The organism is Megasphaera sp. ASD88, from assembly GCF_002287425.1.
Lineage (GTDB): Bacteria > Bacillota > Negativicutes > Veillonellales > Megasphaeraceae > Megasphaera > Megasphaera stantonii.
In genome coordinates this window covers 57,672-115,342 of sequence record NZ_NQXW01000003.1, presented here as the reverse complement: position 1 = coordinate 115,342, position 57,671 = coordinate 57,672, and the positions used below count along the sequence as shown (strand labels likewise).

The following is a 57,671-nucleotide window of genomic DNA, read 5'->3' as shown; positions in this document are numbered from 1 at the left end:
CAGCGCCGGCACGACTCTGGACTGCCGTAAGGGCAGGTTCAGACTGGGCGGGACTGCCGTCGGCAGAGGCGGCCCCGACAGGCAGACAGGACGCGCACAGCAGGCAAAAAACAGCGAGTATAACCTTCTTTTTTCCGTTCATCGTCTTCCTCCTCATGGGGCGTTTGCAAAAAACACCCTTCGACACGACGGTTCAAAGGGTGTTTCACAATTATTTCTGTTCCGGACGGCTGAGCGGGAACAACAATACGTCGCGAATGGACGCGCTGTTGGTAAGGAACATGACCAAGCGGTCGATGCCGATACCCAGGCCGCCTGTCGGCGGCAGGCCGTATTCCAGAGCGCGGCAGTAGTCTTCATCCATCTGATGAGCTTCGTCATCGCCCCGTTCGCGTTCCTTCATCTGTTCGACAAAGCGGTTGCGCTGATCGATAGGATCGTTCAATTCGCCGAAGCCGTTGGCCAGTTCGCGGCCGTAAATAAAGCCTTCGAAGCGATAGGTCAGCAAGGGGTTATCCGGATCCTGCTTGCTCAGCGGCGAAATTTCCAGCGGATGGTTCGTAATGATCGTCGGCTGAATCAGGTTTTCTTCTACGTAATCTTCAAAGCAGCCGTTGATAATCTTGCCGATGCCGTCGTATTCGCCGTATTCGACGTGCAGCTTGTCGGCAATAGCCCGCGCTTCTTCTACAGTCTTGACGTCCGTGAAGTCTTCGCCGGTGTATTTTTTAACGGCTTCGATCATGGTCATTCTGTCCCAGGGCGGCGTCAAGTCGATTTCCTTGTCGATATAGGTAATCTTCATCGTACCGTACAGCTTCATAGCCAGCTGTGATACCATTTCTTCCGTAATCTTGATGACGTCTTCCAAATCGCCGTAAGCCTGGTACAATTCTACCGTCGTAAATTCCGGGTTGTGGCGCGTGTCGATGCCTTCGTTGCGGAAGCAGCGGTTCATTTCATACACCCGTTCCAAACCGCCGACGAGCAGGCGCTTTAAGTGCAGTTCCGGCGCAATGCGCAGGTAAATATCCATATCGAGGGCGTTGTGATGGGTCTTGAAGGGACGGGCAGCCGCGCCGCCAGCAATCGTGTGCAGCATCGGCGTTTCTACTTCCAAAAAGCCCCGTTCGTCCAAATACTGACGAATGCCCTTGATAATCTGGGATCGTTTAATAAACGTGTCTTTTACTTCCGGGTTGACGATCAGGTCCAAATACCGCTGGCGATAGCGCGTTTCCTTATCCGTCAGGCCGTGGAATTTTTCCGGCAGCGGACGGAGAGACTTGGACAACAGCGTCCATTTTTCAACGCGAACCGTCGTTTCGCCCGTATGGGTCGTGAAAACAGCCCCTTCGACGCCGACGATATCGCCGATGTCCAGCAGTTTGAACAAGGTATACGATTCTTCACCCAAAATATCCTTGCGGAAATACAGCTGGATTTCCCCGCTGATATCGCGAAGGACGCAGAATGCCGTTTTGCCGTGACGGCGGATTGCCATGAGGCGGCCGGCAATGCGGACGACCGTTTCGTCTTTTTCCAAGGCTTCCGCCTGGTCCTTCAATTCCTGGGCGTGGTGGTCCCAGTCGAATTTTTGACCGAAGGGATAGACGCCGGCGTCAATAAAGCTCTGCATCTTTTCGCGGCGCACCTTCATTTGGTCGTTTAATTTTTCTTCTTCTATGACAAGATTTTCTTTCTGCATTTCATCGGACATGATAATTCCTCCTATAGGCTTTCTTATTCTGCCGTAAACGGCAAAATCCGGTATTTCAATTCGCCTGCCGGCGCTTTGACCGTGACGACGACGGGGTTCGCTTCGTTGATCGGCTGTCCCAAAATCGCCTTGCCTACGGGAGATTCATTGGAAATTCTATTGTTGAACGGATCGGCTTCCGCCGTGCCGACTACGGTATATTCAAAACGGTCGCCCGTTTCTACGTCTTCCAGAATCACTTTAGAGCCCAGCCGCACCTTCGCGCTGCTGTCGTCAGATTCCTGAATGATTTTTGCCGTACGGATTTTATTTTCCAGTTCGGAAATGCGGCCTTCGACAAAAGCCTGTTCATTTTTAGCGTCGTCATATTCAGAGTTTTCGCTCAAGTCGCCCAAAGCGATCGCTTCCTGAATACGTTTGGAAACTTTAATGCGGCGAACTGATTTCAGCTCGTTTAATTCTTCCTTTAATTGTTCCAGACCTTCTTGCGTAATCAGCGTTTCATTTGTCATACTCGTACTCCTTTTCCCTATGACGGCAAATAGAAATAGTGTCAAGACACCTTGGCACTATTTCCACCTTTCTATTTTACGATAACTTTAATTATATGCGTATCTGTTATGTATGTCAACCAAAAAGCCAGCAGCGCCCTCACCCGGTGCTACTCCATCGCAGCCGCTTCTTCCATCATCCCATGGATGCAGTCCCTGAACGCCTGCGCCGTGTCGGCTCGATTGATGCGTTCGCGCAGGGCCGCCGAGCCGTACATGCCCTTCGTGTACCATGAAGCATGAGCCCGCATTTCCCGCACGCCGATATATTCGCCCTTGTAGGCCAGCAGGGCTTCAAAATGCTCCAGAATTTGCTCATACCGTTCCATCGGCGACGGCGGCGGCAGGATTTCACCCGTATCCATATAGCGGTATATCTGCGGGAAAATCCACGGATTTCCCTGGGCGCCCCGGCCGACCATGATGGCGGCGCAGCCCGTCGCCTCAAACATGTGTACCGCCGACGGGCCGTCTACGATGTCGCCGTTGCCGATGACCGGGATAGAGACGGCTTCTACGACCTGCCGTATCTTGTCCAAATCGGCGCGGCCGCTGTAAAACTGCTCCCGCGTCCGGCCGTGGACGGTAATAGCCGCCGCGCCGGCAGCTTCCGCCCGCTTGGCTAATTCGACGGCTGTAAAGGAATCGTCATCCCATCCGGTACGCATTTTTACGGTGACGGGAATTGACACGGCCTTTACGACGGCGGCGATGACCTGCTCCGCCTTGGGCAAATCCTTCATCAGGGCAGAGCCTTCGCCGTTTTTGACGATTTTTTTTACGGGACAACCCATATTGATATCGACAATATCCGCGCCGGCTTGTTCAACGGCTACCGCCGCCTGGGCCATGACAATGGGATCGGCTCCGAATATCTGCATCGACAGGGGATGCTCTCGTTCGTCGATATACAGCAGTTCTTCTGTATGCTTGTTTTTATAGCGTATCCCCTGAGAGCTGACCATTTCCGTGCAGACCAAAGCCGCGCCATAGCGGCGGGCAATGACGCGGTACGGCAAATCGCATACGCCGGCCATAGGCGCCAGGATGACCGGCCGTTCGAGCCGGACCGGGCCGATGGCAAAGGGCTTAGCAATTTCGTTCATAAATAATTCTCAGTCCTTCCAACGTCAGCATCGGTTCTACGACGTCGATGGCCTTCGTTTCCGGCGCAAGGACGACGGCAAAGCCGCCTGTCGCGACGACCTTGGCGTTGCCGCCCAATTCCCTGCGCATGTGATTGACAATGCCTTCGATCTGGCCGATGTAGCCGTAGTACACGCCGGCCTGCATGCTTTCCACCGTATTGCGGCAAATGACTTTTTCCGTCCGGCGGATTTCAATACGCGGCAGCTTGGCCGTGCGCTGCACCAGGGCGTCCGTCGAAATACCGATGCCCGGGCAGATAGAGCCGCCGAGGTAGTTGCCCTTCTTATCGACGGCGCAGAAGGTCGTAGCCGTACCGAAGTCGATGATGATGACCGGGCCGCCGTATTTCGCGTAAGCCGCCACGGCATTGACGATGCGGTCGGCGCCTACCTCGCGGGGATTGTCGTATTTAATATCCATGCCCGTCTTCACGCCCGGCCCGATGATGAGCGGCACCAAGCCGAAGTAGCGCTGGCACATGCGTTCCAGCGTCGGCATCACCGGCGGCACGACAGACGAAATGATGATCGAATCGATATCTTCCGAATTCACGTCGTTCAAGTAAAAGAGGTCGCGAATCAGCACGCCGTATTCGTCCGTCGTGCGCAGCTTGTTCGTCGAAATGCGCCAATGGTCCAGCAGTTCCTTTCCCTTGAATACACCGAGAACAATATTTGTATTTCCTACATCAATGACTAATAACATACGCTGTACTCTCCCTGCCCTAAATGAAATAATATACGGTTACTATAATAACAAAGTTTTTCTTCCTTGGATAGGTCTTGCCGTCTATTTTCCCGAAGAAAAAGCGGCATGGCGCAGCCCGTTCTGTACTGCGTATGCCGCTCTATCCTATTCGATTGCCGCCGTCCGGTCAGACGGGGCGAACCCGCACGTCGCCGGCCAGCACCCGCTCCATGCCATTTGCCGTCTCGACCATCAGGTTGCCGTTTTCGTCCAGCGTCACGGCCTTTCCCGTAAACGACCGGTCCGATGCCGAGACTTCTACATCCCGTCCCAGCATGCAGGACAATACCTTCCATTCTTCCAAAATCGGTGCGAAGCCCTGCTCGCCCGCCACGTCGTAGTATCGTTCCAATTCACGCAGCACGTCCTGCAGCAATTCCACCCGCTGTACGGGCACGTTTTCTATGGCAAAGCTCGTCACGGTCTTTTTCAGCTCCCGCGGCAGCGCTTTTTTGCCGAGGGCCGTGTTAATGCCGATGCCCATGACGACGTAGTTGATCTTTTCTACGGACGCGTTCAGCTCCGTCAAAATCCCGACCAGCTTCTTGTCGCCGACCAGGATATCGTTGGGCCACTTGATGCCGCAGTGGATGAGGCCGGCCCGGCGCAGCACCTTGGTCAGGGCCACGGCAGCGACCAGCGTCAGCTTAGAAACTTCCATAGGCGGAAAGGTAGGCCGCAAAATAAGGGAAAACCAAATCCCCTGGGCAAAGGGTGAAATGAAAGAACGATCGAGCCGTCCTCTCCCGCCGGTCTGCTCTTCGGCGACGACGATCGTCCCTTCGTCGGCCCCTTGGTCGGCCAGGCGTTTGGCCACCGTATTCGTCGAGTCCACCTTTTCAAAATACACGATCTTTTTCCCAAACAGGCCGGTCTTCAGCCCGTTGGCAATCTGCTCCGGCCGCAGCAGCTCCGGCGCTTCTTTCAAACAATAGCCTTTTTTCGTATACGATTCAATGACGTATCCCCGCTGTTTCAAGACGCGGATATGTTTCCAAACGGCTGTACGGGAAATCCCAAATAATTCGGAAATTTTTTGTCCGGATACGAAAGTCCCCTGATTCTCCATCAAATAATCCAGGATATCCTGTCTCATGCTTTTTCACTCCTAATACTAACGATACGATGCCGCCATAGATATAGCTGACATACCTATATCTTTGGGCATACAGAAATTGTAGCATAAAAGAAATCCCTGTCAATATCAAGAAAAAGTAATATAAATCATTACATATTTTATGTATCTGCCAGAAACTGTCTCCGTCACATAAAAAAGCTGCGACAGTGCCGCAGCTTTTTCATTTAGTTTTTGTCTTCTGATACGGTATTGCCCCACGGGCTGACTTCTACATGAGGCTTCTGCCCTTCCGCCGGTTCGGCGCCTTCGGCGCTTTCGCCGTCGCCTTCCGGCTTAGGCGCTTCCAGCGAACCATATTTAATCAGATTTTCTACCTGTTCGTGATTAATCGTTTCGATTTCCAGCAGCGCTTCTGCCATGCTGTGAAGAGCCTTGATGTTTTCCTTCAGCATGCGCAGTACGTCCGCATAGGCTTCGGTAACGATATCGTGCATTTCCTTGTCGATCAGTTCGGCTACGCCTTCGCCGTAATTGCGGTCGTGGCCCAGGCTCTTGCCCAGGAACACCTGGTCCTGCTGTTCGCCGAAGACCATCGGCCCCAGCTTGGAGCTCATGCCCAGGCGGGTAATCATCTGGCGGACGATGCGGGTAACGCTCTGCAAGTCGCCCGACGCGCCGCTGCTGATTTCGTTGAAGACGATTTCTTCGGCAGCCCGGCCGCCCAAGGCGACGCGGATCTGCGCCAGATAATACGATTTCGTCTCATAGGATCGTTCTTCATTCGGCAGCATCATCGTATAGCCGCCGGCGCGGCCGCGGGGAATAATCGTAACCTTATGGACCGGGTCGGAATTGGGCTGCAGCAAGTAGGCGATCAGGGCGTGGCCCGATTCGTGAACGGCCGTCAGGCGCTTTTCCTTGTCGCTGATGACATGGCTGCGCCGTTCCGGGCCGAAGCATACCTTTTCGCTGGCTTCTTCCAGTTCGGCCATGTTGATGACTTTTTTATCGGCACGAGCCGCCAACAAAGCCGCTTCGTTCAGCAGGTTGCCTAAATCGGCGCCAGTAAAGCCCGGCGTCTTCTTAGCGATAATATCCAAATCGACATCCTTGCCGAGAGGCTTGCCCTTGGCATGCACTTCCAGGATAGCCCTGCGGCCCCGCAGGTCCGGACGGTCGACGGTAATCTGCCGGTCAAAACGGCCGGGGCGCAGCAGCGCCGGGTCAAGGATGTCGGGACGGTTCGTCGCGGCGATCGTAATGATGCCCTCGTTGGCGCCGAAGCCGTCCATTTCTACAAGCAGCTGGTTCAGCGTCTGTTCGCGTTCATCGTGACCGCCGCCGAGACCTGCGCCGCGCTGGCGGCCTACGGCGTCGATTTCGTCGATGAAGACGATGCACGGCGCGTTTTTCTTAGCCTGGGAGAAAAGATCGCGCACGCGGGACGCGCCGACACCGACGAACATTTCTACGAAGTCAGAGCCGCTGATGCTGAAAAAGGGAACGCCCGCTTCACCGGCAACGGCCCGGGCCAGCAGGGTTTTCCCCGTGCCCGGAGGCCCGAAGAGCAGCACGCCCTTGGGAATCTTGGCTCCGATGTTGTTGTACTTGCCGGGATTGCGGAGAAATTCGACGATTTCCGCCAATTCTTCTTTCGCTTCGTCTTCACCGGCAACGTCTTTAAAGGATACTTTAATTTTTCCTTCACCGTGCATCTTCGCATGGCTCTTGCCGAAGTTCATCACCCGGCCGCCGCCGCCCTGGGTCTGCTGCATGATGAAAAACCACACGCCGATGAGAATCAAAATCGGCAGGATAGAGCTCAGCAGGCTCATCCACCACGAAGGCTGTTCAGGCGGCTTGGCGATGACGTTGACCTCCGCGTCGCGCAGGGCCGGCATCATAGCCGCGTCCGTCGGGGCGTACGATGTAAAAGACGTGCCGTCCTTCAGCTGACCGACGATGGCGTGGTCGTCCGTAATCTGGACTGCGTCTACCTTTTTCTGCTGAACCTGATTCATGAAATTCGTATAGGAAATTTCCGATTTATCAGCTTTATTTGTCGTAAACGCATCGATGATAGAAACGGCAACGATGATAATCAGTAAGTATAAACTTACATTACGCACAAATTTGCTCAAGATACTACTCCTTTCAAAGTAATCTATCATTAAGTAATGTCATGCAACCAATACAATATCTATATTACCATACTTCGGACAATGCAACAACAGCTTTTCCTGCAAAACAAGACGGTAATAGTATATGTTTATTTCGTATATATTTCTTCCTTCAATATGCCGATATAGGGCAGATTCCGATAGGAGCTGTCATAATCCAGGCCGTAGCCGACGACGAAGGCGTCGGGAATTTCAAAGCCGTTGTAGTCGACGTGGATATCGACCTTCCGGCGCGACGGCTTGCTCAGCAAGGTAGCCAGCTTAACCGAATTGGCTCCGCGGTCTTTCAAATAGGGCACGAGATAGCTCAGCGTAATGCCCGTATCGATGATATCCTCAACGATGAGAATATCCTTTCCGGCGACATCGTTGTCCATGTCCTTGCGAATCGTAACCGCGCCGGACGACGTGGCCGACGAGCCGTAGCTGGAGCAGCTCATGAAATCAAATTTTACGGGAACCTGAATCTGGCGGGCCAAATCCGTATAGAACACGACGGCGCCTTTCAAAATGCCGCACAGCAAGATCGTCTTGCCGGCGTAATCGGCTGTTATCTGCGCGCCTAGTTCCCGCACTCGCTTCTGTATTTGTTCTTCTGTAAATAATATTTCTTTTACGTCTTGATGCATATCGTATATCCTCCCCCGGAATGACAAAGTATATATAACGACGCAGGCTTCCCTGCGATGCTTTCTTTTTCATGATTTCGTTCTGCGCCGGCCCTTTATGCCCTGCGACACTACGACGCACAAATCGGATTTCGTCGTATAGGCCGTGACGCGGCCCGTCTGGAACTGCTTGCCCGCGCCCTTGCAGGCCAGCTCCCGTATCGTTTCTACGTAATGAAAGGGTATATCCCGCTCCGTCCCCGTCGCGTTCCGGCACAGCAGACGCACGAGGCGGCGCTGCAGCGCCGCGGGCTGGCTGAGAAACCATTTCTTTTCTACGCCGGCTCCGCCTGGGCACGGCCTGACGTGAGCCTCGTACAGACGGCTCGCCCACTGAGCCATGCAGTCGTCTTCGGCCTGGGCAATCTGGGCCAGCCGGTTTAAATCGCCGACGACGGACGGATTGTACTGCCGCAACGCCGGCAGCAGCTCCAGGCGGATGCGGTTGCGCGTAAACTGGACGGAGTCGTTCGTTTCATCGTGACGGGGCGTCAGATTCCGCTCTTTGACATAGGCGTCGATCTCTCCGCGCGTTATGCCCAGGAGCGGGCGGACGACGTCGCCGGCTTGCGGCCGCATCGCGCCCAATCCGGCCAGTCCGCTGCCGCGCAGCAAGTGCAGCAGCACCGTTTCCGCCTGATCGTCCTGATGATGGGCTACGGCAATCGCCGCGGCTCCCAGACGGTCCTTTTCTTCGCGAAGCAGGCGGTACCGCTCTCTCCTGCCGACAGCTTCCAGCGACGCGCGTTCCTGCGCCGCCAGCGCCGGCACGTCTGTCCGGCGGCAGATAAAGGGACAGGCCCGCTTCTCCGCTTCCTGCCGTACAAACGGGACCTCCTCGTCGGCGGCCTCCCGAATGCCGTGATGGACGTAGCATACGGCGAGGCGCAAATCATAGGCCGGCCGCAGCCTGGCTAATATATCCAGCAATGCCAGCGAGTCGGGCCCGCCGGAACAGGCGATCAGAATCGTCTCTCCCGGCTGAAACAGCGAATGCTGCCGGCAGTATGCTTCTACAGTTTCAACGACGTTCATAGGCCGCTCCCGCCGCCTCCGCGCCAAGCGGCATCGTGGAAGGAATGGCGGAAAAAGACGCCTTCCATCAAATCGCTTTCGCTGATGCGAATGCTGTCAAAGCCGTATCGCCGCAAAAAGGAGCGGGCGACAGCCAGCCCGGCGACGATGATGTCGCTGCGCTTCGGCTGCAGCCCCGCCACATGGCGTCGGCCTTCGGGGCCCATACGCCGCAATCTGTCCAGGTGATAGGACAGGCGGTCCAGCGGCACGACGCAGCCTTCGATGCGGGACGGATCGTACTCCGTCATTTCCAGCTCCATCGCCGCCAGCGTCGTCAGCGTCCCGCCTACGCCGATGAGGGACGCCGATGGTTCTATGGGCGCAGGCAGCCATTGCCGGCTGCAATAGGCTTCTAACTCGGCCAATTCCCCTTCTTCCATCTGAGCTTTTTTCGTCAGGCGCACGGCGCCCAAGGGATAGCTATGGGACCAGGCGACGACGCCGTCCCGGCCGACGGCCACTTCGCTGCTGCCGCCGCCGATATCCAGGACGACGGCCTCCTTGCCGGCTTCAACGCCGGCTGCCGCCCCGCAGAAGCTGAGAGCCGCTTCCTCCAGGCCGGAAATGCAGCGGCAGTGCCAGCCAAAACGGGCCCGTATTTCCGCCAAAAAGGCTTGGCCGTCTGCGGCTTCGCGCACTGCGCTGGTCGCGACGGCACAGACGGGAACGGATCCTAACCGGGCCTGCCATCGGGCCATGGCCGCAAGGGAGGCCTCAATCCCTTCCGGCGATAAATGCCTTGTCTCTTCTATCTGATAGCCGAGGCGCGTCGTTTCCAATTCTTTCGCCGAAAACTTCCAGCGATCATCTTCCCAGCGCCCCGTCATCAGGCGCAGGGAATTGGAGCCGATATCGACAACGGCAAATTCCTTATCCTTCATCTGTCATGTACCTCGTTCTAAACTCGGACAGCCTTTTCCAGTCGGTAAAACAAAAAGAGCATTCCAAGACAGGAATACTCTTTATTCGTCCTTATGATTACCGATATACGAAATCAATCGGCACGGCGAGCGCCGCGGCCGCCGCGTTTTGATTCGGTATTGCGTTTCAAATCCATCTGGCGTTCGTCACTTTCCTTCAGGAATTTACTAAGCCGGTCCTCGAAAGACAACGATGTAGAAGAGCGGCGATTCGAGTCAAAATTGTTGTGCTGGCGGAATTCATGTCTTGGACGGAACTCTTTCTTTTCCGGAGCCGGCTGGGTCTGTTTAATAGACAGGCCGATTTTTCCCTTATCGTCGACAGACAAAACTTTGACGTTTACTTTGTCCTGAACTTTCAAGAAATCGTGCACATCTTTTACATACTCATTAGCAACTTCAGAAATGTGGACCAAGCCCACCTTCTTGTCAGGAAGCTCTACAAAAGCGCCAAATTTTGTAATCCCTGTCACGGTGCCTTCCAATACACTGCCTACTTCGATTGTCATGTTACCTTATATTCCTCCTTGTATGCTTCAGCTTTGCTGATAACACGTATAACGCTATTATACTCATAAACGGCAAAAAATTCAATCGCAAAATAATGTAAATTCCCAAGGCAAAGCGCGTCGTCAGCGCCTGTAGGGGATTTCTCCCGGCTCGGCCAGTCCGAACTGTTCCCGCGCCTGTTTTTCCACGGCGTCAGGGGACAGCAGCTGTTCTTTTCTGTCCTTCAGCCGCTGGTTTTCTTCCGTCAAGGCCTGCTCCTGCTGCAGCGTCCGCTCCATATCCTCATGAATCTGCCACATCTGATACATGCGCAGGCACAGGAAGACCCCGCCGACCAGCAGTATGAGAAGGACGATGCCCTTGTACAGCGTCATCCCCTTCTTTTTTTTCGTACGCCGCCGGCGCACCGTCCTGGTACGTCGGAGCCGTCCATCCCGTTTTTCCGTCATGATTCCGCTCCTTTAACGTAAGCGCTGCAATGCGCATGCTATAAGTATACCTTCATTTTCACGTAAGATAAAGTTTTTTCTCGATTTAATACGGCCCACTTTCGCAAATGCCGCTGATATTATATAATAGAACGTAAACTATGAAGAAACAGAGGTCTTTGCTCATGAGATATGCACCGATTACTCCTGAAATTTTAAAAAAACTGGAAGCTGTCGCCGGCCCTAAAAACGTCGTGACAGATCCGGATAAAATGCAGCCCTATTCCCACGACGAAGTGACCGACCCGGCGTACCACCACATGCCCGAAGCCGTCGTCTTTGCCGAAACGGCCGAGCAGGTCGCCGCCGTCGTCCAGCTGGCCAACGCCTATCATTTTCCCGTCGTGCCCCGCGGGCCGGCACAGGCCTGGCCTGCGGCGCCGTGCCCATTTACGGTGGCGTCGTCCTGTCCCTGGAAAAGATGAACCGCATTCTGGAAATTAACGAAGACGCCTTATATGCCGTCGTAGAGCCGGGCGTCCGCACGTCGGACCTGCAGGACGCAGCCGAAGCCAAGGGTCTGTTCTACGCCGGCGACCCCTGCAGCGGCGACTCCTGCTTTATCGGCGGCAATATCGCCACCAACGCCGGAGGCAACCGGGCCGTCAAATACGGTACGACGCGCCATCAGGTATACGACGTGGAAATCGTCAATCCGACGGGCCGCATCGTCCAGCTCGGCGCACGCCTGCAGAAGCAATCGACAGGCTACTGCCTCGAGCAGCTGGTCATTGGCTCGGAAGGCACGCTGGGCATCATCACCAAGGCGACAGTCAAGCTCCTGCCGAAGCCAAAATACGCCCTCGATCTGCTGGCTGTTTTCGATTCGCCGGAACAAGCCATCGGCACCGTCGGAGCCATTTTAAAGCAAGGCATCGTCCCGACCTGCGTCGAATACATGGACAATATTACGATCCGATCGGTAGAAAAATATCTCCATGAAAAGCTGCAGGGCAGTGATTCGGGAAATTACCTCATCGTCGAAGTCGAAGGCATCAATGACGACGACCTGGACGACAAGGCCGTCGCCTTAGACGAGCTCTGCACGCAGCACGGCGCGTCGTCGGTCCTCGTCGCCGACCACAATAAAATCTGGCAGGCCCGCAAGGCCTTTGCCGAGGCAGTCCGCGCCGAAAGTCTCATCGTCAGCAAAGAAGACGTCGTCGTCCCCGTCGACCAGGAACCGCTCCTGCTGGCGGAAATTCTCCGCCTGGCCGGCAAATACGGCCTGATCACCCGCATTGCCAGCCACGCCGGCGACGGCAACATCCATCTCAACATCTTAAAGCCCGACGATACGCCCTACGAAGACTGGGCCCGCCGGGTCGAACAAAACCAGCAGGAGCTGTACGCCTTCATCTACGCCCACGGCGGCCGCTTATCGGGCGAGCACGGCATCGGCTTTAAGCGCAAGCACTTGATGGAAGAATTTACCAATCCCGACGAGCTGGCCATGATGAAAGCCATCAAAAAGGCCCTGGACCCCAACAATATCCTCAATCCGGGCAAAATATTCGACATGGAATAGGCCTGTCCCAGCCCGGCCGGCTGCGGCGGCTCTTGCCAAGGATAGCCATTCTGTGTATAATGATTCATGTAGTCATATATCTTCAGGGCAGGGTGAAATTCCCGATCGGCGGTATAGTCCGCGAACGCTACGGCGTAGGAGCCATGTGCTCGTGATTTGGTGCGATTCCAAAACCGACAGTATAGTCTGGATGGAAGAAGATACGATGGAGCTGCCGCCGCGCAGCTTGTGTTGTGTTGACCAAAAAGCCCTGACGCTGCTGGACAGACCGTCAGGGCTTTATCATATTCAGGAGGTTTTATTGTGGCAAAGGAAAACAGAAAATTCAATACCGTAGAAGAAGCAATCGAAGAATTGCAAGCCGGGCACATCATCATCGTCACCGACGACCCGGATAGAGAAAATGAAGGCGACTTTATCTGCGCCGCCCAGTACTGCACGACAGAAAACATGAACTTTATGGCAACGCACGGCAAGGGCCTCATCTGCATGCCCATGAGCATCGAATACGCCCGCAAGCTCGGTTTGCCGCCGATGGTAAGCGACAATACGGACAATCACGAAACGGCCTTCACCGTCTCCATCGACCATGTCGATACGACGACGGGCATTTCCGCCGTAGAACGGGCTCTGACGGCCCGCAAATGCACGGAAGAAACGGCCCGTCCCGAAGACTTCCGCCGTCCCGGCCATAACTTCCCCTTAATCGCCAAGCGCGGCGGAGTCCTGGCCCGCAACGGCCATACGGAAGCGACGGTCGACCTCATGCGCCTCGCCGGCCTGAAGCAAGTCGGCCTGTGCTGCGAAATCATGGCCGACGACGGCACGATGATGCAGACGCCGCAGCTGTGGGAATTGGCCGACAAGTACAATTTAAAATTCATCACTATTCACGACCTGCAGAACTACTGCCGCCGTCACGACAAGCACGTCGTCCGCGAAGCCGTCGCTAAGATGCCGACGAAATTCGGCGAATTCAAAATTTACGGCTACGTCAACGACCTGACGGGCGAACACCACGTCGCCCTCGTCAAAGGCGACATCGGCGACGGTAAAAACCTGCTCTGCCGCGTCCACTCCGAATGCCTGACCGGCGACGTATTCGGCTCGTGCCGCTGCGACTGCGGCGAACAGCTGGCCGCTGCCATGACCCAGATCAACGCCGAAGGCCGGGGCATTCTCCTCTACATGCGCCAGGAAGGCCGGGGCATCGGCCTCATCAACAAGCTGAAGGCCTACGTCCTTCAGGAACAGGGCTATGACACCGTAGAAGCCAATGAAAAGCTGGGCTTTGCGCCAGACCTGCGCGAATATTGGATCGGCGCTCAGATTCTGCAGGATTTGGGAGCCAAAGAACTGCGCCTGCTGACGAACAACCCGGAAAAAATCTACGGCCTTGAAGGCTTCGGCGTAGAAATCGTAGAACGCGTGCCGATTGAAATGAAACCCCAGGAATTCGACGAATTCTATTTGGAAACGAAAAAGCATAAGATGGGACATATTCTTCCCCACCTGCGCTGATACAGCGTAATTATCTAAGAAAAAGAGCAGCATGCAGATTCTGAATAACCATTAGAAGTCTGCTGCTGCTCTTTTTGGCTTATACCTGCGGTTCTTTCAAAATAAACTTATCTTTGTAATAGTCAATCAGCCCATCTTTTTTCATCCGGCTCAGCTCTGCCGACATGGCGCTCCGGTCGACAGAGAGAAAATCGGCCAGCTGCTGTCGGTTAAAGGGCAGTGTAAACGACGAAGATTCCTGCCGCAGCGCTTCTTCCGACAAATAGAACATGAGCTTCTGCCGCGTCGACCGTTGTGACATATACCGTATTTTCTGCGTAAGCTGCATATTGCGCCGTGCCATGATAGCCAGAAGATTCAAAGCCACACGTTCCTGCGCTTTCGTTAAGACCTGGCCGGCATGAATAATGCTGTTTACGTTGATGAACATAACTTCCGTATCGTCTAAGGCGGCAACATCTACTGTCGACTTTACATCAGGAAGACACGCAAAGGCTTCGCCAAATAAACTGCCGGGGCGAACTTGGGACAAGATGTTGCGGTTGCCCCAGTAATCTTCCTGCAGGATGTGCACCGTGCCGGATAAGACAATGCCGATTTGCTCAATTGTATCTCCTGCATAGAAAATAAAATTCCCTTTTTTGTATTTCTTTTTATATATGTCCATCGCATCCAGTAGTTTGCCAATATCTTCTGTCCCGATGTGAGCAAACAACTCAGAATGTTGAATGACTGGTAAAAAATATTGCAATTTCATTCACCTCGTTGCAAAAACAACAGATTTTTCCTGCCCTGTATAGTATACTTTCACCATAAGGCAGCACACTACATGCCCATGCTATTTACGTATATAAAACCACTGGAGGAATACATTATGATTAGAAGAATTATTCAAATTGATGAAGAAAAATGCAATGGCTGCGGTGCCTGCGCAGCAGCCTGCCACGAAGGGGCCATCGCCATGGTAGACGGAAAAGCCCGCCTCATGCGCGACGATTACTGTGACGGACTAGGCGACTGCCTGCCCCACTGCCCGACGAACGCCATTACCTTTGTAGAGCGCGAAGCCGCTCCCTATGACGAAGCCGCCGTAAAGGCTAATATGAAAGCCAATGGTCTGAAACATACTGGCGGATGTCCCGGCAGCCAGTCCCGCGTACTTTCTCACGGCTGCCCCGGACAGGCAGCCATGTCTCTTCAGACGGCTGCAGCCGAACTTCCCAACACGCCGGCAGTCGCACAATCGCAGCTGCGCCAATGGCCCGTACAAATCAAACTCGTGCCGGTCAAAGCAGACTATTTCGACGGAGCCCATCTGCTCATCGCAGCGGACTGCACAGCCTATGCCTACGCTCGGTTCCATGAAGATTTCATTCGCAATAAAATTACGATTGTCGGCTGCCCTAAGCTGGACAGCATTGACTATTCCGAAAAATTGACTGAAATCATCAAACAAAATGATATCAAAGATGTCACCATTGTCCGCATGGAGGTTCCTTGCTGCGGCGGCTTGGAAATGGCTGCAAAAAAAGCACTCCAGCAAAGCGGAAAATTTATTCCCTGGCAGGTAAAGACCATTACGATCGACGGCCATATCAAGGAAGATTAATGTCCTGACCTAAAACGATTCCCCATTTTTCATATTGTAAAAAAAGAAGCTTACCTTTCATAGGATAAGCTTCTTTTTTATGGAGAGAAACTTCGTACCGGAGAGAAACTTCGTACCGCCTTATACGTTCCATTCTTCTTTCAGCGTAGATAAGCACATGAAAGTCTGAGACGACGAAACCGTCGGGATTTCATTCAACTCTTCCATAAGGAATTTTTCTAAATCGTCAGGAGTTTTTACCAATACTTTCAAGAGGTAATCAAAGGCCCCCACTACGTGATGGCACTCCAAGACCTGAGGGAACTGAACGACCTTTTCCCGGAATTCTTCGACGTCGCCGGACCGTTCCATATTAACCATAATAAAAGCCGTGACGTTGTATCCCGTCTTACGGCGGCTGATTTTTGCGCCATATCCTTCAATGATACCGGCGTGTTCCATTTTTCTGATTCGTTCTGCTACAGCCGGTATGGACAAACCGACAACTTTGCTGATTTCCGTAGCAGAAGCTTTTCCGTTTCGCTTCAAAATTGTCAAAATTTTGTCATCAATGTGATCCATATGTCGTTACCATCCTCTACAAATATTTATAGTTATATTATCTTACATTTTGAAGAAAAAGTAAATATTATTCAAGAAAATACTTCCGTTCCGCTTAAAATTTTACATGTAGGGGATAGTTATTCAGCTATACGAAAGTCGGCGTTCATGTCGGAAAAACGGCTGCGGAACCCGTCGGTCATGTAAATCGTTCCATCGTTTCCCGTAATTTCGCATTCTACGCCGTCCATGCCGTCGATAAAGGCCAGTCCCTTCTGCGGGCCTAACACAAAGACGACCGTCGTCAAGATATCGCTGAGCATTCCCGCATGCTCTACGTCTCCGTCGATGACGATAGAGTCGCTCATGACGCCCGAATCGGCGGGATATCCCGTGACGGGATCAAAAATATGGTGATACCGCTTTCCATCCTGAATGAAGTACCGTTCGTAATCGCCAGACGTCGACAAGGCCTGGTTTTCTATGCTTACGATGCCTAGGTATTCACCATCTTTATCCGAACGAGGGTGCTTCATGCCGATGTTCCAGGCTTTGCCCTTGCTCGTCTTGCCGACGGCGTACATAGAGCTGGCGCCCATATTGATCAGTCCGCTTTCAATATGATGGGCTTCGTAAATCTTGCGGACCTCATCGACAGCATAGCCCTTGGCGACGCCGCCCAGGTCGATGGACATACCAGCCTTGGCCAGCATGACGCTGTGGTCTTCCGGACGAAGGAGGATATCCTTATAGTTGACGCGCTGCATCGCTTCGGCCAGCTCTCCCGCTTCCGGAACGTGCTGATGTTCCGTCCCGATCTGCCAGAGATTGGTAATAATGCCGACGGTAATATCCCACTCGCCGCTGCTCCGTTCTGAAAAGCCTTTGGCAAAGGAAATCATCTCGTATACCGCCGGGTCTACCTGCACGTAATGGGAGCCGGCAGCAGCGTTGATCTTGCTCACGTCGCTGTCGGGATTTTGCGAGCTCGCCAGGGCGTCCAGCCGCGCGATGCGGGCAAAGCTTTCATCTACGGCTTCCTGTGCTTCTTTCCCAGTCGCCCGCAGAGAAACGGTCGTATCCATGGCGATACCGCTCCTATCATAAGAAGACTCCGGATGCAGAGAGCATCCGGAGCAACTCATCACGACCAGGAAAGCGGCGGTAAGAATATATCTTGCCCTGCGTTTCCAGTTCATCATATTAACCTATCTTTTCTTCTGCTTTTACGTCAGCCAGCAAGGAAGCAATCGCCTTCGTCGGGCATTTTGCTACGCACGTAGCTTCTTCGCAGTTATGGCAGATTTCCGGATTGACGACAGCCAAATGGTCGACAACCTTAACGCCGCCTTCATGAGCGCAGTTCTTCACGCACAGACCGCAGCCGATACAAGCAGCCGAGCAGTCCTTACGAGCTACAGCACCCATTTCCTTGGACGAGCAGCTGACGGAAACCTTCGCGCTGATCGGCAGCAATTCAATGACGTGGTTCGGACAAATGCTGGCGCATTTACCGCAGCCGGTGCACAGCTGCTTATTAACCTTCGGAAGACCGTCTTCGCCCATGGTCATAGCGCCGAAGGGGCAGGCCTTTACGCAGTTGCCGAAACCGAGACAGCCGTATTTGCAGAATTTCGGACCCTGCTGTACGATTTTAGCGGCAGCGCAGTCATGAACGCCTTTGTATTCATAGGCCAATTTCGCGATGCCGTTGCCGCCGCGGCAGCGGATGTGAGCGTATTTCGGTTCCGTAGCTTCGGCAACCTTACCGGTCAGCTGGGCGACGATAGCTGCAACTTCAGCTTTACCGGGAACGCAAAGGTTAGGCGGAACATCGGGATCAAGAACGACAGCTTCTGCGTATTTAGCGCAGCCAGGGAATCCGCAGGCGCCGCACTGGCCTTTCGGCAATGCTTCTTCAACTTCGCCGATAAGCGGATTTTCTTCCATGGCGAACTTCTTATCTGCAAATGCAAGGACAAAGCCGAACACTACGCCGATGCAAGTCAGAATAACGACTGCCATGATTGCAATCTCAGTGTAATTCATAATAAATATTCCAACTCCTTTGCGTAATTAAATCATACCGGAGAAACCAAGGAAGGCCAACGAAAGCATACCGGCAACGATGAAGGCAATCGGAGTGCCTTTGAGCGAATGGGGTACGTCGGCGAAATCCAGTTTTTCACGGGCGCTGGCCATGAGGACGAGGGCGAGCGCAAAGCCTAAGCCGGAACCAATAGCAAATACGAGGTTTTCGAGGAAGTCGTAGTTGCTGGTAATGCTGATAACCGGTACGGACAATACGATACAGTTCGTAGCGATCAGCATGAGGTAAATGCCCCACATGTTATACAGCGTCGGGGACATCTTTTTAATGACGATTTCCAACAGCTGTACGAAGCTTGCGATCAAGATAACGAAAGAAATCGTACGAAGGAACGTCAGATCAAACGGAACTAATACATAGTTGTACAAAAGCCAAGCGAGAACCGTACTCATCGTCAAGACGGATGTTACGGCAAAGCCCATGCCTACAGAAGCGTTGAGGTTTTTGGATACGCCGAAGAAGATACATAGGCCGAGGAACTTCGTCAATACGAAGTTATTGATCAATACAGCGCCGACAAACAGCGTAAAGTATTCGCCCATTATCCTTCACTCCCTTTCAGTTGTCTTGCTCTTTCGCGGGATTCATTCCAGATCTTAATGCCGGCCATCATGAAGCCGATGAGCATGAATGCTCCAGGCGGCAGAGCCAAAATCAGAGCAGGCTGGTATTCCGGCCCGAACATCGGAGTGCCGAGCAGCGTACCGTTGCCGAAGAGTTCACGAACGACGGAAATGCAGATCATAGCGATGGTAAAGCCGACGCCCATGCCCATGCCGTCGAGGAAGGAAACGACGATGCCGTTCTTCGAAGCAATCGATTCAGCGCGTGCCAGGATGATAGCAAATACGACGACCAAGTCGAGGTATACGCCGAGGGCCTGGTACAAGTCCGGAGCAAACGCCTGAAGGAACAGCTGTACGCACGTTACGATCGTAGCGATACAGGTAATGTATACAGGTACGCGGACCTTTTTGTTAATGGTCTTACGAATAATAGATACGACTACGTTGTTGGACGTAATAACAAACCATACTGTCAAACCCATGGTCAAACCGTTTACTACGCTCGTCGTAACGGCAAGGCCCGGGCACAAGCTCAAGGCTAATACGAAATACGGGTTTTCTTCAATAATGCCTCTGCTAAATACTTTCCAAAGACTCATTATTTATTGCCTCCCTTCGTTGCGCCGGCAGCGGGCTGGGAAGAAGCGCTCTGGCCGCTCAAAGCAGCTGCTTTTTCAATCGCTTCTTTTACGCCTGCAGAGAAAGCGCGGGAAGAAATCGTAGCACCGGTCAAAGCCTGAATTTTATTCGGCTGATTCGGTTCTTTCGTTACTTCCAGGCCGTCGATTTTCTTGCCTTTGAACTGATCTTTAAACGGAGATTTCGCGCCTTTGTCGCCAAGGCCCGGCGTTTCGTTTGCAGCAAGAACGGTGTAATCGATAACGGTGCCGTCGGCAGATACAGCCGTCAGCATTTTAATCGGGCCGCCGTATCCTTTCGGAGCCGTCGGAATGATGTAAGCTACAGTTTTGCCGCCTTTTTCAGCGATAAACGTATCAGCTTCGCCCTGTACGGGAACGAATTTATCAGCGTCCGCAACCAAGGCTTTCATGGAATCCTGTTTCATCTGTTCTGCTTTGTCGGCTGCAATCGGGCCGGTGATGAAGAAGACGACGCCGATGATGCAACCCGAAACTAAACAGGTCAGAATAAGATTCAATGCAACCTTAATGATGCTGTTTCCATGATTGTCTGTCATGTTATTTTGCCCCCTTTGTTTTAACTTCACCAAAGACGGTCGGTTTTACAAGGCGGTCGATAAGCGGCGTCAATGCATTCATCAGGAGGATGGAATAGCAAACGCCTTCAGGATAACCGCCGAAGAGACGAATCAATACGGTAATAAGACCTGCGCCTAAAGCGAAGATGATTTGGCCTTTCAAGGTAATCGGAGCCGTTACCATATCCGTTGCCATGAAGAACGCGCCGATGATAAGGCCGCCGGCCATCATCTGGAACAACGCAACGTTGGGGCCGTAAGCAACGCACATGAGAACGCCGACAGTAGCGATCATGACGACAGGAACCTGCCAGTTGACATAGCCCTTATAAATGAGGTACAAGCCGCCGAGGATCAGGAGAACCGTAGAGGTTTCGCCCAAAGAACCATTGCGCGTACCGATGAACAGGCTCTGGTAAATCGTGCCCCAGTCGTTCGTGCCGAACAGCTGGAACAGGGCGTCCGTGCCGCCGTGCTTGAATACGTTCAGCGGCGTAGCGCCGGCAACGCCGTCAACGACCGTGCCGTTGAGCTGCGTCCACGTCGTCATAGCGACAGGCCAGGAAACCATCAAGCCTGCACGGCCGACGTGAGCCGGGTTGAAGAGGTTATGACCAAGGCCGCCCATGGACTGCTTGCAGACGACGATAGCCAGGAAGGAGCCGATGATGCTCATCCACCAGGGAAGGCTCGGCGGGCAGCACATAGCCAGCAAGAGGCCGGTGATAACAGCGGAACCATCTTTAATGGTTACCTTTCTGTGCATACCTTTTTCCCATAAAAATTCGAAAACAACTGCGGAAACAATGGCTACTACGATATTGACGAGGGCATTGACGCCAAAGTAGTAAACGCCAAACGCAGCGGCAGGCACGAGGGCGGCAACGACGCTCCACATAATTTTAGGGACCGTTTCGTTACAGCGAACATGCGGCGAAGATGATACAGTAAGTTTTAATTCCTGCATGTCTTTAGCATCCTTTCCTATAGTTTGTCCTTTAGCTTCTGGACTCATGATATCCCTTCTTCCATTAGATCTTAAGCTTTCTGTGCCTTAGCCTGAGCGGCTGCCTGAATGGCTTTGCACTGAGCTTTTGCATTGCGGATATACTGGACGATGTTGCGTTTTGCCGGGCAAGTGTATACGCAGCTGCCGCATTCGACGCAGTTCATGACACCGTATTCCATGCACTTATCCCATGCCTGGCAAGAAGCGAAGATGCTCAGCTGGCTCGGAACCAAACCCATCGGACAGGCGGTGACGCAGCGGCCGCAGCGGATGCACGATTCTTCTTCGCCGACCTGGCATTTTTCCGGAGACAAGGCGAGGATACCGGAAGCGCCTTTTGTAATAGGAACATCAAGCTGGTACTGGGCAAGACCCATCATCGGGCCGCCGGCAATAATGCGGTCCGGCTGCTGAGAAAAGCCGCCGCAGTAATCGATAGCTTCCTGGAAGGTCGTACCGATACGCAGGGACAGGTTCTTCGGTTCTTTGATGCAGTCGCCCGTAACCGTCGTCAAGCGTTCGATGAAGGGGATTTCGTGGCATACGGCGTCGGCAATCGCAATGACCGTACCGACGTTGCTTACGACGCAGCCGACGTTCATCGGCAATCCGCCCGGTTCGACCTGACGGCCCGTGCAGGCTTCGATCATCATTTTTTCAGCGCCCTGCGGGTATTTCGTCTTGCAGGTTACGACTGTAACTTCGGGAATATCCTTGAAAGCTTCCGTCATGTTCTTAATCGCTTCCGGCTTGTTGTCTTCAATGCCGATGAAGCCCTGTTTTACGCCGAGAGCCTTCATGCAGATCTGTACGCCCGTTACGAGTTTTTCCGTCGTTTCTTTTTCAACCATGGCGCGGTAGTCGCAGGTCAGATACGGTTCGCATTCGGCGCCGTTTACGATAAAGGTGTCGACAGGTTTGTTCGGCGTCAATTTTACATGAGCAGGGAACGTAGCGCCGCCGCAGCCTACTACGCCGGCCTTTTTAATCAATTCAACGATTTCCTTGCTATCGAGCTGCTTCCAGTCGTGTTCTGCCGGAAGACCTTCTACCCATTCGTCTTTGCCGTCTGCCTCAATAACGACAGCCATGCATTTGACCATCATATTATGCGGCATCGGAGCTACCTTGACGACTTTACCGGACGTAGAAGCGTGGATGTCAGCATGCAGGAAGGCATCGCTGGTCCCAATAACCTGGCCTTTTTTTACCAGGTCGCCAACCTTGACTGTCGGAGTACAAGGAGCACCAAAATGCTGGCTCATAGGGATGACTACTTGATCCGGTACTGCCGGGGTTTCAATGGCTTTATCCTTAGCATAGATTTTGCCATCATCAGGATGAACCCCACCTCTTTTAAAGGTATTCAACATCAAAAATCACCTCATTAATATATAATGAAAAATAATAAAAACATGAAGCAACTATTTCGGATATACAGCGCACCAGCTGCGCTGCAGCCTTCACGGACCTGTTCCTGCCGACTGCGTTGCCGTACAGACCGCTGCCGCTGCAGTGCTGCCAGCCAGATTCCGACGACACTACGCCGCATATCCAAGGGTGCTCCCTTCACGCGCTTTCGTACCTGCCTGTGAAGGCCGTTGATACAAGCATGCGTTGCAGCCGGTTTATCCCATCGTTTTCATTCTGCATAAGCCGGCTGATTTAGAAAAAATAAATCGAAAGAAAGTCCGCATCATTTCCGAGACATACTTTCAATCGCCTATATTATATCATCATATATTCTAATATTCAATGTGAAAATTATAGCAAAGACGGCGATTCTGGCGAATTTTTCGCATATACAGCCTCTCTGGCCGGAGGCAAAAGAAGGGCAAAAAATTCAATAAATATTCAAAACAGCAAGTTTACGTGTTTTTTACAATTCGCACCAAAGGAGTGTCTTTTCCCTATTGGTACGCATTATTGCACATTTTGCATCCATGATATTTCATCATATTTATTATTCTTTTATCGTTTCATCTTATTAAAAATAATTCCCATGACGATGTGTTCTTCTTGTCACATATATATCTTTCTGTTTTTCAGGAGCATATATAAAAAACAGAGGTTTTCCGCTGAAAAACCTCTGTTTTACAAAGTCAAAATTTATTTTTATTTCTTTAAATCCAACGCCGTCTTGATCAGGCCCTTGAACAAGGGATGGGCCTTCGTCGGACGGGATTTGAATTCCGGATGGAACTGGCAGCCGACGAACCAGGGATGATCCTTGATTTCAACGATTTCGACAAGGCGATCGTCCGGCGACGTGCCCGAAATCACCAGGCCAGCTTCGCTGAGCTCCGTTCTGTATTTATTGTTGAATTCCCAGCGGTGGCGATGGCGTTCGTAAATGAGGTGCTCGCCGTATACATCGAAGGCCTTTGTGTCCTCTTTCAGCTTGCAGGGATATACGCCCAAGCGCATCGTACCGCCTTTGTCGGAAATATCGACCTGATCCGGCATGAGATCGATGACGGGGAAGGCCGCGTCTTCATTGAATTCCGAGGACGTAGCGCCCTGGAGGCCGCCGACGTGGCGGGCAAATTCCATGACGGCGCACTGCATACCGAGGCATAAGCCCAGGAAGGGAATCTTGTGCTCGCGGGCATACTGGACGGCGCGGATTTTGCCTTCAATGCCGCGGTTGCCGAACCCGCCGGGAACGACGATGCCGTCGATGCCCTGGAATACGTCTTCCATCGAAACGGCCGGGTCTTCCAGCGATTCCGAATCAATCCAATGGATATTGATCTTGGACTTGTAGGCGATGCCGGCGTGGTTCAGGGCTTCGGCGACGCTCAAATAGGCGTCGTGAAGGGCGACGTACTTGCCGACGAGGGCGATGTCCAATTCGTTTTCCGTGTGGTAAATATCGTATACCATCTGCTTCCAGTCTTCCATGTCGCACGGTTTGTCCGGCAGGTCCAGTTTTTCCAAAACGATGCGGTCCATGCCTTCTTCCGCCAGGAGCAGCGGCACTTCGTAAATGCTGTTCAGCGTCTTGTTTTCAATCACGGCTTCCTTGTCGATGTCGCAGAACAAGGCCAGCTTTTCCTTCATATCGTCCGACAAGGGACGTTCCGTACGGCAGACGATGATGTCCGGCTGAATGCCGATGCCGCGCAGTTCCTTGACGCTGTGCTGGGTCGGCTTGGTCTTCAATTCGCCGGCAGCGCCGATATACGGAACGAGGGTGACGTGAATGTACAGCACGTCGTTGCGGCCGACTTCCTTCTTAATCTGGCGGATAGCTTCCAGGAAGGGCAGGCTTTCAATATCGCCGACGGTGCCGCCGATTTCCGTAATGACGACGTCAGCGTTGTCGTCGTCGCCTACGCGGTACACGCGCTGCTTGATTTCATTGGTAATATGAGGGATAACCTGAACGGTATGGCCCAAATAATCGCCGCGCCGTTCTTTCTGCAGGACAGACCAGTAAATCTTGCCGGTTGTAACGTTGGAGTTCTTGCCTAAGCTGATGTCGATAAAGCGTTCGTAATGACCTAAATCCAAATCTGTTTCCGTGCCGTCGTCTGTGACGAATACTTCCCCATGCTGATATGGGCTCATCGTACCGGGGTCGACGTTGATATACGGGTCAAATTTCTGAATCGTAACCTTGAAGCCGCGATTTTTCAGCAGCCGGCCCAAGGCCGCCGCCGTAATGCCTTTTCCCAATGAAGAAACAACCCCGCCTGTGACAAATATGTATTTAGCCATAATTCCTCCCTGCTGAGCTTGCGCTCCTATGAATACTGAATAACTATATGCTTGAAAAGTACGTAATGTTTATTTTTATTATATTACATTTTTTCAGGCGCAGAAACCCCTAAAATAGCCAAACTGTTGGCAATCGTAATCCGTACGGCCGTGACCAGGGCCAGGCGCGCCTTTTCCAGTTCCTTGTCTTCCTGAATGATGCGGCAGTGATTGTAGAACGTATGGAACAAGCCGGCCAGCTCGTGAGCAAAGTGAGCAATGCGGTGCGGCGCCCGTTCGCGGGCAGCCCGCTGTATTTCTTCCGGGAAGGCCGCCATCTTCTTGATCAGCTCCAGTTCCTGTTCGTCCTTCAGTTTAGCCCACTGCACGTCGGCCCAGTTCATATCCAGCTCGTCGCCGGCTTCCTGAACCTGGCGGTAAATGCTGTAAATGCGGGCGTGAGCGTATTGGATGTAATATACGGGATTTTCGTTGCTGTGCGATTTTGCCAAATCCAAATCAAAATCGAGCTGCGTGTCGAGAGAACGCATGATGAAGAAATACCGGGCCGCGTCGGCTCCGACTTCTTCGATCAGCTCATTCAGCGTAATTGCCTGACCGGTACGCTTGGACATCTTGACCGGCTTGCCGTCACGGAATAAGCTGACCATCTGCAGGAGCAGTATTTCCAGCTTTTCCGGGTCGTAGCCGAGAGCCGCCATAGCCGCCTTGACGCGGGCCACGTAGCCGTGGTGGTCTGCCCCCCAGATATTGATGAGGCTGCCAAAGCCCCGGTCGTATTTATTCTTGTGATAAGCGATATCGGCGGCCAAATAGGTAGGTACGCCGTTGTCGCGAATGACGACGCGGTCCTTATCGTCGCCGTAATCCGTCGACTTCAGCCACAGCGCGCCGTCTTTTTCATACATCTTGCCGCGCTGCTTCAGCACATCACATGCCGCATGAATTGCATCGGGGTGAAGGGTCCGTTCGCTGAACCACTTGTCAAAATGAACATTAAAGGCAGCCAAATCCCGCTTTAAGGCTTTCAGCTTTTCAACATAAGCCCGGTCTTTAAACAGTTCCAGCCGTTCGTCTTCGGGCATATTCAAATAAGCATCGCCGTCCTGGTCGATAATAGCCTGGGCCGTATCGATGATGTCGTGGCCATGATAGCCGTTTTCCGGAATATCTGCTTCCTGTCCCAGCAGCTGCAAGTAGCGTGCGTTGACCGAGGCGGCCAGGTTATTCATCTGATTGCCTGCGTCGTTGATATAATATTCTGCCTGTACGTTGCAGCCGGCAGCGCGCAGCAAGTTGACGAGGGCGCTGCCGTACGCTGCGCCGCGGCCGTGGCCGACGTGAAGGGGACCTGTCGGATTGGCGCTGACATATTCGACCTGTATCGTGTCTTCTTCACGCAGCGGCGCTTTGCCGTAATCGGCGCCGGCAGCCAGTATATTTTTCAGCGTATCGTAAATGACGTCGTGCTTTAAAAAGAAATTAATGAATCCGGCGCCGGCGATTTCCGCCCGGTCCAGCCAGGGATAGTCCATCTGCGCGACGATGGCTTCGGCGATCATCTTCGGCGCACGGCGGGCAATGCGGGCCGACTGCATGGCGATATTGGTAGCAAAATCGCCGAATTCCTTCTGCGGCGGAACTTCCAGGCTGATAGCCGGATAGTCGCCGGCAGGAAGAGTCCCTGCCGCAATCGCTTTGTCCAGAGCTTCAGCAATGCCCTGTTTCAATAATTCCTTCATTTCCATTACAGTTATCCTCCTGCACAGTAATCGTTAATTGCGTATAGTTTGAACCGACGCCTTCCAAATCGACATCGTAGCCGAGATGAATCGTGCCGACGCCTTCGCATAGCTGAACGTCACACTCATAGGTTCTGAATGTGACGTTCAATGCGCCGATAGGCGTTTCATACTTAGAATGCGAAACCTTTCCCTTGCGGTATTCCTGACGCTGGTGCACCTTTCCGAGACGCAGCAGCATGACCGCGCCGTCCGGCAGGACTTTGATAACCGTCGTCACGCCTTCCATATCGGTCAGCTCGCTTTCTTCGTACACGATGTACTGCGTGCGTTCTTTTTTATACGCCTTGCCTTCGGAAACGAGCTCGATAGCCAGCTCCTCTCCCTCTTCGTTGCGCTGAACGCTCTTTACCTTTACGATGACGGGCTTCATGCATTCCAACCTTTCTTATCATACTATCAATAATCCAATATTGCTATTATATAACAAGTGCCGGGAAAAAGAAATAGTTTATTTCGCGATTTACCGCGAATTCTCCCCGTCCCTGACTTCGATGATATAGGGCCAGTATTTTTTCGGCATGAACTGCCGGCGCAGCGGGTCGTTCCGCCGTTCGGCAATGGCGATGGTGCGGTAATACTGCTTCCACAAGGCGGCGAACTCTTCTTCCTGCGCCGACACGTCGACGCGCTGCAGTACCTTGGGAATGTCTACTAAGACCGCTTCACGGCGGTCGTAATATACGCCTATGCGCCGCCGCCTGTCGTGGATAACCCACTCTTCGCTGCCAAGGCGCTTCACAAAATGGGGAGCCATGACCGGCACGACGCAGCACGTCGGCGCCAGCGGGCAGTACAGCATGCCGCCCTTCAATTCCTGAAACCGCGCCAGCCCCAGCAGCTTATGCCGTTCATTTCCCGTCTTGCGGGCCCACTGGCGGACTTCCCACACAGCGGGCTCGCTCAGATGATGCAAAAACTCCCCCTTCAGCCGGAAGGCCTGCCGGATATACTGGAGCAGCTTCATCTCCCGCTGCGGCTGTTCCGCTAAAAAGGCGTAGTACAGGAAATGGCACGTCTTTCCGCCGCACTGGACCTGCAATCCGTCCAGGATGCGCTTCGCTTTCACGCCGTCTGCAGGCACATACTGCTGACGGCCAAACAAATCGCCCGCCCCGTCGCAGTGTATGTCCTCCGTATGCTGCAGCCCGTCGTGCCAGGCGTCGAACACGGCGGACAGATAGCCGAAAAAGGACCCGTCGTATACATAGATCATGAGTTGACTCCTGCAAATAAATCCATCGGTTCATATCGCCCGGCCTGCTCCGCGCCCAAGAGGCGGCTGCGGATGTAGTCCGGCCGGTCCGATTCTCCGTAAAACCGTCCCCGGCAGGTGATGAAGTATTTGGCCCGTTTCAGGACGATGCCTAAGCGGCGCAGTGTATCGTAGGACAGCCACGCCGACCGGCGGGCCGCACAGATGCGTCGGGCCGACGTCACGCCGATGCCGGGAACGCGGAGCAGCATGTGATACGACGCCTTATTGATTTCTACGGGAAATACTTCGGGATGACGCAGGGCCCAGCAGGCCTTCGGGTCCAAATGGAGATCAAAATCCGGCTCGGCGTCGGTCAGGATTTCGTCGGCAGAAAACTGATAGTACCGCAGCAGCCAGTCGGCCTGATACAGGCGGTGCTCCCGCAGCAGGGGAGGCTGCGTCAGGGCCGGCAGGTTCGGGCCGGTCATGGCCGGCACATAGGCGGAATAATACACCCGCTTTAATTCGACCTGCTTGTACAGGGCCTCGCTGAGCCGCAGAATCGTCCGGTCGCTGTCCGGCGTCGCGCCGATGATGAGCTGCGTCGTCTGTCCTGCCGGCACAAAAGCCGGCGCTTTCCGGCTCGCCTTTCGATTTTCTTTTCGTTCGGCAATGCCGCTGCGGATTTCCCGCATGGGAAGGAGGATGTTTTCCTTCGTCTTCTGCGGCGCCAGCAATTTTAAGCCTGCCGAAGAAGGCAGCTCGATATTGACGCTCATGCGGTCTACGTATTTCCCCAATTCGCGGATGAGGCGCGGATCCGTTCCCGGAATGCCTTTCATATGAATATATCCATTGAAGTTCTTTTCTTCCCGCAGAATTTTCGCCGTCCGAATCAGCAGCTCCGTCGTTTCGTCAGGCGAACGGTACACGCCGGAGCTGAGAAATAACCCTTCGATATAATTGCGCCGATAAAACTCGATAGTCAGCTCAGCAATTTCCTCAGGCGACAGCATGGCCCGCTCCGTTTCATGACTGCAGCGGTTTACGCAGTAGGCGCAGTCGTAGATGCAGTAATTCGTCATGAGGATTTTCAGCAGGGACACGCATCGCCCGTCGGCCGACCAGGTATGGCAGATGCCGCCGTACGCGCCGTTGCCGATTCCGCCAGCTTTATTTTCCCGCCGGCTGCCGCTGGATGAACACGACACGTCGTATTTTGCAGCGTCGCTCAAAATCGTCAGCTTTTTCTGCATAACGTCCCATTTCATAAGCATTCCTCCCTGTTTACGTTATATCATACCACAAGACAGGCGACATTTCAAACATATGTTCCTAATATAAAACCGGCGCGTCCGCTCTGTTGCGAAACGCGCCGGTTTGCGGCGATTATAAATGGAGCCCTTCTTTTAATTGGGCAAAAATCTTTTCCTCTTCTTCTGTCAGTGAACGACCTAAATCAATGTGCAGCTCTTCGCCCTTGTTTTTAGCCTTTTCCTGCTCATGAGGGTCGCCGCTCTTGACGCTGTTGTCTCGGATAATCACCGTATTCACCTCCTGCGCGTCTTTAGAAAAAAAGGGCTAAACCGTATATGATTTAGCCCTTTAACCTTATGCGTTCTTACTCCACAACGAAAGACGCAGCGTTTGCATCTATCTTAAAGCAAGGATTTCGGTTCCGGATACGCTTTGATATCGTCGGCGACAGCTTTGGCAATTTCGTCGATGATGCCTTCCTGGTCGTCGCGGAGAGACGATTTCATGTCGAGGGTCGGTTCGAGAAGTTCGCAGTTCTTGAAGCGGTTCTGTACGTAGTCGACCATCGTGTTGTACGCGGCGGATGCCCAGCTGTGATTGCCGATAACGGCGATCTTGCGGTTCTGGAACATGAGGGTCTTCAAGTCGTGGAGGAAGTTTTCCATCGGCAGGAAGAGGTTCAGGTTGTACGTAGGAGCAGCCAGAACCAAGTGGCTGTATTCCCAGGCCTTCGCCGTAACGTAGGACGGGTGAATCTTGGCTACGTCGTACAGGCGGACGTCGCGGATGCCGAGCATGCTCAGCTTATGAGCCAATACGCAGGCAGCCCGTTCGGTGTTGCCGTAAATGGACGAGAAAGCGATGACGACGCCTTTCTTTTCCGGTACGTATTTTGCCCAATGGAGATATTTTTCAATGATGTACTGAATCGTTTCCGGAGTGCGGAATACGACGCCGTGAAGCGGGCAGATGACTTCGATAGGAATGCCGGCGGCTTTCTGCAGGACTTTTACGACTTGCGGGCCGAATTTGCCGACGATGTTGACGTAATAGCGGCGGGCCGAATCGAGATAATTTTCTTCAAAGTCGACCTGGTCGGCGTATACGTTGCCTACAGTGCCGAACATGCCGAAAGCGTCGGCGCTGAACAATACCTTGTCCGTAATGTCGTAGGACATGATGACTTCCGGCCAGTGAACCATCGGCGCTTTGACAAACGTGAGGACGTGCTTGCCCAGTTTGAGCTGGTCGCCTTCCTTGACTTCTACATAGCGGCTCGGCATGGGTTTGCGGAAGAACTGTTCGAACAGCTTAAAGGTCTGAGCCTGAGCGACAATTTTTGCTTCCGGATGTTTTTCCAGCAGCGCGACGGCAGAGCTGGCATGGTCCGGTTCCATATGCTGCAAAATGAAATAATCCAATTTGCGGCCTTTGAGCAAATATTCTACGTCTTCAATGAATTCGTCGCGGCAGCTCTTGTCCATCGCGTCGACAACGCAGGTCATTTCGTCGTCGATGAAATAGGAGTTGTACGTAACGCCTTCGGGAATCGGGAAAATCCGTTCAAAAATTTCGGTGCGGAAATCGTTGCACCCCATCCAATAAATGCCATTTTTAATTTCTTCTACGCAATGCATAGCAGACTACCTCCTTATGTACATAGTAAAACACTTGTAAATCGCTGATATAAAAATCTTGTTACATATGTATCATATCACGTTTTACACTAATAGAAAATATCTTTAAAGAAAAAATATTGATTATTTAGGTTTCTTTTCCGATTCCGATTTCCCCGCATCGGACCCGCCCTTTCGTTCCTGCGGCGCGCCGCTGTCAGAAGACGCTTCTTCCTGCCGTTCGCTTTCTTCGTTCTTTGCCCTTTCGTCGGACGGCGAATCCTTGTCTTTAGAAGCCATAGCGTCGGCTCGCTGCTGTTCCTCCGATACGCCGCGGCGTTCCGTCTGGGAAACGGCCGGTTCGTCGCCGATGGAGTTCGCTTCCGATACGAGGCGGTCTACAAGCTGCTGCAGCACGTCCTGATCGGCCTGAGACAGCTCTTTGCTGCTGAACAGCATTTCCTGTGCCTGTTCAGCCAGGGCCGACGCCTGGGACCGTGCTTCGCGCTGGCTGATACGGCCCGAATGATAGTTGCGGTTCAGCTCGCGGAGGGCACTGGAAATTTCGGCAGTCTTCGTGCGGATGCGGGCGGCGGCCAATTCGCCGCTGCGCTGTTTCTGCGCGTCGGCGTCGTGAATCTTCTTGTCTTCTTCGCGGCTTTCCAGCAGTTCTTCCTGCTGCTGTTCCGATACGCGTTCCAATGACGCCGCCGTCACATGGGTGCCGACGTAATACTCGTACCCCATATAAGCCAGGATCGCGATGGGAAGGCACAGCAGCATCATTTCGATACGCCGCAGGTGGGCTGCCTGCTTCCAGCTGATGACGTTGCGGCGGCGATGCTCGATAATGAGGACGACGCCGACGATGACGACGATCAGGAACAACGCTATATAGATGAATAATTTATGCCAGACCGTCGCCTGCAGCTGTATTTGAAAGGGCTCCGACGCGTTGAGGCTCCACATATACGTGCTGCCCTGCTCGTCAGCCGTCGTGCTGTTGCCCTCTACCTCCGTGCCCGACGGGAAGGACACGATGTATTCCAGGTCTGCGCCGTTTTCTTCCATCGCCATGCCCAGCCGCAGGTGTTCCAGGCTGTTTTCATCGAAGGTGTAATCAATGTAGTACGTCGAGCAAATCAGCCCGTCGTGGGTCTTATGGATGATGCGGTCGACAGAGCTTTTATTCGCTCCTTCTTTCGTTACGGTCTTCATAGCCCGGAAGCCCTCGCCGTTGCTGTTGTTGTAATCCATGATCGTATAATTCCGCTTCTGGAATTCGTCGGCGTCGCTGCGCAGGGCCTTCTGCCCTTCCGCCGTTTCCGACACCTTCAGAACGTCCTGCGTCTCGCTGCCGTCGTCATGGATAATAGTCTGGGCGCGGAAGCCCGTCAGCAATACGAACGAAAGGGCCAGCAACAGCGTCGCGCCCAATTTCACATACGATTTCATAATAGCCTCTCCTTCTGTCCAAGCGGTTATTCTTCTGTCGGCGGCACCATGCCGGACTCTACGATGCTCGGCTTATTGAATACGGAAGCCGTCTTTTGTTTCTGCTCGTCTTCCTTCTTCGCCCGGGCTTCGGCCATAGCCGCGCCATTGCCGCACTCTTCCAAGGGAATACCGTTGACGAACACGCCCTCGATAACGCCCTGGCCCTTCTTCATGCGGACGCTGGCGACGACGTTATCTTTTTCGCTGATATTGTAGATCCCGTCGGCCAGCTCCGGCGCAATGCGGTATCGGTCGAAGGCGACCTTGAACTGGACTACGCCGTCCTGAAACGATACGACGACAGCGTCCATATAATCCCCGCCGATTCCCGGCTTTTCCGCCGACGCTCCTTCTACCTTCATCAGGCCGCTGGCGTCATGGGAAATATGGACGTATATTTTTTCCCCTTCTTCCGGAGCCGACCCGTCCATCCACGTAGTCGAATCTTCCGGGAATACGATGCGCACATAATCCGTGCCGAAGGACGATTCTTCCAGTCTCGGCAGGCACCGCCACTGGTACGGGATGCCGTCTACGCTGATATTATGCCAGCGCCATCCTATATAAGACAATACTCCCAGCTGGACGAGGACGACGAGGAGGAAGACCATCCATTTATGCTTTCCGTCAGGAGAAAAGGTTCCTATTCCTTTCATTTCTTCGTGTCTCCTTCCTGCGACCACGGCGACCGCGAAAAATGTTTTTCCCGCTTAGCCGGACCGGCCATCGACTGCCACGGCGAAGAGGTTATCCGCTCTGCCGGCCGCGGCTCGTCTGCTTTCTTCCGCGTGCGCCCTTCTTCCTTCATCGTCGGCAGGGCGATCGCGTCGGGACTGCGGAACACGGGCGGCACAAACTGCGACCGCGGCGCTTCCTTCGGCGTCACCGTTCCGGCCGGGCGATATCCCGTATCTGCCGGTTCCGGCGTCAGGTCCTCCAGCGGCGGAAGATGAATATCCTTCATCCATTCAGCCAGCGTATCGGCGTCGGCCGCCGCGTCCTTCGCCTCCTGGGGAGACTCGAATACTGGCGCTGATTCCCCTTCGTCAGTTTTCGCCGCTTCCGTCTCCCGGCGCACCGTCGCCGCCGTATGCTTTACGCGGGAGCGGCGGGCGGCCCGCAGTTCTGCGTTTTTCCGGCTGGACGCCGTGCGGCGGCGCTGGAAGAACACCAATCCCAAAATCGCCATGACAACCAGGGGCACGACAGGCGAAAAGGTCGTGGCGAAGACAAAGACCAACATGAGGCAGGCCAGCATCACCGTGCCGAAGCGCGTATGATTGACATGGCCGCCCTTGACGCCCTGCATGATTTCATAAAAGCCCAGGAAGATCATGTAGGCCGCCGAAATGATGAGCGGTACGGACGAATAGAGCCCGCTGCGCACGATCAGCGTTTCCCCTAATAAGATGAAGGGGATAAAGGAATATATCACCGGCCCCCAAAGGCGCGTCTTGACGCCCCGGGCCAGCAGGGCGATGATCAGCAGAAACAGGAGGAACAAAATGGTCATCGTCGTCCAATGAAAGCCCTGAATATCGGCGACGCCGTACCAGGAGACGGGCATACAGGAAATAAGCAGCGACGCCGCCGCGGCAAAGCGCCCGAACCAGCGGAACGGAACGCCCCAGGACTTGCGGATATCGATGGAATACCCCGTCAGCATAATGACCGCCGCCAAAGCCGACAGCAGCAAAAAGGGAATGTACGCCGCATTGCGCGTAGCCAGTCCGAAGGCGGCGAACACTGTGACAGTGACCGTCCAGGAGAAAACAGATAATCGGACCTCGTCCTTCTGCTGCACCAGCAGGCGGTACATCGGAAGCGGCAGGACGACGAAGAGCCAGAAAAAGGCCGCTCCTCCCGGCGCGTTGATATACCCGCCCAGAGCCGCCCAAACCAGCACGGCAAGGCAATACACCACGACGGCCCCCACAGCTCGCAGCAGGTACGCCGCCGGCAGGCTCAGGACAGCGCAGGTGAAAATATAGGCCGGCGTATCCCAGCCCAGATAAAAGGTCTGTCCCGCCATGGCTATCGACACGAATACGGCCACGCACTGGGCTAAGGCGACGCCTTCTCCCAGCAGCGTCCCCTGACGATTTTGGAACAAGGCCAGGGCCACGCCGCTTTGCGAAAGGACCAGCAGGACGACAGCCAGGGCCATCCGCAGGGCGACGGAAATGTGATACCACACGTAAGCGGCGCCCCAGATCAAGGCGACGCCGAGAATAGAACAGGTCACGATGGCTAAGGCCGTATACACCAGGGCCGGCCAGCCCGTAACGCCCTGTCTCCGGCAGGACTGCCGTATGTTTTGTTCTGCCTCCGCAGAAATCCAACCTTTAGCGGCCCAATCGCTGATTTGCCGATTCAGCCACTCCGTATTATTTTTCCATATCATATATGCTGCCTCCCAGGCACGTAGTAGTCATAGTATCGCGCAGTCGTATTCCTGCGCATCATCAGTATATCACAAAATAGGCAAATCCCATACATGAAAAAAAGACTTTGTCCCGCCTTGCAAGGGACAAAGCCTTCTCTTATACCATTATTTTACAATCAGCACGGAGCATCCTGCACGAGTAACGACATAGCTGCTGACAGACCCGAGGAACAGCCCTTTCAAGGGCCCTAAGCCCCGGCTTCCCATGACGATCAAATCAAAGTCGCCGTCCTTCGCCGCTTTTACGATAGCCGGTCCCGGAGAACCGACGGCGAATATACTTTTGACGGGAACCGACTCCGGCACGGTCTTTGCAATACCGTCGAGAAATACCTGGCCCTCTTTTTCCATATCCTGAGGCAGGTGCTCTTTTACGTATTCCGTCGCCGTGGAAATTTGGTCGAAATTTGCCAGCGGGGCGATATCATGAGCCACATAGGCCAACGTAATAGAAGCGCCGTAGGTCGTCGCGAGGTCAACGGCTTGTTCCAATGCCCGTTTGGCGTTGTCAGAACCATCAATCGGAACGAGGATCGAATTGTACTTTGTCATATGAATCCCTCCTGTCGATTAAGCCTAGCAGGTCTTTATATTAAATAACTTCTATATACGTCGAGATTTTCCTTCTTTTTTATCGTCTTTGTCTTATGAAATTACGGAATGCAAGCAGCTCCTGTATCCGCCCAGCTTCCCCTTTATTTGACAATCAATACGGGGCAAACGGAATGCGTGACGACGTAGCTGCTGACAGATCCCATGAACAGACCTTTCAAGGGCCCTAAGCCGCGGCTTCCCATGACGATGAGGTCGGCGTTGTACTTTTTAGCGACGGACAATACGGCCGGTCCCGGAGAGCCGACTTCAAAGACGCTCTTGACTTCGATATTCTGCGGAATGACCTTCGCATAGTCGTCGAGAATGCTCTTGCCTTCTTCTTCCATGTCCAGAGCGACTTGTTCCGTTACGTATCCGCTGGCATTCGGAATTTGGTCGAAGTTAGAGATTACCGATACGATATTCGCCACATATACCAACGTAATCGTAGCTCCCAAGGCCGAAGCGATGACGACGGCATGTTCCAGCGCCCGCTTGGAGTTAACCGAGCCGTCCGTCGGAACGATGATGTTGTTATATTGTTTCATATGAATCCCTCCTGTCTTACCCTTTCTATATAGATAAATTCTCTATACGTCGCCAAAATCCTTCTTTTTCTTTACGAAAAAACAGATTTCTGCGAAAAAATCTGTCGCGCCATGTCATTTCGGCATATAACATCGGCAAGTATCCCTGCTCATTGCGGCATGTTATACGTTATACTCATCTTTTCTAAAATTTAGTACATTCATTCTCCAACTTATGTTATAATTGTAAGTAATACATGGAAACGGCTTGTATTTCCAAAAGAAAGGCGGTTGTTACCGAAATGAAAACCTTATTCCGTCCCTTATGCCTTGCGCTGCTGCTCTGCCTGACGTCTGTTCCGGCAGCGTTCGCCAGCGAAGGCGGCGCTCACGCTATCGTCAGCGCCACCCTGCCGGCCTGGAGCATTATCCCCTTCGTCGGCATGCTCTTGTCCATCGCTATCTGCCCCCTCGTCAAGCCCCACTGGTGGGAAAAAAATATGCTTGCCGTGGCTATCGGCTGGTCCCTGGTCTTCCTCGTCCCCTTCGCCGCAGCCTACGGCATGGGCGAAGCGTTGTTCCGGCTCCTGGAATCGGTATTGATCGATTACGTTCCCTTTATCGTCCTCCTCTTCGGCCTGTTCGTCGTCGCCGGCGGCATCGCCGTCAAGGGGACCTTAGCAGGTACGCCCAAGATCAACGCCCTCCTCCTGCTCATCGGCACCGTCCTGGCCAGCTGGGTCGGCACGACCGGCGCAGCCATGCTCATGATCCGGCCGGTCATCAAGGCCAACGCCTGGCGGCAGAAAAAGGTCCACGTCATCGTATTCTTCATCTTCCTCGTCGCCAACATCGGCGGCTGCCTGACGCCCCTCGGCGACCCGCCCCTGTTCATGGGCTTCCAGCGCGGCGTCCCCTTTACCTGGACCTTCCATCTCCTGCCTATTTTATTGTTTAATATGGTCATCCTGTTCCTCGTCTTTTTCTTCCTCGATTCCCATTTGTACAAAAAGGAACTGGCCGCCGGCCGTTCGCCCCAGGATAACCAGCCTGCTGAAAAAGAACCGATCCGCGTTGAAGGCGCGCACAACATCGTCTTCATCGCCCTGATCATCGTCGGCGTCGTCGCCAACGGCGTCCTTCCTAAGGAATTCGCCTTCTTCGCCAACGGGGCGGGCATTCCCGTATACGATGAAATCGTCTTCCCCTATGCGACGGTAGTCGAAATCATCCTCATCCTGCTGGCGGCGTACTTATCCCTCAAGACGACGAAGACGGAAACGCGTCAGCTCAACGAATTTACCTACGCGCCCATCGCTGAAGTGGCAAAACTGTTCATCGGTATCTTCGTCACCATGATTCCGGCCCTGATCTTCCTGAAGACCCACGGCGCGGAACTGGGCTTGTCCGAACCGTGGCAGATGTTCTGGGCAACGGGGGCCCTGTCGTCCTTCCTGGACAACACGCCGACATATCTCGTCTTCCTCCAGACGGCGGGAGCCCTCGGCGCGACGCAGGGCATCGCGACTTCCGTCGGCACGGTATCCCAGCTCATGCTGGAAGCGATTTCCGCAGGTGCCGTATTTATGGGCGCCAATACGTATATCGGCAATGCGCCGAACTTTATGGTTAAATCCATTGCTGAAGAAAACAAGATCAAGATGCCCAGTTTCTTTGGATATATGGGTTGGTCCTGTGCCATTCTTATTCCGACCTTTATCCTCGATATGATCATTTTCTTCTGGTAAATGCAGATGTACTCATACAAAAAGAGAATCTGTCCGTGCGGACAGATTCTCTTTTTTATATAGAATATGTTTCTCTCTTATCCCTTTACGCGCTCCATCAAATAGGCAAGCTGGCGTTTTATTTCCTCATTGTCCTTCTGTACCTTCTTATACATTTCATTCAATTCGCTGTATGCCGCACTGAGCTTTTCTCCATCAGCCTGCATGCGTGCATTCTCTGCCTTAAGAGCCGTAATTTCATCCTGCATGACATATGCCGAACTAATAGGGCCTGCTTTGTACCGTTCCGGAATCACCTTCTTTTCATCATGACTTCCGAATTTATAGGTAACGCCGATATTGGCCATCGTATGAGCAGAACCGATGGTCGCGCCGAAATGGAACATCAGATCTTCATTTTTGTAATGAGCAATCCCCAGAGCCACCGACTGCTTGCCTCGATAGGTACCGGCAGCAGCCATGAGCTGTGTCGGTTCCAGCGGATCATACTGAATAGGCTTCAAGCCGGCTAATGCTGCCGATGCGGCACCTACATCGCCGATTTCATTGCGAAGATTGGATTCCATGCCATGAAGCTGCGACACGTTGACAGCATCGGTCGCATCTACGCCAGGGGCAACGTTTGTAATGCGATTCCCACCGTTATTGAGTCCGTCTGCTGTCAGGGAAACAGCAGATACTCGCCCAGACTCCGAAGCACCGACAATGACAACACCCGTTTCAGCTACATGCGTCTCCGTCCCATAAACAGGATTGCCGTCACTGTCCTGTAACACAGTGCCGTCCTGACGTTTCAGCGGATTAGCCCGAACCGTCAGGCCGCCGTCATCAATGACGGCGGCACGAACGACAGTGCCGTCCTGATCCGTTGCGGAAGAAGCAACGCCGCTCTGATTTATTTCCGTCTCATGCATATTGCCCTGATTGTCTTTGCCGCGGGCCGTAATCGTATCGCCTTGAATAGCTGCCTCGTTTCCGCTGCCGTCAACGTGATAAATCTGATCCGAACCAAAGATACTCTTGCTGCCGCCACCAGGCCCATTTTCGTTATTTTGTACAATGATGCGGTCACCATCAATATGCATCGTATGATTTCCCGATGCATCAGATGTATGAATCTGGTTGCCGCTTATAGTCGTTTTGCTGCCATTCTTATCGGAAATCATTTCCGAACCGAGTATTGTAGTCTGATCTTTTTCCTTGCCGACAGTCAGCGAACTATTGGCAGTAATTGTATCAGAAGTAATGCCTTTCAGCCCTGTAAGCGTGTCAGCCAGTTCGATATTCAGCGTATCGCTGCCATCAGACACAACGCCGATATTTCCCGAAGTCAGCGTACCGCCGGCCCCGCCTTTAATGGCCAGCGTATCTCCAAGTTTGCGGGTAATAGGCGCACCGCTGTCACCTTTAAAGGTTAAAGGCTGCGTATTTACGGTGTTGGACAAATTGGTCGTCAATGCATTATACACGCTCTTTAAGTCACCGACATTTACAGCGTTAGTATCGACGGCCTTCGATAAATCATCAACTGCTTTTCCGTTCTCATCTGTCAGACCACTGGCAACATGCTGAATCTGGTTTCCACCATTATTCAAACCAGTTTCTGTCAGCGATACGGACTCATGACCGGCAGCAGTAATTACAATGCCGCCGCTGTTTGTTTCGGTCTGGTTGCCTTCAGCATCCCGAATAATGCTTCCGTCTGCAGAAGCCGTGTACGAACCTCCTTTTCCGTCTTCAAGGGATACTCCGCCTGCAGTAAGAGCAGTTTTCTCAACAATTTCGCTGCCCTGCTCGTCTTTAGTCGTCCGCGACGCCTCTACTCCTGTACCGCTGAGAACGGTCTTCGTTCCATTTTCACCAGTCGTCGTTACCGATGTCAGCCCTTTCAGGTCTTTAGCCAGTTCTACAACGAGTTCTTTGGTCTCGCCCTGAACGCTGACATATGTATTTTCATCCGTGCGCTTGGCAGTATCATCCATACCGCCTCTCACCGCAATGACACTCCCCAGATCCTGCCGTACAGTACCGTTGTTGCCCTTCAGACCAAACCCGCCTGTTTCACCAGTTCCGGTTCCAGCTTTTGCAATATATTCAATAGCTGCTTTTACATCGCCGATGTTGGCGCCATTAGTCAGCATCGGTGCAACCGTCTTTTCGGAAGCCGAGTCAAAGAAAGCCTCCCACGGGGTACTATCTGTTCTCGCACCGCTCCGGCGACCGCTGCCTACCTGAGTCAGCGTCGGTACATCACCTTCTCCGCGGCCAGCTGCTTCTGTCAGGCGAATATTGACAGGGGTACCTTCTGTTGCTCCGGAAGCAGAGCCATCCTTTATGCTGTTTTTCGTATAGAAGGTATCGCCAATGCGTACGAGTACCTGTCCGTCTGCATCGACATATTCCATAGGCAAGCCAGTCACGTCGACATGAAACGAGTATATTCCCTCATTATCGTTAATCTCTGATACAGCTGTATTGACGCCGTCTACGACATTAACGGTTTGATTTAAGAAAACCTTTTTCTTATTATTGCCGTTCGTATCCAATATAAAGCCATCATCAAGGGTGGCTACACGGTGAACCTTCAGCGCACTGTCTGTATATTGCAGGCGATCCATATACGGCTTGTCTTCATATATTCCAGTATTGTTATTCAGCGCACCATCTCCGCGGCTAACCAAAATATCGGCCTTGGGAACTTCTCCACCATTGCCGCTGCCTTGGAGAATAATATGCCCGGCGCCGTCCTCGTCTTTATTCAATACAGCGGCCGGACCGTCTTTACCGCCTCCGGCAATAGCTATGGATTCTGTTGTTTCCAATCCTTGTTCAGTCAACTTCGTATGGACTGTCGTCGTCGGATTGTCTCCCTGCGTTTCTGTCCGGATTACAACGCCATTTCCGTCAAGAATCGTCGTCTGACGCACAGACTGTCCGTCACTGCCAGATACGTCCTGGCTAGCCGACAGAGATGTTAAATCCTTCAGATTTTTAGCCATTTCCACGACCAAAACGTTTTTTCCCTGACGTTCCTGAACGCTGACATAGGTATTCACATCTGTACGCGCTTCACTGTCCGTCATACCGCCCTGAACAGCTATCGTATTTCCCAAATCCTGCATTACCGCCTTACTCCAGTCATTGCCGGTCAAGCCGAATCCTCCGCCAGCGCTGCCTGTCGTTAGCGAAGCAACAGCATTCTTCAAATCGCCTACATTGACGGCATTATTCCAAACGGGGTTATCGTCTGTCACTTCAGACAGCAATACAGAGCTGCCGTCTTTCGCCATAAGTCCGCTGCCCAGATTTTCAAGCTGCAGCGGATTCGTCCTGCTCCCGTCAGCACCGACTAAGGAAATGGCAGCTCGTATCTGATTCGGTGAGATAGCGTCAGCACCCGGCTTCGGAGAGCCGTTTTCGATATCTTCCTCCCGGTAATAGACATCGCCTATCTTCGTCAGTATGCTGCCCTCGTTGTCCGAAAATACCAGCGGCAGACCAGTTACATTAATTTGAAACGTATGAATTCCGCCCTTTGACGCAATAGGAGAAACCTTTGCATTGATTCCATCTTTCAGCTGAACCGTATCATTCAGCTTGACAGAAACCGGACTATTTCCATTGGCCTGCAAGAACCATCCATCATCAAGCGTCGCCACTTGATGCGCCTTGCTGGCACTATCCGTATATTGAATCCGATCCATATACGATAGAGAGCTTTCACTGCCAGATCCTGTTCCTGTATCCTTTGCAGAGTCTGCGCCAGGCATCCCCTGCACGACAATCATATCCGCCTTAGGAGCGGTATTGTCCCCTGTGCTGCCGCCTGTCATGACGACATGTCCATTCGTTTCCACGCCAGATCCATTTACGACAGTTGTCCGTGTCGTACCGTCGTCTGACGTTTCCGTCGTCGTAATAGAATGAAGCCCCTTCAAATCAGAAGCCATTTTTATCGTCAGCGTTTCTTTGCCGTCAGATACAACGCCGATATTGCCGTTTGTTACCATAGCAGCTAATTCTTTCGCTTTCCCGGCTGCATCGGTTTTCGACAGCTCTATATCGCCTACTATGTTGATATTTTGACTCAATTTTCTAGGGAAGGTATTCGCTCCATTCTCTGATTCGTCAGCAGTTCCGGCATTGCCAGAGAAAAACAGAGGCGTGTCTGACATTTTTTTCAAGTCGCCGACTGTCGCCGCATAATGGCTTTTTTCAGCAGGAGAGTCATTCAGCGCCGCAATAAACGTATTGGTACCGAGGCCTATATCCCCCAATTCCGTGTTCTCCTTGACGCCGTTTCCCGTCACCGTCGTCTCAAACAGGCTTTCTATGCCGTTCAGCAGCGTCGGAGTATGGTTATTCGGATCAATAAGCACATTTTCTAACACAGCTTTATTCGGATTCGAAACAGGAACAACTGCCGCTTCAGAAACAGCTGCTTCATCAGGAGCCGCTACAGGGCGTGCATTAGCAGCAGGCTTGCCGTTGACCATATCGGATGTATTATACCAGTTCTGATCGCTTTCATAAAAGGTTTTTCCATCCTTTCCCAAATCGCTGTTGTTGTACCATTTGCCATTGACATAAGCCTTATCCTGAATATCAGCTTTCGCATACCATTTCCCGTCAGCTTGCCTTTCATTGACAGCGGCATCGGCTTTTGCATACCACTTGTTTTCTTCGGGAATATACGTTTTATCCTCTAACTCAGCTGTTTCATACCAGTAGTTATCCTCGGCTTTGACAACGGTATTGCCGTTTCGGGCCTGTGTATCCATAAACTGATCTACATGTACTTCATATACCGTATGCCCGTCTGCCGTCGTTTTCGCATGAATTTCAGCCATCCCCGGACTATTGCTTATCATCTGCCATTGCCCGTCTTTGCCCCGATGCCAATCGGTATCGCCCCGGAGCTCTATGCGACGCATATTAATAAAATCAACGAGATTATATGCATGAGTCGGTGCCTCTTTTGTGCCGCCGATTCCATATGCTTCATCGTCAAACACAACTTTTCCGTCCTCTGTAATCGTCGTATTGGGTCCAATTTGATCGGCCACGCTGGTTGCCAAATTACCGACAACATGACCTAACGCATACAACTGACTGCCGTTAACGGCATCTGACGATGTAGGCGACAGTAGTCCCGGCGCGACATTCTGAATACGTCTCGTAGCGACAATCGGAATTTTCACGGTTTTATCGACAATCTGTCCCGTCTCAGGATCCGTCACCTTAATCGTTTTTTGATCGTATCCGGCAACTTCACCGCCGACACTGACTACTCCGACAACATTCCTGGCTCCGGCAAAATCGTGAGACACGCGAATGATTTCAATTTGTCCGTCTTTATTTCTCCGATACGTATACACCACTTCATTAGTATATGAAGTATCTATTCCTCTAGTCGTATTCCCTTCATCAGCAACAGGAGTATAAGCAATCGTGCCGTCGGCCTGTATGATGTTCTTTCCGTCAGCATTCAAAAGTGGCTGAGCCGGCGTAACATTTTCAGGGTTAAAGGACACATACGCAGCCTTATTTCCCAGGAAAACTGAATTCAGCGTTGTTTCCGTAATGTTATTCCCTAATGCCACGACGTCATGGAGCGGAACATCATACCGCTTTGCCGCCAAGATTCGGTATCGCGCCGATTCCTCTGCCGTTAACCGTCGTTCATCGGCGATAAAATTGTCGCCCAACAGCTTATCTCGAAGAGCTTTAAATTCTGCCGCCGTCCCGATTGCCGTCACATTGGAAAGGGGCTGAACCTCTTGTTGATAAGCCATCCATAAATCCAAATTCTTTTTGGCAGCAGCAATAGCATCTTCATCGTGCTGCGCTCCGGATACGGCATTGGACTCGTCATACGCCTTCTGATACTTATCAATTTGCGCGGCTATTCCGTCTTTTCCGATAGCCTCAAAAGCCTCCTGCTTGTAAGCGGTCCACACCTGCAGTTTTGCAGCATCATTTTCCTTTTGAGCCTCCGCAATATTGGAAGCAATTACGCCTCCATTATCCAGTGTAGCTTTGGCCGTTGTCAGGGCATGCGCAATATCATCATCAGCCAAAACTCCCAAGGGAATGCTGCGGTTAATCGCAATGGCATTCGAATTTCCAAGAGACAAAGAATTCCGCGCCATCACGGCAGATCCCACTCCGACAGATGCAGAATTTACAGCATGTACCGTTCCATTGGCGCCAATCGCAATAGAGTTATCATGATCGGCAATACTGAAGCCGCCAAGCGCAATCGTACTGTCGCCCGTCGCCTGTCCCCGATAGCCAATGGATATGGCGTTATTCATCGTCGCCCTGCCTTCCGTGCCGATATTGATAGAATCGGTACCGCTGGACATCCCTTCTGTCCCAAAATTCAAGGCGTTTTCTGCTGCAGCCTTCCCCATTGAACCTATATTGATCCCATTTTTGCCGTCTACCGTTCCATTGTAGCCAAAATTCAAGCCGTACGCTCCAGAAACAGACGAATAGTCTCCCAAAGAAATACCGTAATCTACGTCTACGCTGAGGTTATTGCCGATTCCAAAGGCATTATCTCCAAGCACCTTGCTGTAGCTGCCCAATAAGATAGAACGTGCCCCGGAAACAAGATTAAACTGCGGCTCCGTTAGCGTCTCTGCCGTCCCATCCATATGAATTCTTTCCATTCCGCCAAAACCGAAGACTAATGAGTTCTTTCCAGTAACTTTTGCATACCCGCCCATAGCAATGGCGTCGTCTGCAGTCTTGTCGGCTCCGTCGCCTACAATAGCATGATCCCCAATAGCCAGTGCGCGGTCACCATGGACCTGTACGAAACGGCCTAAGCCGACAGCAGCCTCGCCTTCGACGAAAGAATATTTGCCTTCAAGCCATTTTTTGCGGAAATCAGACGCTAGTTTTGCCGCACTCAGTTTAGATTCAACTATATTACGACTCAAAGTGTCCGCAATAGTTCCAGCAAAATCATGCTCTGCGTCATAACCAATCCCATACGTCTTTTCAAGATAGATTGCAAGATCCTTTGCATTCTTATCAGTAATCGGGCTGTTCTTATCTTTCTGCTTCTCTATGGCTTCTAATACTCCCTCTTTGGCAGCAATATCTAATTTTGCCTGCTGTACTGCCATGTTTTCTGCTTCATATGCTTTCTGATTGGAAGCATCAAAAGGAGCTGCTCCAGAAGCAATCATAACTGCGCCATCGCCGCGTACCTGTCCGTATGAGCCTATACCGACGGCATTCTCACCGATAACGCGAAATCCTCCGGGGTCATCTGCAGATAAATACTCTCTGTATTTTTTTAAAGGTCTGCTCCTAGATCCTGCCAGGACATCCCCCGCAATGTTTGTCTTATCTACCAAGTCAAGCTTCCAATATTCGTCCGGCAGTACGCCATCAATCGGCGCCCCTTGACCAATAGCAATCGCACCATTGCTTAGAGCTTGCACGCCTTTCCCGACAGCAGTACTCGCCGTTCCTTTCGCATAGTTCATCTTCCCCAAAGCCACGCTTCCCTGGCTGGGTACGACAAGCGAGGTGCCGACAGCCACGCTGTCTGCAGTCTTCATATCGTGAATTGCCGTGGCTTTTAAAATCCAATACCCCTTAGCGTCTTGCGTAATTAAATCAGGATTAGGAACCCCAACCAAATTTCTCCGTCCCACAGATATGCTGGTATTTTCAAAGCCAATTGAATTTGAGCCAATAACAACGCTGTCTCGCGCTAATCCCAATGTATACATGGATTTGTTTGTTGGAACACTGCTCCCGATAACAATAGAGTCATATCCTGTGACCTGCGCAGCATAGCCAATAGCGACAGACCCATATCCTTGGGAACGAGCCTTTGAGCCAATGGCTACAGCGTAGTCATTATATGCGTTGGTATCATCGGGATCGACGACTGTAGATGCGCCAAATCCAAGAACAACAGTTTCCCGGCCAGATGACATTGCTCCATTACCAATTACAGTATTGTTATCACGATTCTTAGCCGTCCCAATTACGCTCTTTTTGTATTCATGGCTGGATTTCGGGCCTTCATAGTAATTGGTAATAACACGGGCATCATTGCCGATTACTATATTGCTTTCCCCATTTTTTTCATTTTTAGCGCTGTACCCGGCTCTAGTCGTTACTTCATCAAAGGCATCGTCATGTCCTACACGGGCATCTGTACCGATTAAAATAGATTTTTGAGAATTAGATGTATTCACAGTATGCGTAGTGCTGCTCGGATTCAGCAATATACTGTCTTTAACTGGGCCATTACCGGAGTCTGAAGGGATACTGCCATCTGAATTAAGAATGACGACACTATTAGAATTACTATCATAGACAACATTCGATGCTGCCGATGCATCATCAGCAGCCGTCGGAGCAGCAGAAATGCCGATGTTTGAAACAGCAGCTGCCATGGAGGCTAGCGCCGGACGCGGTTCAGCTGTTCCTTTTTTTACAACTGTAAAGTTCTGTGTATCTGGATTATAGGTAATCGTCATAAGAGAGCTGTCATATGTGCCGCCGCTTATAATAAAACGGCCGTCCACTTCCGTATCTCTGCCGTCATGGTGTATAAGCAGTTTCTTTGTCCCTTCATCATAGGAGACACTAACACCGTCCGAATCGAACAGCGTCTCATATGCTGCGTTGACTGGCCCTAGGGGATAAGACAGCATCAGCAGCACCGCAGCCGCAAGACTGCCTTTTTCAGCCCCTTTTATTACACTGCTTTTACATCTTCCGCAGCTGCGCGCCAGTTCAGAAACAACTTCATAACAGCATTTATTTCTATTAAATATGACTTTGAATAACCTATTCATTGCACCCTCCAATTTTAAATTTGAACATGGACGTTTTCCTGCCTGCGTCTATACCTTGGCAGGCTCAGGCATGTTCAGAATAACGTTAAATTTCAAAAAAAATAAAATCCATGACATAAAATGCAAAAAAACATTTGACACAATTTAAAATTTAATTGAACATTTTTCTATGCGCTTCAAAACTTTTCAATTACAGGAAACCTATTTTTACCATATATAATTATTTTTATTAAGTATAACATATATTTATTACATTGAAAATATTTTTTATTAATATTCCTATTCTTCATACATGCCATATGGGAATTACACAAAAAAAGAGCAAGGATATACCCCTGATAAAGATATATCCTTGCTCTTCTTTATAAATGAATTTGCAGTACGCGCAAACAAAAATAACAAAAAAACCGCCTCTTGAGAGACGGTTTTCCAACTGGTGATTCACCCGAGATTCGAACTCGGGACACCCTGATTAAAAGTCAGGTGCTCTACCGACTGAGCTAGTGAATCATGGCTGGCAGGGGTAGCTGGATTCGAACCAGCGCATAGCGGAGTCAAAGTCCGGTGCCTTACCACTTGGCTATACCCCTATGGGGCGAGTAAAGGGATTCGAACCCTTGCGTAACGGAGCCACAATCCGCCGTGTTGACCGCTTCACCATACCCGCCATATTGTAATCTGCGCGACAGCGCCCTTAGCTACGCTATAAGCGCCGTCAACGTAGATTATAATATCATTTCACAGATGCAATGTCAATAGCAAAATTATATTTTTATGTACTTTTTTCGCTTAGCGATCTTTTTCCCCATACAGGACGTCTTTTACGAAGTTCGGCAGTACGAAAGCGCTGCGCTGGATGCCTTCGTTGTAGTATTTCGTCGGGAAGGTGCGCGTACGGTTCGGTTCCCATGTCAGGGGATCGTATTTCTTCGAGCCCATAGTAAAGCAGTGCATGCCCGTCGGATACAGGGGAATGAAGGCCGTGTACAGGCGCGTAATGGGGAAGATATCGGACACGCAGTCCTTGATTTCCCGCACGAGCTTGCTGTGCATAAAGGGAGATTCCGTCTGCTGTACAAACAAGCCGTCTTCCTTCAATGCCTTAAAGGTGTCTTTATAGAATTCATACGTAAACAAGCCTTCGCCGGGGCCGACCGGATCGGAGCAGTCGACGATGATGACGTCGTAGAAATCCTTCGCTTCGCGCATGAAGGCAATGCCGTCGCCGACCTTGACGGTCAGCTTCGGATTGTTTTCCCGCATGGCTTTGGAAATCGCCGGGAAAAACTGCTTCGACAGCTCAATGACCTTGCCGTCGATGTCGACCATCGTGACGTGTTCTACTTCGGGATGGCGCACGGCTTCACGAGCTGCGCCGCCGTCGCCGCCGCCGATGATGAGGACGTTTTTCGGATTGGGATGCAAAAACAGCGGGATATGGGTAATGCATTCGTGATAAATAAACTCGTCCTTGTCAGACGTCTGGAACACGCCGTCCAGCACGAGCATACGGCCGAATTCCTTCGAATCGGCTACGATAATATCCTGAAAATCAGATTTGCCTTCATATAAAATTTCCGATACTTCTGCGCTCAGGTCCAAGTACGGAGACTGATGTTCTGTCACAAATTTTTTCATGAGTACCTCCTATATTGTCTCTTAACTATATGTTATTGTAACACAAAAGAGTAAACAAAAGGAAGTAATTGTATACGTATCGCTCATAGGTGGAGGTAAAATTTTCATATGAATTCTCATTCCGGCACCTTACAGTTTTGACTCCATATGGTACAATATAGAGTAGACTTATATGCGCCGTATTCCTTTAAACGCGGCGCCTGCATCTATAGATTATCAGAAAGATCGGCTTTGCAGCCGATAAGGTGACTCACATGAAAAACATATTACATATAGGCATTGACATTGGTTCGACGACGGTAAAGATCGCCGTCCTCAACGACGCCAAGCAATGCCTGCACGCGTGCTATGTCCGCCACTACACGGACATTCGCCAAAAGGTGTGGGATTTGCTGCAAAATGCCTATGAGATTTTCGGTGACCAACAAATCACCATTGCCATTACAGGCTCCGGCGGCATCGCCCTGGCAGACTACCTGGGCATCGCCTTCGTTCAGGAAGTCATCGCCGGCACGAAGGCCGTCCGCACCTATTACCCCCAGTCGGACGTCATTATCGAGCTGGGCGGCGAAGACGCGAAGATTACCTATCTGACCGGCGGCAACGAACACCGCATGAACGGCAACTGCGCCGGCGGCACGGGCGCGTTCATCGACCAGATGGCCACGCTGCTCCACACCGACGCCAGCGGCTTAAACGCTCTGGCCGAAAAATCGGATACCCTGTATCCCATCGCCGCCCGCTGCGGCGTATTCGCCAAAACGGATATCCAGGCCCTCCTCAACGAAGGGGCCAGCAAGGAAAACGTCGCCGCGTCGGTCTTCCAGTCCATCGTCTTCCAGACGATTACAGGCCTGGCCTGCGGCCGTCCCATCAAGGGCACGGTCTGCTTCCTCGGCGGCCCGCTGACCTATTTGCCGCAGCTGCGCCGTCAGTTCGCCAAGACCCTTCATTTAGACGACGACCACGTCGTCGCGCCGGAAAACGCCCAGGTATACGTAGCCATCGGCGCGGCTCTGGGCAGCTTCGACGAAACGCCTGTATCCTTCATGAACCTCATGGGACAGCTGAAAAACGTCGACGAATCGTCTCTGGCAAAATCGGACCGCATCGATCCCCTCTTCGACAGCGAAGAAGAGCTGCGCGAATTTCAGCAGCGCCACTCGCAGCATACCGTCCCCTACGGCGACCTGGCCGCCTACAGCGGGCCGTGCTACCTGGGCCTCGACGCCGGCTCGACGACGATCAAGGCCGTCCTGCTGAGCGAAGACCTGAAAATCCTCTATACGCACTATCAGAATAACGAAGGCAGCCCGCTCATGGCCGCCAAAAAGATCATCGAAGAAGTGTACAGCCGCCTGCCCGACGGCGCGTTTATCGCCAAGACCGGCATTACGGGCTACGGCGAAGCCCTGCTGAAAGAAGCGCTGCACCTCGATATCGGCGAAGTCGAAACCATCGCCCACTATCAGGCGGCAGCCCATTTCTGCCCTGACGTCGATTTCATCCTCGACATCGGCGGGCAGGACATGAAATGCAGCCGCTTAAAGAACGGCCACATCGAGGACATCCTCCTCAACGAAGCCTGCTCGTCAGGCTGCGGCTCATTCCTCGATACCTTCGCCAAGTCGCTGAACCTGTCTATCGAAGAGTTTTCCAAGGCAGCCCTGATGGCCAAAAGCCCTATCGACCTGGGCTCGCGCTGCACCGTTTTCATGAATTCCAAGGTCAAGCAGGCCCAGAAGGAAGGAGCGACCCTCGCGGATATTTCCGCCGGCCTGTCCTACTCGGTCATCAAGAACGCCTTATATAAAGTAATAAAAGTAAAAGACCCGGAAAAGCTGGGCAAATACATCGTCGTCCAGGGCGGCACCTTCTACAACGACGCCGTGCTGCGGGCTTTTGAAAAGCTCCTGGGCCGCCAGGTCATCCGGCCGGCCATCGCCGGCCTCATGGGAGCCTTCGGCATGGGGCTTATCTGCCGCTCGTCCTACCATAGCGACCACGCCAAGACGACGCTGCTCAGCCGGCAGGATCTGGCCGGCCTATCCGTCGCCACGTCGATCCGCCACTGCGGCCTGTGCACGAATAACTGCCTGCTGACGGTCAACACCTTCAACGACGGCCGTTCCTTCATTACGGGCAACCGCTGCGAACGGGGCGCCGCCGGCTCGACGACAGCCCGCAAGAAAGCGCTGCCCAACATGTACAAGGTCAAGTACAATTTGCTGTTCAACCAGTACAAACCGCTGGAGCAGGGCCCCCGCGGCACCGTCGGCATTCCCCGCGTGCTGAACATGTACGAAGACTATCCCTTCTGGTTTACTTTCTTCACCAAGCTGGGCTACACCGTCGTCTTGTCCGACCCATCCTCCAAGGAACTGTTTGAAAAGGCCATGGACACGGTCCCCTCCGATTCGGCCTGCTATCCGGCCAAGCTCGTCCACGGCCACATCGAAAACCTGCTGGAAAAGGGCGTAGACCGCATCTTCTATCCCTGCATCCAAAACGGCCCGCAGGAAGGCAGCCGGGACAACAGCTTCAACTGCCCCATGGTCATGAGCTATCCCGAAGTCATCCGCCACAACATGGTGGAACGCCTGTCCGACACGAACACCCTCTACCTCTGCCCCTTCCTGCCGCTTCACGATAAAAAACGCATCGTACCGCGCCTGCAGGAAGAGCTGCGCGTATGGAATATCGGCAAGAAGGAAATCAAGGAAGCCGCCCTGGCCGCCTGGGATGAGGAAGAAGCGTATAAACAGAAATACCGCGACCTGACCAAGGCCACGCTGGAACGGCTGGCAAAAGACGGCGACAGGGCCATCGTCCTCTGCGGCCGTCCCTATCACATCGACCCGGAAATCAATCACGGCATCCCTGAGCTCATCAACAGCCTGGGCCTGGCCGTCCTGACGGAAGACGGCGTCGCTCCCCTGGGACACCTGCCGGAGGAACTGCGCGTCGTCGACCAGTGGTCCTACCATTCCCGCCTGTATCGGGCAGCGCAGTACATCGTCACGCAGCCCAATCTGGAATTGGTCGAACTCAACTCCTTCGGCTGCGGCCTCGACGCCATCGTCGCCGACCAGGTACAGGAAATCCTGGCTCAGGGCCATAAAATCCATACATTGCTGAAAATCGACGAAGGGTCCAACCTCGGCGCCATCCGCATCCGCCTGCGCTCCCTCTTGTTCGTCATGAATCACCGGAAACCGAGCACGGAAGCGACGGAACCCTATTCGTACCACAAGGCCTTGTTCACGGAGGCCGACAAGAAGACGAACGTCATTTTGGCTCCGTCTATGACGCCGATTCACTTCCCCATGTTCGAAGCGGCCTTCGCCCACGAAGGCTACCACATCGAGCTCCTGCCCCATCAGGGCCAGGAAGCCATCGACACGGGCCTGGCCTATATCCACAACGACGCCTGCTATCCGGCCATCATGTCCCTGGGGCAAATCATTACGGCCCTGAAATCGGGAAAATACGATCTGAAGCACACGTCGGTCATCATTTCCCAGACGGGCGGCTGCTGCCGGGCGACGAACTACATCGGCATGATCCGCAAAGCCCTGGCCGACGCCAACATGAGCGACGTAGCCATCATTTCCCTGAATACCAAGGGACTGAATCCTCAGCCGGGCTTCAAGCCTCATATCGGCTTCTGGCACCGCCTGGTCATGGCCATGGTATACGGCGACGCGCTGCAGCAGGTATTATACCGCACGCGGCCCTATGAAAAGGTAAAGGGCACGGCCGAAAGCCTGTTCAAAAAATGGCAGGAAAAATGCAAGGTCGACCTGATAAAAGCCGACGTCAAGACCTTCAAGAAAAACATCCGGGCCATGATCGATGAATTCGACAACATCGACATGAGCGAAGAGATGAAGCCGCGCATCGGCCTGGTCGGCGAAATCTACGTCAAGTTCCATCCCATCGCCAACAACCACATCGTGCGCATGATCGAAGAAGAAGGCGGGGAAATCATCGTCTCCGGCCTGACGGATTTCTTCCTGTACGGCCTCCTCGACACCCAGTTCCGCCAGAAATACCTGTCGGGAAGCTGGATGTCGGCCCTGGCCAGCAAATCCATGGTGAAGCTCCTCGAATGGTACCGCAAGCCCTATTGCGAAGCCGTCGCCAAGAGCCGCCATTTCGACCCGGTCACGTCGATTTACGACATTGCCGACGAGGCGAAGGAATACTTATCCCTCGGCCACGTCGCCGGCGAAGGCTGGTTCCTGACCGGCGATATGATCGACCTCATCAAGCGGGGCGCGAAGAACATCGTCTGCCTCCAGCCCTGGGCCTGCCTGCCGAACCACGTAACGGGCAAGGGTATGATCAAAGCCCTGAAAGCGGCCTTCCCCGACACGAATATCGTCGCCATCGACTACGACCCCAGCGCCAGCTCGGTCAATCAGACAAACCGCCTGAAACTCATGCTGACGACGACCTTCGAAGGCATCCGCGAAACGGTCAGCACGACGGCCAAACCGGTAATCCCCTTCTTAAATGGCGTCCGCATCAACAGCACGCTGAACGCAGAAAAATAATATCCGAATGTATGCCGGCAGGAATGATACGCCTGCCGGCATATGTTATCTCTTGCGCAAAAAAAGCCCGTATGACAGATACCCTACCCTGTCATACGGGCTTTTCCCTTCTCTATTCTATTTTTGCTGCATATCCTGCTTCCATTGTTTCAGCTTATCCTGGTCCTCTTTCGGGAGAGAAACGCCGCAGCAACCGCCGGTCGAACATCCGGCAAAGCCTTGGTACACGTCGGAAATCACGTTTTTTACTTGTTTCAACCGTTCTATTGTCATGGGAGACCCTCCTTTTATGTTTATAAGCTAAGGCTATGGTTACAGTATATCATATTTTTTCTTAATTTAAAATAATTATCTGTAAATATTTTATATTATTTATATCAATTCTGCATAGCCTCACTTCAACACGACAGAGCCCGGCTCCAGCATGGCTTCCAGCTCCTGCCGCAGGGAATCCTCCGTTTCTACCCAATACCGCGGGTCGGTCAAAATCGTGCGGCGGCTGCCCATGAGGTGAAAGTATACCTTGACTTCGCCGTGATGCTTTTCCAATACGCCGCCCAGGCGCGTGCTCAAGTCGCTTCGTTCCAGATGGGCCGGTATCTTGATAAACAGCTTCGTCCCCTTTCCCGGCTGCCAGAGTGCGCCGGCCCGGCGGGCGGCTGCGGCCATGCTCACGGCGTGCCCCTCTGCCGGCTGGTCTCCTAAGGGTGCTAACGTTTCGGCAATGAGTTGGATATCGTCGTCGTTAATATCGGCCCGGCCTTGAACGGAAACAGCCATATCGACGACGCAAAGATTCATATACTGGCTGAAAGCCTTGGGAAAGACGACGACGGGGATAGAGCCGGTGTAATCTTCAATCGTCAGGATAACCATCTGCTCGTTCCGCTTCGTCGTCACCTGCCGCCGTCCCGTCACCAGGCCGCCGATGCACAGCATTTTTCCGTCATACTGCCGGTTATCCTCGCCGAAGAGGACCGAAAGAGGCGTCATGGACTTCAGCACGTCTTCGTATTTTTCCAGGGGATGCCCGCTGAAATAGAAGCCGTCGTATTCCTTTTCCATAGCCAGCAGCATGTCCATGGGGTACTCAGGATCGTTGGGATAGGCCAATTCCATCGCCGCATTGTCGTTTCCGTCGTCGAACAATCCCATCTGTCCCGACGCGTCGTCCTTCTGCTTCTGCGCCCCGACGCTCATGGCCTCTTCCAGTACGGCGATGAGCTGCGACCGCGGCCGGCCGAAGGAATCCATAGACCCGCCTTTGATAAGGCTTTCCAGCATCTTGCGGTTTAGAATATGGTAATCGACGCGGCTGCAGAAATCGCTGAGCGACGTAAAGGGCCCGTCTTTTTCCCGGCTCGTGACGATAGCCTCGATGACGACGTCGCTGATGCTTTTGACTGCCGAAAGGCCGAAGCGTATGGCGCCGTTTTCGACGGAAAACATGGATACACTGGCGTTGACGTCCGGTGCCAGCACCTCGACGCCGTGACGGCGGCATTCCGAAATGTAATAGCTGATCTTGCGGATATCGTTGATAAAGCTGGTCATCGTCGCCGCCATGAATTCCGCCCGGTAGTGCGTCTTCAAATACGCCGTCTGCCAGGCGATGTAGGCGTAGGCCGCCGAGTGGGATTTATTGAAGCCGTAGCCGGCGAAGTATACCATGAGATCAAAGACCTTGTTGGCAATGTCGTCGGAAATGCCATTTTTCTGCGTCCCGGCCAAAAAGCTCTCCCGTTGGGCTTTCAGGATCGATTCCTTCTTCTTGCCCATGGCCCGACGCAGCAAATCTGCCTGTCCCAACGAGAAGCCGCCCATGACGGAAGCGATCTGCATGACCTGTTCCTGATACAGGATAACGCCGTACGTGTCCTTCAAAATCGGCTCCAGCAAGGGATGAAGATAGGTGATTTCCTTTTCGCCGTGACTGCCCTTAATGAAATCCTCTACCATGCCGCTGCCCAAAGGCCCCGGACGGTACAGGGCGACGAGGGGAATCATGTCTTCGAAATGCTTTGGCGCCAGTTCCTTAACCAGCGTCGTAATGCCCGACGATTCCATCTGGAACACGCCGGCCGTATCGCCCTCCGTCAGGAGTTTGCACGTCTCCTGGTCGTCCAGGGGAATGGCGTCGATATCGATGTCGACGCCGTGCTGTTGCCGTATGAGCTTGACGGCATCGCCGATGACGGTCAGCGTCCGCAGGCCCAGAAAGTCCATCTTGAGCAGGCCCAGCTCTTCAACCAGATCCTTGTCATACTGGGTCGTCAAATATCCTTCCTTTGAATACTGCATGGGCACGTAATCGTCTACCGGAGCAGCGGAAATTACGACGCCGGCCGCATGAGTCGACGAATGGCGTACCATTCCTTCAAGGGCGCGGCTCACTTCGACCATGTGATGAATCGTGCTGTTCGTCTCGTATTCCTGGCGGAATTCCTTGCTGATCTGCAGAGCCCGGTCGATAGTCAGGCCCAATTCCGTCGGCACGAGCTTCATAAAGCGGTTGACTTCGCCGAGAGGAATCGCCAAGGCCCGGCTGACGTCGCGCATGACTGCCCGGGCAGCCAGCGTTCCGAAAGTGATGATCAGCGCCACGTGTTCCTTGCCGTACTTGCGCGTTACGTAGTCGATGATGCGGCCGCGGTTTTCATAGCAGAAATCCATGTCGATATCGGGCATCGTCACCCGTTCCGGATTGAGGAACCGTTCAAAGAGGAGGTCGTATTTCAGCGGGTCCAGCCCCGTAATCCCCAGCAGATACGCTACGACGGAGCCCGCCGCCGAGCCGCGGCCCGGGCCGACGGGGATATCGTGGTCGCGGGCAAACTTGACATAGTCCCATACGATGAGGAAGTACGACGGAAAGCCCATCTTGTTGATGACGTCCAGCTCGTAATTCATGCGTTCCCGCACTTCCGGCGTCACCGGGTCGTACCGCGTCGGCAGGGCCTCTTCGCAGAGCTTGCGCAGGTACGACTCGTCCGTCTCCCCTTCGGGAACGGGGAATTTCGGCAAATGGCGCTCGTCAAAGGATATCTCCACATTGCACTTATCGGCGATTTCCAGCGTCGTATCCAGCGCTTCCGGCATATCGGGAAACAGCTCGGCCATTTCGTCACCGCTCTTCATGTAAAACTCGTCGTTGGCAAAGCGGAAATGGTCCGGGTCTTCGAGGGTACTGCCCGTCGAAATGCATAATTTGACTTCCTGCGCCCCGGCATCTGACTTTTCAATGTAATGGAAATCGTTCGTCGCCACGACCTTCAATCCATATTCCTTCGACCAGCGCTTAAACACCTCGCGGACGATCTTTTCCTCCGCCAGCCCGTGATTCTGCACTTCCAGATAGAAATCGTCCTTGCCGAAAATGCGCACCAGCCGCTCCAGCGTCTGCCGGGCTCCTTCTTCGTCGCGGTTGAGGATATTCTGCTGGATATGGCCCTCGATGCAGGCGCTCATGGCGATAAGCCCCTCATGGTACTGCTCCAGCAGGTCGTAGTCGACGCGGGGCTTGTGGTAATTGTTTTCCCCGTCAACAAAGCCCTTCGACACGATTTTGACCAGATTATGATAGCCCTTCAAATCCTTCGCCAGCAGGATCAGATGGCATAACCGTTCCTTCGTCTTCTTCTCGAAGCGGCTGCCCTTGGTCATATAGACCTCGCAACCTAAAATCGGCTTGACGCCCTGCTTTACCGCTTCTTTATACAAATAGATGACGCCGTACATATTGCCGTGATCCGTAATCGCCACGGCGGGCATATTCAATTCTTTTGCCTTCTGAACCATGTCGGGAATGCGGCACAGCCCGTCGAACAAGCTGTACTGCGTATGGACATGCAAATGGACAAATGGCCTCATGACAACGCTCCTTATCGATAAGTTACATACTGCAATGCTGCGTATCTTTTATTATAGCATACCTGCCCCAGCAGCATAAGCCGGACGGAACACAAGCGCAAAAAAACTCCTGCCGCATGAGCAGCAGAAATAGGATCTGCGCTATGCGACAGGAGATAGTGTGAAATATCGCTAAGGTTTCATAGGACGTCCCGCTCAGCGGGTCAAGGGCAATACCATATCGTACCACACGGCGCCGCCGTGCGTAGACTGGGATTTCCCATGGCATTCATAGCCGAACTGCTCGTAAAACGGGATAAGCCGTTCCTTGCAGGTCAGGATAATCTGCTTTTTACGGCGCGACTCCGCCTTTTCGATATAGGCCTTCATCAGCGCCGCGGCAAAGCCCTGATGCTGCTCCTGGGGAATCACGTCCAGACCGAACACCATGACGTTCGGCGCGTCGTCGTCGTGCAGCGCCGTCGATTCATACAAATCGTCGGTCAGCTCGTCCTTATTCGTCACGCAGCCGTTGATAAATCCAATAGGCCTTCCATCCTTTTCCGCAATGAGAAAGGAATAGGTAAAGGCTGCCAACCGCTGGCGGAAGCTCTCTTCCGTCGCAGCTTCTGCCGCAGGAAAGCATGCCGCTTCAATGGCCGTCACGGCCTTTAAATCTGTCGGCGCCGCAGGCCGAATTACTATATCCATACAATCCCCTTTCTATCCCCTGTATTTATTCCATCGGTTTGACGTAGATAGACGGTTTGCCGTCGGCAGGGTAGCCCATGGCATCGCCCAGCTCGTCGCCCGTCACCTTCAGGTCCGTATTGCGGCTCACAGTCACGCGGAACAGCTGCCCTTCCTTATAGTTCAGCTCTTTCCCTTTCAAAAATGCCGAAATCCACCACGGAGCAAACCACGTCGAGCTTTTCTTTCCCCGGCCCTTGATATAGCCGTTCAAGGGAACCGTCACGCCGTTCAGCGTTTTAATCGCCGCAATGGACAGCTCCAGCTTGCCGCCTCTGCCGAAGCCGCGGTTTCCCCGGCCCTTCAGCACCTTGCCGACGCAGGTCGTGCCGGCCGGAATGACGACGACGTCGTTGATGACTACGTCTTCCAGGCTCTTCAGCTTAAAGGCCTTGCCTTCCTTGCTGGTCTTCGAGCTGATCGGCTCCTGCAGGGCCAGCATG

At 52.9% G+C, this 57,671-nt stretch carries 43 protein-coding genes, 3 tRNA genes, 1 pseudogene and 1 riboswitch (2 of these 48 cut by a window edge); of the genes and pseudogenes, 5 read left to right on the top strand and 42 right to left on the bottom strand.

Going from position 1 to position 57,671, the window contains the following annotated elements:
- The 12 genes from CJ260_RS03495 to CJ260_RS03440 form a co-directional block, all read right to left on the bottom strand.
- A protein-coding gene (locus tag CJ260_RS03495) for a hypothetical protein (protein WP_095629184.1) crosses the window boundary here: on the bottom strand, positions 1–142 show its 5' portion. 83 nt of this gene lie to the left of the window's left edge; the window shows 142 of its 225 coding nt (coding positions 1–142); its start codon is at positions 140–142; its stop codon lies beyond the left edge, outside the window.
- Between the two features lie 69 nt (positions 143–211).
- Positions 212–1,720, bottom strand: coding sequence for a lysine--tRNA ligase (gene lysS, locus CJ260_RS03490; RefSeq protein WP_095629183.1), 1,509 nt, complete (start codon positions 1,718–1,720; stop codon positions 212–214).
- Between the two features lie 23 nt (positions 1,721–1,743).
- Positions 1,744–2,232, bottom strand: coding sequence for a transcription elongation factor GreA (gene greA, locus CJ260_RS03485; protein WP_087476802.1), 489 nt, complete (start codon positions 2,230–2,232; stop codon positions 1,744–1,746).
- A 149-nt stretch (positions 2,233–2,381) separates the two neighbouring features.
- The gene (dusB, locus tag CJ260_RS03480; protein WP_095629182.1) at positions 2,382–3,377 is read right to left on the bottom strand and encodes a tRNA dihydrouridine synthase DusB; all 996 of its coding nucleotides are present in this window, start codon (positions 3,375–3,377) and stop codon (positions 2,382–2,384) included.
- Positions 3,361–4,125, bottom strand: coding sequence for a type III pantothenate kinase (locus CJ260_RS03475; RefSeq protein ID WP_087476798.1), 765 nt, complete (start codon positions 4,123–4,125; stop codon positions 3,361–3,363). Before CJ260_RS03475 ends, dusB begins: the two co-directional genes overlap by 17 nt.
- A 169-nt stretch (positions 4,126–4,294) precedes the next feature.
- Positions 4,295–5,263 carry a biotin--[acetyl-CoA-carboxylase] ligase gene (locus CJ260_RS03470; RefSeq protein WP_095629181.1) on the bottom strand — a complete coding sequence of 323 codons (969 nt, stop codon included), beginning with the start codon at positions 5,261–5,263 and terminating at the stop codon, positions 4,295–4,297.
- 206 nt (positions 5,264–5,469) lie between these two features.
- On the bottom strand, positions 5,470–7,386 hold the full coding sequence (ftsH, locus tag CJ260_RS03465; RefSeq protein ID WP_198643539.1) for an ATP-dependent zinc metalloprotease FtsH: 1,917 nt from the start codon (positions 7,384–7,386) through the stop codon (positions 5,470–5,472).
- Positions 7,387–7,514: 128 nt separating this feature from the next.
- The gene (gene hpt, locus CJ260_RS03460; RefSeq protein WP_095629180.1) at positions 7,515–8,054 is read right to left on the bottom strand and encodes a hypoxanthine phosphoribosyltransferase; all 540 of its coding nucleotides are present in this window, start codon (positions 8,052–8,054) and stop codon (positions 7,515–7,517) included.
- Between the two features lie 69 nt (positions 8,055–8,123).
- A complete protein-coding gene (tilS, locus tag CJ260_RS03455) occupies positions 8,124–9,128 on the bottom strand; it encodes a tRNA lysidine(34) synthetase TilS (protein ID WP_095629179.1) in 1,005 nt (334 codons plus the stop codon).
- Positions 9,125–10,051, bottom strand: a complete 927-nt coding sequence (locus CJ260_RS03450) for a phosphatase (protein ID WP_095629178.1) — start codon at positions 10,049–10,051, stop codon at positions 9,125–9,127. Before CJ260_RS03450 ends, tilS begins: the two co-directional genes overlap by 4 nt.
- 113 nt (positions 10,052–10,164) lie before the next feature.
- Positions 10,165–10,599 (bottom strand): S1 domain-containing RNA-binding protein, encoded by a 435-nt coding sequence (locus CJ260_RS03445; RefSeq protein ID WP_087476792.1) that lies wholly within the window; start codon positions 10,597–10,599, stop codon positions 10,165–10,167.
- 123 nt (positions 10,600–10,722) lie between these two features.
- Positions 10,723–11,049, bottom strand: coding sequence for a septum formation initiator family protein (locus CJ260_RS03440; protein ID WP_095629177.1), 327 nt, complete (start codon positions 11,047–11,049; stop codon positions 10,723–10,725).
- Between the two features lie 164 nt (positions 11,050–11,213).
- Between CJ260_RS03440 and CJ260_RS03435 the strand changes: the two are divergent.
- Both CJ260_RS03435 and CJ260_RS03430 read left to right on the top strand, forming a co-directional pair.
- Positions 11,214–12,616, top strand: a pseudogene (locus CJ260_RS03435) (FAD-binding oxidoreductase).
- A gap of 74 nt (positions 12,617–12,690) precedes the next feature.
- A riboswitch (FMN riboswitch) is annotated at positions 12,691–12,822 on the top strand.
- A gap of 97 nt (positions 12,823–12,919) precedes the next feature.
- A complete protein-coding gene (locus CJ260_RS03430) occupies positions 12,920–14,137 on the top strand; it encodes a bifunctional 3,4-dihydroxy-2-butanone-4-phosphate synthase/GTP cyclohydrolase II (RefSeq protein WP_087476789.1) in 1,218 nt (405 codons plus the stop codon).
- 79 nt (positions 14,138–14,216) lie between these two features.
- Here CJ260_RS03430 and CJ260_RS03425 read toward each other — a convergent pair whose 3' ends face one another.
- Positions 14,217–14,804, bottom strand: coding sequence for a Crp/Fnr family transcriptional regulator (locus CJ260_RS03425; RefSeq protein WP_233127885.1), 588 nt, complete (start codon positions 14,802–14,804; stop codon positions 14,217–14,219).
- A 207-nt stretch (positions 14,805–15,011) separates the two neighbouring features.
- On the opposite strand from CJ260_RS03425, the gene CJ260_RS03420 reads away from it, so the two are divergent.
- Positions 15,012–15,746, top strand: a complete 735-nt coding sequence (locus tag CJ260_RS03420) for an ATP-binding protein (RefSeq protein ID WP_095629175.1) — start codon at positions 15,012–15,014, stop codon at positions 15,744–15,746.
- A 120-nt stretch (positions 15,747–15,866) separates the two neighbouring features.
- Here CJ260_RS03420 and CJ260_RS03415 read toward each other — a convergent pair whose 3' ends face one another.
- The 20 genes from CJ260_RS03415 to CJ260_RS03325 all read right to left on the bottom strand — a co-directional run bounded on the left by CJ260_RS03415 (position 15,867) and on the right by CJ260_RS03325 (position 35,871).
- On the bottom strand, positions 15,867–16,307 hold the full coding sequence (locus CJ260_RS03415; RefSeq protein WP_087476787.1) for an Lrp/AsnC family transcriptional regulator: 441 nt from the start codon (positions 16,305–16,307) through the stop codon (positions 15,867–15,869).
- Between the two features lie 119 nt (positions 16,308–16,426).
- Complete coding sequence (locus CJ260_RS03410; RefSeq protein WP_095629174.1) at positions 16,427–17,371, bottom strand: FAD:protein FMN transferase; 945 nt, start codon at positions 17,369–17,371, stop codon at positions 16,427–16,429.
- 118 nt (positions 17,372–17,489) lie between these two features.
- Positions 17,490–18,335 (bottom strand): RnfABCDGE type electron transport complex subunit B, encoded by an 846-nt coding sequence (rnfB, locus tag CJ260_RS03405; RefSeq protein ID WP_087476785.1) that lies wholly within the window; start codon positions 18,333–18,335, stop codon positions 17,490–17,492.
- Positions 18,336–18,362: 27 nt separating this feature from the next.
- Complete coding sequence (locus CJ260_RS03400; protein WP_087476784.1) at positions 18,363–18,938, bottom strand: electron transport complex protein RnfA; 576 nt, start codon at positions 18,936–18,938, stop codon at positions 18,363–18,365.
- Positions 18,938–19,561, bottom strand: a complete 624-nt coding sequence (gene rsxE, locus CJ260_RS03395) for an electron transport complex subunit RsxE (protein ID WP_087476783.1) — start codon at positions 19,559–19,561, stop codon at positions 18,938–18,940. Before rsxE ends, CJ260_RS03400 begins: the two co-directional genes overlap by 1 nt.
- Entirely contained in the window at positions 19,561–20,160 is a 600-nt protein-coding gene (locus tag CJ260_RS03390) for an RnfABCDGE type electron transport complex subunit G (protein WP_087476782.1), read from the bottom strand. The genes rsxE and CJ260_RS03390 overlap by 1 nt, the downstream gene beginning before the upstream one ends.
- Before the next feature lies 1 nt (position 20,161).
- Positions 20,162–21,196 carry an RnfABCDGE type electron transport complex subunit D gene (locus CJ260_RS03385; protein WP_087476781.1) on the bottom strand — a complete coding sequence of 345 codons (1,035 nt, stop codon included), beginning with the start codon at positions 21,194–21,196 and terminating at the stop codon, positions 20,162–20,164.
- A gap of 23 nt (positions 21,197–21,219) precedes the next feature.
- The gene (rsxC, locus tag CJ260_RS03380; protein WP_095629173.1) at positions 21,220–22,563 is read right to left on the bottom strand and encodes an electron transport complex subunit RsxC; all 1,344 of its coding nucleotides are present in this window, start codon (positions 22,561–22,563) and stop codon (positions 21,220–21,222) included.
- Between the two features lie 742 nt (positions 22,564–23,305).
- Positions 23,306–24,913 carry a CTP synthase gene (locus tag CJ260_RS03375; RefSeq protein WP_095629172.1) on the bottom strand — a complete coding sequence of 536 codons (1,608 nt, stop codon included), beginning with the start codon at positions 24,911–24,913 and terminating at the stop codon, positions 23,306–23,308.
- Between the two features lie 83 nt (positions 24,914–24,996).
- Positions 24,997–26,661: an arginine--tRNA ligase gene (argS, locus tag CJ260_RS03370; RefSeq protein ID WP_095629171.1), complete on the bottom strand. Its 1,665-nt coding sequence runs from the start codon at positions 26,659–26,661 to the stop codon at positions 24,997–24,999.
- Complete coding sequence (locus tag CJ260_RS03365) at positions 26,624–27,088, bottom strand: DUF1934 domain-containing protein (RefSeq protein WP_095629170.1); 465 nt, start codon at positions 27,086–27,088, stop codon at positions 26,624–26,626. The genes argS and CJ260_RS03365 overlap by 38 nt, the downstream gene beginning before the upstream one ends.
- A gap of 90 nt (positions 27,089–27,178) precedes the next feature.
- Positions 27,179–27,931, bottom strand: coding sequence for a TIGR03915 family putative DNA repair protein (locus tag CJ260_RS03360; RefSeq protein WP_095629169.1), 753 nt, complete (start codon positions 27,929–27,931; stop codon positions 27,179–27,181).
- Positions 27,928–29,184: a putative DNA modification/repair radical SAM protein gene (locus CJ260_RS03355; protein WP_233127884.1), complete on the bottom strand. Its 1,257-nt coding sequence runs from the start codon at positions 29,182–29,184 to the stop codon at positions 27,928–27,930. The genes CJ260_RS03360 and CJ260_RS03355 overlap by 4 nt, the downstream gene beginning before the upstream one ends.
- A 118-nt stretch (positions 29,185–29,302) precedes the next feature.
- Positions 29,303–29,458, bottom strand: a complete 156-nt coding sequence (locus tag CJ260_RS12925; protein ID WP_162860305.1) for a hypothetical protein — start codon at positions 29,456–29,458, stop codon at positions 29,303–29,305.
- 113 nt (positions 29,459–29,571) lie between these two features.
- A complete protein-coding gene (locus CJ260_RS03350) occupies positions 29,572–30,807 on the bottom strand; it encodes an FprA family A-type flavoprotein (RefSeq protein WP_087476775.1) in 1,236 nt (411 codons plus the stop codon).
- A 123-nt stretch (positions 30,808–30,930) separates the two neighbouring features.
- Positions 30,931–32,241 carry a hypothetical protein gene (locus CJ260_RS03345; RefSeq protein ID WP_095629168.1) on the bottom strand — a complete coding sequence of 437 codons (1,311 nt, stop codon included), beginning with the start codon at positions 32,239–32,241 and terminating at the stop codon, positions 30,931–30,933.
- A gap of 26 nt (positions 32,242–32,267) precedes the next feature.
- On the bottom strand, positions 32,268–32,939 hold the full coding sequence (locus CJ260_RS03340; protein WP_095629167.1) for a hypothetical protein: 672 nt from the start codon (positions 32,937–32,939) through the stop codon (positions 32,268–32,270).
- Complete coding sequence (locus CJ260_RS03335) at positions 32,936–34,687, bottom strand: DUF2157 domain-containing protein (protein ID WP_233127883.1); 1,752 nt, start codon at positions 34,685–34,687, stop codon at positions 32,936–32,938. The genes CJ260_RS03340 and CJ260_RS03335 overlap by 4 nt, the downstream gene beginning before the upstream one ends.
- 147 nt (positions 34,688–34,834) lie before the next feature.
- The gene (locus CJ260_RS03330) at positions 34,835–35,281 is read right to left on the bottom strand and encodes a universal stress protein (RefSeq protein WP_095629166.1); all 447 of its coding nucleotides are present in this window, start codon (positions 35,279–35,281) and stop codon (positions 34,835–34,837) included.
- Positions 35,282–35,424: 143 nt separating this feature from the next.
- The gene (locus CJ260_RS03325; protein ID WP_087476772.1) at positions 35,425–35,871 is read right to left on the bottom strand and encodes a universal stress protein; all 447 of its coding nucleotides are present in this window, start codon (positions 35,869–35,871) and stop codon (positions 35,425–35,427) included.
- A gap of 281 nt (positions 35,872–36,152) precedes the next feature.
- Between CJ260_RS03325 and CJ260_RS03320 the strand changes: the two genes are divergently transcribed.
- A complete protein-coding gene (locus tag CJ260_RS03320; protein ID WP_095629165.1) occupies positions 36,153–37,598 on the top strand; it encodes a sodium:proton antiporter in 1,446 nt (481 codons plus the stop codon).
- A gap of 77 nt (positions 37,599–37,675) precedes the next feature.
- Here the strand turns inward: CJ260_RS03320 and CJ260_RS03315 are convergent, their stop codons facing one another.
- The 5 genes from CJ260_RS03315 to speE all read right to left on the bottom strand — a co-directional run bounded on the left by CJ260_RS03315 (position 37,676) and on the right by speE (position 48,070).
- Positions 37,676–46,444, bottom strand: a complete 8,769-nt coding sequence (locus tag CJ260_RS03315) for an ESPR-type extended signal peptide-containing protein (RefSeq protein ID WP_233127882.1) — start codon at positions 46,442–46,444, stop codon at positions 37,676–37,678.
- A gap of 422 nt (positions 46,445–46,866) precedes the next feature.
- Positions 46,867–46,942: transfer RNA gene (locus CJ260_RS03310), tRNA-Lys, on the bottom strand.
- A gap of 5 nt (positions 46,943–46,947) precedes the next feature.
- Positions 46,948–47,022 (bottom strand) — tRNA-Gln (locus tag CJ260_RS03305).
- Between the two features lies 1 nt (position 47,023).
- Positions 47,024–47,099 (bottom strand) — tRNA-His (locus CJ260_RS03300).
- A 122-nt stretch (positions 47,100–47,221) separates the two neighbouring features.
- Positions 47,222–48,070, bottom strand: coding sequence for a polyamine aminopropyltransferase (gene speE / locus CJ260_RS03295; protein ID WP_095629163.1), 849 nt, complete (start codon positions 48,068–48,070; stop codon positions 47,222–47,224).
- Positions 48,071–48,324: 254 nt separating this feature from the next.
- Between speE and CJ260_RS03290 the strand changes: the two genes are divergently transcribed.
- The gene (locus tag CJ260_RS03290) at positions 48,325–52,629 is read left to right on the top strand and encodes a 2-hydroxyacyl-CoA dehydratase (RefSeq protein ID WP_095629162.1); all 4,305 of its coding nucleotides are present in this window, start codon (positions 48,325–48,327) and stop codon (positions 52,627–52,629) included.
- A gap of 117 nt (positions 52,630–52,746) precedes the next feature.
- Here CJ260_RS03290 and CJ260_RS12920 read toward each other — a convergent pair whose 3' ends face one another.
- The 4 genes from CJ260_RS12920 to CJ260_RS03275 form a co-directional block, all read right to left on the bottom strand.
- Positions 52,747–52,902, bottom strand: a complete 156-nt coding sequence (locus tag CJ260_RS12920) for a hypothetical protein (RefSeq protein WP_162860304.1) — start codon at positions 52,900–52,902, stop codon at positions 52,747–52,749.
- Between the two features lie 120 nt (positions 52,903–53,022).
- Positions 53,023–56,499: a DNA polymerase III subunit alpha gene (locus CJ260_RS03285; protein ID WP_095629161.1), complete on the bottom strand. Its 3,477-nt coding sequence runs from the start codon at positions 56,497–56,499 to the stop codon at positions 53,023–53,025.
- A 195-nt stretch (positions 56,500–56,694) separates the two neighbouring features.
- Positions 56,695–57,189: a GNAT family N-acetyltransferase gene (locus CJ260_RS03280; protein WP_095629160.1), complete on the bottom strand. Its 495-nt coding sequence runs from the start codon at positions 57,187–57,189 to the stop codon at positions 56,695–56,697.
- 25 nt (positions 57,190–57,214) lie between these two features.
- Positions 57,215–57,671, bottom strand: partial view of a hypothetical protein gene (locus tag CJ260_RS03275; protein WP_233127881.1) — the 3' portion only. The gene runs 278 nt beyond the window's last position; 457 of the gene's 735 nt are visible here — the last part of the coding sequence; its start codon lies off the right edge, out of view — the gene reads right to left on this strand; its stop codon occupies positions 57,215–57,217.

Bases quoted from the DNA above. Each gene is read 5' to 3' on its own strand.
- lysS (WP_095629183.1), bottom strand. From the start codon at position 1,720: ATGTCCGATGAAATGCAGAAAGAAAATCTTGTCATAGAAGAAGAAAAA.
- greA (WP_087476802.1), bottom strand. From the start codon at position 2,232: ATGACAAATGAAACGCTGATTACGCAAGAAGGTCTGGAACAATTAAAG.
- dusB (WP_095629182.1), bottom strand. From the start codon at position 3,377: ATGAACGAAATTGCTAAGCCCTTTGCCATCGGCCCGGTCCGGCTCGAA.
- CJ260_RS03475 (WP_087476798.1), bottom strand. From the start codon at position 4,125: ATGTTATTAGTCATTGATGTAGGAAATACAAATATTGTTCTCGGTGTA.
- CJ260_RS03470 (WP_095629181.1), bottom strand. From the start codon at position 5,263: ATGAGACAGGATATCCTGGATTATTTGATGGAGAATCAGGGGACTTTC.
- hpt (WP_095629180.1), bottom strand. From the start codon at position 8,054: ATGCATCAAGACGTAAAAGAAATATTATTTACAGAAGAACAAATACAG.
- tilS (WP_095629179.1), bottom strand. From the start codon at position 9,128: ATGAACGTCGTTGAAACTGTAGAAGCATACTGCCGGCAGCATTCGCTG.
- CJ260_RS03450 (WP_095629178.1), bottom strand. From the start codon at position 10,051: ATGAAGGATAAGGAATTTGCCGTTGTCGATATCGGCTCCAATTCCCTG.
- CJ260_RS03445 (WP_087476792.1), bottom strand. From the start codon at position 10,599: ATGACAATCGAAGTAGGCAGTGTATTGGAAGGCACCGTGACAGGGATT.
- CJ260_RS03440 (WP_095629177.1), bottom strand. From the start codon at position 11,049: ATGACGGAAAAACGGGATGGACGGCTCCGACGTACCAGGACGGTGCGC.
- CJ260_RS03425 (WP_233127885.1), bottom strand. From the start codon at position 14,804: ATGGACATATATAAAAAGAAATACAAAAAAGGGAATTTTATTTTCTAT.
- CJ260_RS03420 (WP_095629175.1), top strand. From the start codon at position 15,012: ATGATTAGAAGAATTATTCAAATTGATGAAGAAAAATGCAATGGCTGC.
- CJ260_RS03415 (WP_087476787.1), bottom strand. From the start codon at position 16,307: ATGGATCACATTGATGACAAAATTTTGACAATTTTGAAGCGAAACGGA.
- CJ260_RS03410 (WP_095629174.1), bottom strand. From the start codon at position 17,371: ATGGATACGACCGTTTCTCTGCGGGCGACTGGGAAAGAAGCACAGGAA.
- rnfB (WP_087476785.1), bottom strand. From the start codon at position 18,335: ATGAATTACACTGAGATTGCAATCATGGCAGTCGTTATTCTGACTTGC.
- CJ260_RS03400 (WP_087476784.1), bottom strand. From the start codon at position 18,938: ATGGGCGAATACTTTACGCTGTTTGTCGGCGCTGTATTGATCAATAAC.
- rsxE (WP_087476783.1), bottom strand. From the start codon at position 19,561: ATGAGTCTTTGGAAAGTATTTAGCAGAGGCATTATTGAAGAAAACCCG.
- CJ260_RS03390 (WP_087476782.1), bottom strand. From the start codon at position 20,160: ATGACAGACAATCATGGAAACAGCATCATTAAGGTTGCATTGAATCTT.
- CJ260_RS03385 (WP_087476781.1), bottom strand. From the start codon at position 21,196: ATGAGTCCAGAAGCTAAAGGACAAACTATAGGAAAGGATGCTAAAGAC.
- rsxC (WP_095629173.1), bottom strand. From the start codon at position 22,563: ATGTTGAATACCTTTAAAAGAGGTGGGGTTCATCCTGATGATGGCAAA.
- CJ260_RS03375 (WP_095629172.1), bottom strand. From the start codon at position 24,913: ATGGCTAAATACATATTTGTCACAGGCGGGGTTGTTTCTTCATTGGGA.
- argS (WP_095629171.1), bottom strand. From the start codon at position 26,661: ATGGAAATGAAGGAATTATTGAAACAGGGCATTGCTGAAGCTCTGGAC.
- CJ260_RS03365 (WP_095629170.1), bottom strand. From the start codon at position 27,088: ATGAAGCCCGTCATCGTAAAGGTAAAGAGCGTTCAGCGCAACGAAGAG.
- CJ260_RS03360 (WP_095629169.1), bottom strand. From the start codon at position 27,931: ATGATCTATGTATACGACGGGTCCTTTTTCGGCTATCTGTCCGCCGTG.
- CJ260_RS03355 (WP_233127884.1), bottom strand. From the start codon at position 29,184: ATGAAATGGGACGTTATGCAGAAAAAGCTGACGATTTTGAGCGACGCT.
- CJ260_RS03350 (WP_087476775.1), bottom strand. From the start codon at position 30,807: ATGCATTGCGTAGAAGAAATTAAAAATGGCATTTATTGGATGGGGTGC.
- CJ260_RS03345 (WP_095629168.1), bottom strand. From the start codon at position 32,241: ATGAAATCGTATGTGAAATTGGGCGCGACGCTGTTGCTGGCCCTTTCG.
- CJ260_RS03340 (WP_095629167.1), bottom strand. From the start codon at position 32,939: ATGAAAGGAATAGGAACCTTTTCTCCTGACGGAAAGCATAAATGGATG.
- CJ260_RS03335 (WP_233127883.1), bottom strand. From the start codon at position 34,687: ATGATATGGAAAAATAATACGGAGTGGCTGAATCGGCAAATCAGCGAT.
- CJ260_RS03330 (WP_095629166.1), bottom strand. From the start codon at position 35,281: ATGACAAAGTACAATTCGATCCTCGTTCCGATTGATGGTTCTGACAAC.
- CJ260_RS03325 (WP_087476772.1), bottom strand. From the start codon at position 35,871: ATGAAACAATATAACAACATCATCGTTCCGACGGACGGCTCGGTTAAC.
- CJ260_RS03320 (WP_095629165.1), top strand. From the start codon at position 36,153: ATGAAAACCTTATTCCGTCCCTTATGCCTTGCGCTGCTGCTCTGCCTG.
- speE (WP_095629163.1), bottom strand. From the start codon at position 48,070: ATGAAAAAATTTGTGACAGAACATCAGTCTCCGTACTTGGACCTGAGC.
- CJ260_RS03290 (WP_095629162.1), top strand. From the start codon at position 48,325: ATGAAAAACATATTACATATAGGCATTGACATTGGTTCGACGACGGTA.
- CJ260_RS12920 (WP_162860304.1), bottom strand. From the start codon at position 52,902: ATGACAATAGAACGGTTGAAACAAGTAAAAAACGTGATTTCCGACGTG.
- CJ260_RS03285 (WP_095629161.1), bottom strand. From the start codon at position 56,499: ATGAGGCCATTTGTCCATTTGCATGTCCATACGCAGTACAGCTTGTTC.
- CJ260_RS03280 (WP_095629160.1), bottom strand. From the start codon at position 57,189: ATGGATATAGTAATTCGGCCTGCGGCGCCGACAGATTTAAAGGCCGTG.